At 38.8% G+C, this 57479-nt stretch carries 55 protein-coding genes, 4 tRNA genes and 1 pseudogene (1 of these 60 running past the window's edge); 16 read left to right on the plus strand and 44 right to left on the minus strand.

From position 1 onward, the window contains the following. Positions 1–13: 13 nt before the first annotated feature. Together ACS125_RS16355 and ACS125_RS16360 are read right to left on the minus strand one after the other, a co-directional pair. Positions 14–1843 (minus strand): DUF1302 domain-containing protein, encoded by a 1830-nt coding sequence (locus ACS125_RS16355; protein WP_443274006.1) that lies wholly within the window; start codon positions 1841–1843, stop codon positions 14–16. Positions 1844–1943: 100 nt separating this feature from the next. Continuing rightward, a complete protein-coding gene (locus tag ACS125_RS16360; protein WP_443273357.1) occupies positions 1944–2549 on the minus strand; it encodes an RBBP9/YdeN family alpha/beta hydrolase in 606 nt (201 codons plus the stop codon). A gap of 290 nt (positions 2550–2839) precedes the next feature. On the opposite strand from ACS125_RS16360, the gene ACS125_RS16365 reads away from it, so the two are divergent. Further along, positions 2840–3850, plus strand: coding sequence for an AraC family transcriptional regulator (locus ACS125_RS16365; protein ID WP_443273360.1), 1011 nt, complete (start codon positions 2840–2842; stop codon positions 3848–3850). A 92-nt stretch (positions 3851–3942) separates the two neighbouring features. On the opposite strand, the gene ACS125_RS16370 is transcribed toward ACS125_RS16365, so the two are convergent. The 8 genes from ACS125_RS16370 to ACS125_RS16405 form a co-directional block, all read right to left on the minus strand. Beyond that, complete coding sequence (locus tag ACS125_RS16370; RefSeq protein ID WP_443273362.1) at positions 3943–4953, minus strand: YeiH family protein; 1011 nt, start codon at positions 4951–4953, stop codon at positions 3943–3945. Further along, the gene (locus ACS125_RS16375; RefSeq protein ID WP_081399612.1) at positions 4946–5254 is read right to left on the minus strand and encodes a Rieske (2Fe-2S) protein; all 309 of its coding nucleotides are present in this window, start codon (positions 5252–5254) and stop codon (positions 4946–4948) included. The genes ACS125_RS16370 and ACS125_RS16375 overlap by 8 nt, the downstream gene beginning before the upstream one ends. Positions 5255–5268: 14 nt before the next feature. After that, positions 5269–5925 (minus strand): DsbA family oxidoreductase, encoded by a 657-nt coding sequence (locus ACS125_RS16380; RefSeq protein WP_443273364.1) that lies wholly within the window; start codon positions 5923–5925, stop codon positions 5269–5271. Then, complete coding sequence (locus ACS125_RS16385) at positions 5922–7271, minus strand: MFS transporter (protein ID WP_443273366.1); 1350 nt, start codon at positions 7269–7271, stop codon at positions 5922–5924. Before ACS125_RS16385 ends, ACS125_RS16380 begins: the two co-directional genes overlap by 4 nt. Positions 7272–7389: 118 nt before the next feature. Next, the gene (locus tag ACS125_RS16390; protein WP_004643365.1) at positions 7390–8442 is read right to left on the minus strand and encodes a 3-keto-5-aminohexanoate cleavage protein; all 1053 of its coding nucleotides are present in this window, start codon (positions 8440–8442) and stop codon (positions 7390–7392) included. A 59-nt stretch (positions 8443–8501) separates the two neighbouring features. Continuing rightward, positions 8502–9350, minus strand: a complete 849-nt coding sequence (locus ACS125_RS16395; protein ID WP_443273368.1) for a TauD/TfdA dioxygenase family protein — start codon at positions 9348–9350, stop codon at positions 8502–8504. A gap of 11 nt (positions 9351–9361) precedes the next feature. Then, on the minus strand, positions 9362–10348 hold the full coding sequence (locus ACS125_RS16400; protein ID WP_443273370.1) for a quinone oxidoreductase family protein: 987 nt from the start codon (positions 10346–10348) through the stop codon (positions 9362–9364). A 136-nt stretch (positions 10349–10484) separates the two neighbouring features. After that, entirely contained in the window at positions 10485–11237 is a 753-nt protein-coding gene (locus tag ACS125_RS16405) for an aspartate/glutamate racemase family protein (RefSeq protein ID WP_443273372.1), read from the minus strand. Positions 11238–11517: 280 nt separating this feature from the next. Between ACS125_RS16405 and ACS125_RS16410 the strand changes: the two genes are divergently transcribed. The 3 genes from ACS125_RS16410 to ACS125_RS16420 are packed head-to-tail and all read left to right on the plus strand — an operon-like array spanning position 11518 to position 13264. Beyond that, positions 11518–12090: a nuclear transport factor 2 family protein gene (locus ACS125_RS16410; protein WP_443273374.1), complete on the plus strand. Its 573-nt coding sequence runs from the start codon at positions 11518–11520 to the stop codon at positions 12088–12090. Continuing rightward, positions 12057–12551, plus strand: coding sequence for a chalcone isomerase family protein (locus ACS125_RS16415; RefSeq protein WP_443273376.1), 495 nt, complete (start codon positions 12057–12059; stop codon positions 12549–12551). The genes ACS125_RS16410 and ACS125_RS16415 overlap by 34 nt, the downstream gene beginning before the upstream one ends. Before the next feature lie 17 nt (positions 12552–12568). Continuing rightward, on the plus strand, positions 12569–13264 hold the full coding sequence (locus ACS125_RS16420) for a response regulator transcription factor (protein ID WP_353157457.1): 696 nt from the start codon (positions 12569–12571) through the stop codon (positions 13262–13264). On the opposite strand, the gene ACS125_RS16425 is transcribed toward ACS125_RS16420, so the two are convergent. The 10 genes from ACS125_RS16425 to ACS125_RS16470 all read right to left on the minus strand — a co-directional run bounded on the left by ACS125_RS16425 (position 13261) and on the right by ACS125_RS16470 (position 23576). Beyond that, positions 13261–14589, minus strand: coding sequence for a sensor histidine kinase (locus tag ACS125_RS16425; RefSeq protein ID WP_443273379.1), 1329 nt, complete (start codon positions 14587–14589; stop codon positions 13261–13263). The two genes, ACS125_RS16420 and ACS125_RS16425, sit on opposite strands and share 4 nt — an antisense overlap. 29 nt (positions 14590–14618) lie before the next feature. Beyond that, positions 14619–15668, minus strand: coding sequence for an SAM-dependent methyltransferase (locus tag ACS125_RS16430; protein WP_443273381.1), 1050 nt, complete (start codon positions 15666–15668; stop codon positions 14619–14621). Between the two features lie 8 nt (positions 15669–15676). After that, on the minus strand, positions 15677–16456 hold the full coding sequence (locus ACS125_RS16435; RefSeq protein WP_174738834.1) for a DUF1295 domain-containing protein: 780 nt from the start codon (positions 16454–16456) through the stop codon (positions 15677–15679). Between the two features lie 29 nt (positions 16457–16485). After that, positions 16486–17685 (minus strand): SAM-dependent methyltransferase, encoded by a 1200-nt coding sequence (locus ACS125_RS16440; protein WP_174727682.1) that lies wholly within the window; start codon positions 17683–17685, stop codon positions 16486–16488. Further along, positions 17682–18473 (minus strand): DUF1365 domain-containing protein, encoded by a 792-nt coding sequence (locus tag ACS125_RS16445; protein WP_443273384.1) that lies wholly within the window; start codon positions 18471–18473, stop codon positions 17682–17684. Before ACS125_RS16445 ends, ACS125_RS16440 begins: the two co-directional genes overlap by 4 nt. Before the next feature lie 21 nt (positions 18474–18494). Next, positions 18495–19757, minus strand: a complete 1263-nt coding sequence (locus ACS125_RS16450) for an NAD(P)/FAD-dependent oxidoreductase (protein WP_443273386.1) — start codon at positions 19755–19757, stop codon at positions 18495–18497. Further along, positions 19754–20725 (minus strand): acyl-CoA desaturase, encoded by a 972-nt coding sequence (locus tag ACS125_RS16455; protein WP_443273388.1) that lies wholly within the window; start codon positions 20723–20725, stop codon positions 19754–19756. The genes ACS125_RS16450 and ACS125_RS16455 overlap by 4 nt, the downstream gene beginning before the upstream one ends. Before the next feature lie 119 nt (positions 20726–20844). Continuing rightward, complete coding sequence (locus ACS125_RS16460) at positions 20845–21408, minus strand: lipocalin family protein (protein ID WP_443273390.1); 564 nt, start codon at positions 21406–21408, stop codon at positions 20845–20847. A 96-nt stretch (positions 21409–21504) separates the two neighbouring features. Beyond that, positions 21505–22908: a heavy metal sensor histidine kinase gene (locus ACS125_RS16465; protein ID WP_443273392.1), complete on the minus strand. Its 1404-nt coding sequence runs from the start codon at positions 22906–22908 to the stop codon at positions 21505–21507. Beyond that, on the minus strand, positions 22905–23576 hold the full coding sequence (locus ACS125_RS16470) for a heavy metal response regulator transcription factor (RefSeq protein WP_443273394.1): 672 nt from the start codon (positions 23574–23576) through the stop codon (positions 22905–22907). Before ACS125_RS16470 ends, ACS125_RS16465 begins: the two co-directional genes overlap by 4 nt. A 125-nt stretch (positions 23577–23701) precedes the next feature. Between ACS125_RS16470 and ACS125_RS16475 the strand changes: the two genes are divergently transcribed. Both ACS125_RS16475 and uraH read left to right on the plus strand, forming a co-directional pair. Continuing rightward, positions 23702–24169 (plus strand): GlcG/HbpS family heme-binding protein, encoded by a 468-nt coding sequence (locus ACS125_RS16475; protein ID WP_443274008.1) that lies wholly within the window; start codon positions 23702–23704, stop codon positions 24167–24169. 11 nt (positions 24170–24180) lie between these two features. Continuing rightward, positions 24181–24582: a hydroxyisourate hydrolase gene (gene uraH, locus ACS125_RS16480; protein ID WP_005046214.1), complete on the plus strand. Its 402-nt coding sequence runs from the start codon at positions 24181–24183 to the stop codon at positions 24580–24582. 60 nt (positions 24583–24642) lie between these two features. Here the strand turns inward: uraH and ACS125_RS16485 are convergent. Together ACS125_RS16485 and ACS125_RS16490 are read right to left on the minus strand one after the other, a co-directional pair. Further along, a pseudogene (locus tag ACS125_RS16485) lies at positions 24643–24849 on the minus strand (hypothetical protein); the annotation flags it as partial. Between the two features lie 16 nt (positions 24850–24865). Next, positions 24866–25771: an NAD(P)/FAD-dependent oxidoreductase gene (locus ACS125_RS16490; RefSeq protein ID WP_081399489.1), complete on the minus strand. Its 906-nt coding sequence runs from the start codon at positions 25769–25771 to the stop codon at positions 24866–24868. A 105-nt stretch (positions 25772–25876) separates the two neighbouring features. On the opposite strand from ACS125_RS16490, the gene ACS125_RS16495 reads away from it, so the two are divergent. After that, positions 25877–26332 (plus strand): Rrf2 family transcriptional regulator, encoded by a 456-nt coding sequence (locus tag ACS125_RS16495; RefSeq protein ID WP_034596577.1) that lies wholly within the window; start codon positions 25877–25879, stop codon positions 26330–26332. Between the two features lie 105 nt (positions 26333–26437). Here ACS125_RS16495 and ACS125_RS16500 read toward each other — a convergent pair whose 3' ends face one another. From ACS125_RS16500 to ACS125_RS16525, 6 genes are all read right to left on the minus strand, one after another. Then, the gene (locus tag ACS125_RS16500) at positions 26438–27145 is read right to left on the minus strand and encodes a PqiC family protein (RefSeq protein ID WP_004791343.1); all 708 of its coding nucleotides are present in this window, start codon (positions 27143–27145) and stop codon (positions 26438–26440) included. Next, positions 27135–28802, minus strand: coding sequence for a PqiB family protein (locus ACS125_RS16505; protein ID WP_443273397.1), 1668 nt, complete (start codon positions 28800–28802; stop codon positions 27135–27137). The genes ACS125_RS16500 and ACS125_RS16505 overlap by 11 nt, the downstream gene beginning before the upstream one ends. Before the next feature lie 7 nt (positions 28803–28809). Beyond that, positions 28810–29619 carry a paraquat-inducible protein A gene (locus ACS125_RS16510; protein WP_296522543.1) on the minus strand — a complete coding sequence of 270 codons (810 nt, stop codon included), beginning with the start codon at positions 29617–29619 and terminating at the stop codon, positions 28810–28812. Continuing rightward, positions 29616–30224 (minus strand): paraquat-inducible protein A, encoded by a 609-nt coding sequence (locus ACS125_RS16515; RefSeq protein ID WP_004791338.1) that lies wholly within the window; start codon positions 30222–30224, stop codon positions 29616–29618. The genes ACS125_RS16510 and ACS125_RS16515 overlap by 4 nt, the downstream gene beginning before the upstream one ends. Positions 30225–30434: 210 nt before the next feature. After that, positions 30435–30995: a TetR/AcrR family transcriptional regulator gene (locus tag ACS125_RS16520; protein WP_443274010.1), complete on the minus strand. Its 561-nt coding sequence runs from the start codon at positions 30993–30995 to the stop codon at positions 30435–30437. Positions 30996–31677: 682 nt separating this feature from the next. Continuing rightward, positions 31678–32769: a DUF6670 family protein gene (locus ACS125_RS16525; RefSeq protein WP_443273401.1), complete on the minus strand. Its 1092-nt coding sequence runs from the start codon at positions 32767–32769 to the stop codon at positions 31678–31680. 352 nt (positions 32770–33121) lie between these two features. On the opposite strand from ACS125_RS16525, the gene ACS125_RS16530 reads away from it, so the two are divergent. After that, a complete protein-coding gene (locus tag ACS125_RS16530; RefSeq protein ID WP_443273403.1) occupies positions 33122–33523 on the plus strand; it encodes a DoxX-like family protein in 402 nt (133 codons plus the stop codon). 27 nt (positions 33524–33550) lie between these two features. Then, the gene (locus ACS125_RS16535; protein ID WP_443273405.1) at positions 33551–34384 is read left to right on the plus strand and encodes an SDR family NAD(P)-dependent oxidoreductase; all 834 of its coding nucleotides are present in this window, start codon (positions 33551–33553) and stop codon (positions 34382–34384) included. A gap of 101 nt (positions 34385–34485) precedes the next feature. On the opposite strand, the gene ACS125_RS16540 is transcribed toward ACS125_RS16535, so the two are convergent. Both ACS125_RS16540 and gltS read right to left on the minus strand, forming a co-directional pair. Next, positions 34486–36315, minus strand: coding sequence for a monovalent cation:proton antiporter-2 (CPA2) family protein (locus tag ACS125_RS16540; protein ID WP_443273407.1), 1830 nt, complete (start codon positions 36313–36315; stop codon positions 34486–34488). Positions 36316–36525: 210 nt separating this feature from the next. Next, positions 36526–37761 carry a sodium/glutamate symporter gene (gene gltS / locus ACS125_RS16545; RefSeq protein ID WP_004791327.1) on the minus strand — a complete coding sequence of 412 codons (1236 nt, stop codon included), beginning with the start codon at positions 37759–37761 and terminating at the stop codon, positions 36526–36528. A 359-nt stretch (positions 37762–38120) separates the two neighbouring features. Between gltS and ACS125_RS16550 the strand changes: the two genes are divergently transcribed. Beyond that, the gene (locus ACS125_RS16550) at positions 38121–39272 is read left to right on the plus strand and encodes an alpha/beta fold hydrolase (protein ID WP_238611676.1); all 1152 of its coding nucleotides are present in this window, start codon (positions 38121–38123) and stop codon (positions 39270–39272) included. Positions 39273–39286: 14 nt separating this feature from the next. Here the strand turns inward: ACS125_RS16550 and ACS125_RS16555 are convergent, their stop codons facing one another. After that, positions 39287–40180: an NAD(P)/FAD-dependent oxidoreductase gene (locus tag ACS125_RS16555; protein ID WP_443273410.1), complete on the minus strand. Its 894-nt coding sequence runs from the start codon at positions 40178–40180 to the stop codon at positions 39287–39289. Between the two features lie 232 nt (positions 40181–40412). Between ACS125_RS16555 and ACS125_RS16560 the strand changes: the two genes are divergently transcribed. After that, positions 40413–41039, plus strand: a complete 627-nt coding sequence (locus tag ACS125_RS16560) for a TetR/AcrR family transcriptional regulator (protein WP_004791318.1) — start codon at positions 40413–40415, stop codon at positions 41037–41039. Positions 41040–41113: 74 nt separating this feature from the next. Here the strand turns inward: ACS125_RS16560 and ACS125_RS16565 are convergent, their stop codons facing one another. Then, complete coding sequence (locus ACS125_RS16565; RefSeq protein WP_004791317.1) at positions 41114–41749, minus strand: TetR/AcrR family transcriptional regulator; 636 nt, start codon at positions 41747–41749, stop codon at positions 41114–41116. Positions 41750–41987: 238 nt separating this feature from the next. On the opposite strand from ACS125_RS16565, the gene ACS125_RS16570 reads away from it, so the two are divergent. Both ACS125_RS16570 and ACS125_RS16575 read left to right on the plus strand, forming a co-directional pair. Next, complete coding sequence (locus ACS125_RS16570; protein ID WP_443273413.1) at positions 41988–43073, plus strand: hypothetical protein; 1086 nt, start codon at positions 41988–41990, stop codon at positions 43071–43073. Between the two features lie 118 nt (positions 43074–43191). Continuing rightward, complete coding sequence (locus ACS125_RS16575; RefSeq protein WP_443274012.1) at positions 43192–43668, plus strand: hypothetical protein; 477 nt, start codon at positions 43192–43194, stop codon at positions 43666–43668. A 196-nt stretch (positions 43669–43864) separates the two neighbouring features. On the opposite strand, the gene ACS125_RS16580 is transcribed toward ACS125_RS16575, so the two are convergent. From ACS125_RS16580 to ACS125_RS16595, 4 genes are all read right to left on the minus strand, one after another. Continuing rightward, positions 43865–44671, minus strand: a complete 807-nt coding sequence (locus tag ACS125_RS16580; protein ID WP_443273415.1) for an oxidoreductase — start codon at positions 44669–44671, stop codon at positions 43865–43867. 39 nt (positions 44672–44710) lie between these two features. Next, the gene (locus tag ACS125_RS16585; protein ID WP_443273417.1) at positions 44711–47776 is read right to left on the minus strand and encodes an efflux RND transporter permease subunit; all 3066 of its coding nucleotides are present in this window, start codon (positions 47774–47776) and stop codon (positions 44711–44713) included. Next, positions 47773–48897, minus strand: a complete 1125-nt coding sequence (locus tag ACS125_RS16590; protein WP_443273419.1) for an efflux RND transporter periplasmic adaptor subunit — start codon at positions 48895–48897, stop codon at positions 47773–47775. The genes ACS125_RS16585 and ACS125_RS16590 overlap by 4 nt, the downstream gene beginning before the upstream one ends. A 79-nt stretch (positions 48898–48976) precedes the next feature. Then, complete coding sequence (locus tag ACS125_RS16595) at positions 48977–49597, minus strand: TetR/AcrR family transcriptional regulator (RefSeq protein ID WP_443273421.1); 621 nt, start codon at positions 49595–49597, stop codon at positions 48977–48979. A gap of 127 nt (positions 49598–49724) precedes the next feature. Between ACS125_RS16595 and ACS125_RS16600 the strand changes: the two genes are divergently transcribed. From ACS125_RS16600 to ACS125_RS16610, 3 genes are all read left to right on the plus strand, one after another. Next, positions 49725–51161 carry an efflux transporter outer membrane subunit gene (locus tag ACS125_RS16600; RefSeq protein WP_443273423.1) on the plus strand — a complete coding sequence of 479 codons (1437 nt, stop codon included), beginning with the start codon at positions 49725–49727 and terminating at the stop codon, positions 51159–51161. A gap of 51 nt (positions 51162–51212) precedes the next feature. Next, entirely contained in the window at positions 51213–52574 is a 1362-nt protein-coding gene (locus ACS125_RS16605) for an MATE family efflux transporter (RefSeq protein WP_443273425.1), read from the plus strand. Positions 52575–53121: 547 nt separating this feature from the next. After that, a complete protein-coding gene (locus tag ACS125_RS16610; RefSeq protein WP_443273427.1) occupies positions 53122–53463 on the plus strand; it encodes a hypothetical protein in 342 nt (113 codons plus the stop codon). Here the strand turns inward: ACS125_RS16610 and ACS125_RS16615 are convergent. From ACS125_RS16615 to ACS125_RS16650, 8 genes are all read right to left on the minus strand, one after another. Then, complete coding sequence (locus tag ACS125_RS16615) at positions 53438–53908, minus strand: AnBLUF65 family BLUF photoreceptors (RefSeq protein ID WP_174760069.1); 471 nt, start codon at positions 53906–53908, stop codon at positions 53438–53440. The two genes, ACS125_RS16610 and ACS125_RS16615, sit on opposite strands and share 26 nt — an antisense overlap. Positions 53909–54191: 283 nt before the next feature. Then, positions 54192–54401: a cold-shock protein gene (locus ACS125_RS16620; RefSeq protein ID WP_003650775.1), complete on the minus strand. Its 210-nt coding sequence runs from the start codon at positions 54399–54401 to the stop codon at positions 54192–54194. Positions 54402–54859: 458 nt separating this feature from the next. Beyond that, positions 54860–54933: transfer RNA gene (locus tag ACS125_RS16625), tRNA-Trp, on the minus strand. A gap of 68 nt (positions 54934–55001) precedes the next feature. Then, positions 55002–55086, minus strand: a tRNA-Leu gene (locus tag ACS125_RS16630). 27 nt (positions 55087–55113) lie between these two features. Further along, positions 55114–55187, minus strand: a tRNA-Trp gene (locus tag ACS125_RS16635). 53 nt (positions 55188–55240) lie between these two features. Then, positions 55241–55325, minus strand: a tRNA-Leu gene (locus ACS125_RS16640). A 102-nt stretch (positions 55326–55427) separates the two neighbouring features. Continuing rightward, positions 55428–56234, minus strand: a complete 807-nt coding sequence (locus tag ACS125_RS16645; protein ID WP_443273430.1) for a protein kinase domain-containing protein — start codon at positions 56232–56234, stop codon at positions 55428–55430. Continuing rightward, positions 56221–57479, minus strand: the 3' portion of a protein-coding gene (locus tag ACS125_RS16650; protein WP_443273432.1) for a DUF3336 domain-containing protein. 250 nt of this gene lie beyond the right edge of the window; 1259 of the gene's 1509 nt are visible here — the last part of the coding sequence; its start codon lies beyond the right edge, outside the window; the stop codon is at positions 56221–56223. The genes ACS125_RS16645 and ACS125_RS16650 overlap by 14 nt, the downstream gene beginning before the upstream one ends.

Consider the following 57479-nt stretch of genomic DNA (forward strand, 5'->3'; position numbering starts at 1 on the left):
TAAAATAATTGAACTAAAAATTAGCTTTAAACGTCAATGATACAAAATCTCGATCATCTATCGTGCTAAATTCATTAGAACCAAAAAAGTTATTATAGGCAATCTCTGTTGTATATTTTTGCTGATAAGTCATAGATAACGCCGCACTTACACTCATTTGCCCTTCTTGAAAGTTTTGACTATATCCATAAACATCATGTCTAAAACTAAGACTTGGCGTAATCACTGTAGAGGGTAAAATATCTTGATAATTTAATGCTCCACGTAATCGGTAGCCAAATGACCATTCATTAAAAAATCCGTTTTTATTGCAAAAGCGTTCATTTAAATTGTCTATTTCTGCATTTGTAAGATGGGCTGTACCATACGGCGTACATTTAAACTCGCCTGTTTCAGGATTATAAGCCCCTGTTGAAAGCTCACTACGGCCAAATGCGCCTGTCCGGCCAAACCGATGATTACCAATATCTGCAATATGATTTAAGGCAAACTCTGTAGACCATGTCATCGAATTTGCTCCCAAAATATTGAATATGCTGTCAGTTGCTCCAACCGAAAATTGTGTTACGGGTAAGCGTACATATCCTTGAATATATTGACCTAATTCAACAGTTTTTCCCGGCGGCGCAAATGGTGTTCCTTCCGATAGCACTTGAGCATAGACAATGTCTGTACCGTTTAGTTGCAAAGGTTGATTAGGTTTGTGGGTTAATTCGCTAAAAATGGTTGTTGTTCCAACTTTCCCAGTCAGACTTAATCCAAACATTTTGATATTTTCAGGATAGATAGAAAAATAACTTGCGGTATTAAAATGTTCGGGTCCTGCTGCTGTTACAGCCGTTCCATCAAAGTTTGCATTACGGCTATGGTAGTTCGCATAGTAAATACCTAACTCAGCATTATTTAAACTTGGTAATGTCTGTTTTAAAGCAATGCCATATTGGCCATTGTCCTTTGCTTTTCTACTTTCTGCACGTGGAATATAAGTACGTAAACGAATTGCGGTATCTGATAATTTATCTCCCCCTCCAGCAATCAGAACTGGACCTGCGTTTTCGGGCACAAAGTCTGAAATCTCAAAGAAAGTTCCGTTACCATCAACAACTGAAGGTCTAAATTTAAATTGATAGAACCCTTCTATTTTCAAATTTTTATTAATGCTTGTGTCGAATGAAAACATTTCGGTTGGAATGATTCTTCCTTTTGCATCACCACCCGGTCGGTTAATTGCGGCAAAATCAAATGCACTCACCGAATTTAAACCGTTTTGAAAAAACTGAGATTTGCCCCAAGTTAAAGTCTGTTTGCCTAATTTTAAATTGATGCTTTTTCCATCGTCCAATTCAAAATCTTTCCATATATAGGCATTCCATAAATCGATACCTTTGAACATTGCGAGCCTTGGCCATGCTGAGTCATTAAAGGTTTTAAAGTCTCCTTGTCCTGTCTCATAGGCATGGTCATACCAGTATTTAGTGCTAATAACTGCACCTTGATGTTTTCCATTTAGCTTAACTTCAGTTATACCTCTGATGATCTGTGAAATTGCATCATATTTACTAAAATTCATTCGCCCATCATCACCATTCACATCAATGCTAGCGCCTTGTTTGCCTATTTTGTTTGCGTCAGGCCGATAAAGTAATGAAACGGATGGATCTTGCGTACTCCAACTTGCACCTAGGCTTAATGTCGTTTTTGTCTCGAACTTCCAGTCTTTATCAATATCAAAATTCGCTGCATTTACTTTAGACATGAATAAAATTAGGCTTAATGAAACACCTATTTTTTGAATATATAAAACGTGATTATTTCTTTGATTTAAATAGACGTAATGACCCATCATATTATCTCCCTATAAATATGATTTTTCTTATTTATTGCTTATTACTTAAAGCCATCCATTGGCTTTAAATGGTTTTCATAAGCAGGTATTTTTTGCCCTAGGCTGGTTGTTCAACCTGATCTAATTGTTGAATAAATTGTTCAGCCAAGGGCCAATAGCCAAAGCCAGATGCAGGGTTTAAATGTCCCACTTCACCTAAATTTACGAGTCGACTACCCCACTTTTCTGCCATTTCACCTACAGCTTCATAACGAGCTAAATGGTCATTGGTGCTTGCAACCAAAATGCTGGGAAAAGGTAGTTCTTGATCTGGTAAAGGACTCCATCCTTCTTGATGAAGTACGGTTGGGCTTGGATAATTTTCTGGCCAGCTTTCGTTTAAGTCAGGGGGAGCCACAAGTAAAGCACCCTGAATTGGTCGTTGGTATTTTGCAGCCCAGTGTAGTGCCATCAGCACGCCTGCGCTGTGTGCAACCAAAATGACTGGGCCTTGTATTTGTTCGAGTTGTGCCTGAATAGCAGCAACTCTATTTTCACAATTGAGTTTGTTGGTTTGCACAGGCGGTACAGAGCGAACTTTTGCTAGCTTTGTTTCTAAGATCGTTTGCCAATGCTCGGGAACATGATCGCGTAACCCCGGAATAATTAAAATTGTTGCTTTGGTTTGTATTTTTTCCATTTCAACGCCTGTGAATTTTGCCATCTAGGATGCATAAGAATTTTTATAAAACTCCATTCACAATAAAGGCTCAGTTCAGTTAATGGTGTACATAAGGCGTCACGGACTTTTCATTTGACGACACATCTTTTTAAAATTTCGTAAATTAATTAAAATAGTTTTTGTAATTACAAGTGAGCCAAAAGAATAGTTTTAAAATTAAGTAGACATCACGATTAGGCTCTTAAATAAAAGCTTTTGTAATGTAGATATTTTAGTTATAACTAGATATGAGCTGTAAGGAATATGGCTGATTAAGAACAGGAGATAATAAAATGGTGCCTCTTGCGCATACCGCCTCTTTAAAAAATTATTTGGCAGTTGCTCAGCAATTAGATCTAAATCCCTACCATTTATTATCACGTGTTGGGCTTAGCCAAACTCAATTGAATGATCTTAAACAACGTATTCCTGTAGATAAAGCCATTACCTTGCTTGAAGACTCAGCCCAAATGAGTAATTGTGATGTATTCGGTTTATATATGGCAGAGCAACGTGAAATCGCGGATTTTGGTGAACTGAGCTTATTATTAAGTTACCAATACACTTTGAGAGAAGCGCTACAAACGATTGTTCGTTATAGAAATTTACTCAATAACTCACTTGAAATATATATCGAAGAAATTGACGATACGGTTGTTATTCGAGAGGAAGTAGTGACAACAACTTGCGGGTATAGTCGCCAAGCGACGGAACTTGCTTTAGGAATCACCCATCGTTTTTGTGCAGCACTCATGATGCAAAAATGGCGGCCATTAAGTGTACACTTCACCCATAACCCGCCTAGTGATTTAACTTTGCATCGGCGGATTTTTGGCTGTGCGCTCGAGTTTGGTAGTGACTTTAATGGCATTGTTTGTACGGCGGCCGAACTTGATACAACAAACCCTCAAGCAAATCTGGCTATGGCCAACCATGCACAGCGTTATTTAGATATTTTGCAGAATAGTAATAAATCGACCATGATTTTTGATATTCGTAAAAGTATTTATCTTCTTTTGCCAATGGGTCGCGCTACGATTGATCAAGTCGCTCAAACACACGGTATTCATGTTCGGACCTTGCAGCGTCGTTTAGAAGAAGCTCAAACGAGTTTTAGTGATTTAATGAATGAAGTACGCAAAGACCTCGTATTTCGTTATTTAAAAAATCTAAATTATTCACTTGCTCAAGTGTCTGATATTTTAGGTTACTCAATGCCGAGTTCTTTTACGCGTTGGTTCATTAGCCAATTTGGTATGTCACCAAATATGTGGCGTAGTCACAATAAAGCTCTGCTCAGTTAATTTCTCTTTATTTGACACCAAATCAAGTCATTTAAAATATAAGGAAGCTGGAGAACGACTTCATAGCTTCCTTAAAAATCTAATTTTTAAAATTAAAACCACAAGTGCATAAGCCCAAGAACTAATACCACTAAAAAGATGCTTTCGCCGATCATTAAAAGAATCGGTTTAATTCCAACAGATGCTAATTCTTTTAGCTGAGTTTTCATCCCTAAAGCACTAATTGCGATAACTAAAAACCAGCGTGATAAGTCATTAATTCCATTTTGAACCATTGTTGGCACCCATCCTGTACTGTTAATACAAGCAAGTAGTAGAAAGCCAACAGCAAACCAAGGCAGCAATGGTGGCCGCTCCCCTGTTGAATCTGCACCTTGCATGCGGGTAATCATGGCCGCACAAACAATTACTGGAAGCAGCATTGCCACACGCATAAGTTTAACTACAGTCGCCGTATCACCCGTTTCAGTAGACATGCTATAACCAGCGCCGACCACTTGCGCCACATCGTGAATCGTTGCACCAAGAAACACACCAGCAGCTTGTGGTGATAACTCTAGCCACTTCGCAATCATCGGATAGACAATCATTGCAAATGTTGAAAGTGCCGACACGACAATTACGGTAAACAAAGTCGCTTTTTCTTTTTGCGGATGATTTGGAAAAGCAGCAGATAATGCCAATGCAGCTGAAGCACCACAGATTGCCGTGGATCCACCAGTGAGCATGCCAAATAGTTTTTGGAAGCCTAAGATTTTAGCGGCAATAACAGAAACGGCGATTGTGACAATAACCAGAGTGACGACTAACGCAACAGGCTGCCAACCTAGTGCGGTGATTTGACCCAAAGTGATACGCATACCGAGTAAGGCAATACCCATCCGCAGCACACTCCGTGCGGTAAATTCGATCCCCGCCTTGCATTTACTTTCAGCCGCTAAAAAATTCACACTCATGCCGAGTAATAGTGCAAATAACATGACTGGCGCACCATAGTGCTCTGATAAAAAACAGGCAGCCGCAGCAACGACCGAACTGACCACAAAGCCTGGTGCTAATTCTCTTGTACGCTGGGAAAAATTTTTCAAAACTAAACTACTCATGGTTTTCCCCACAGCCCATCACAATAAATACCTTGTCCTCGATCACTTCTACGGGATAGGTTGCAACTTTGAGATGAGCAGAATTAACTAAACAGCCATTTGTTAAATCAAAACGTAGACCATGGGCACAACACTGAATCACTCGTCCTTCTAGACGTCCACTAAATAACGATGCCCCCTGATGAGGACAACTGTCATCGATTGCATACAACTGAGTCGCAACGTTAAATAGTGCGAGATTTTTATCTCCAATTTTTAAAAAAGCTCGCTCACCTGAATTCGGTATTTTCTCAAAAGGCACTTCAAATCGATTGCTCATATCAACGCTCCTTGTGCCACCATTGCCTCTTGCATCGCTTGATAAAGTACATCTGCTGATTGCGCGCCCACTAAGGCTAAAGCCCGATCAAAAATAAAATAAGGCACGCCATTACCTCCTGTACTTGCAGAGATAAAATCTTGATGATCTTGAATAAGTAAATCTTTGATAAGCTCAGGTGAGAAACCACAACGTTTCGCGATTTTGTATAAAGTAGTGGTATTTCCGATGTCTAACCCATCATAAAAATATGCAGCAAAGAGTTGTTCTAACAATGCATTGCACTGCTCAGGAGTTCCTATCTTTAAAGCTTTATCAAATAAGCGATGAGCTTTGGCCGTATTTGGCATGCGTTTAATTTGCTCAAAATCGATCTTGAGCCCAACTTTATGTGCAGCTTTATTGACCTGTTCTTGTCTCATACGAACTGCTGTTAAGCTACCTAACCGTTTCAAATAAAACGTTTGAAACGGTACACCTTCAACTGCTAAGTCCGGTATGAGCTGAACACCTCGCCAGTGCACGACAACTTTGACTTTGGGGCGAAGCTGATAAAATCTATTTATAGCGATCAGTAACTGACGTTTTCCGATCAAACACCAAGGACAAATAAAGTCAAAAAATACATCAATATGTAATTGCCGAATCATCATTTGTTATTCATCCCGCATTTTTGTATTTGGTTACCTGTATGATTTTTAAGCTCAGTTATTCCTTGCTGCTCAAAACGCGCGATATCTTTGTGATAATGACGTTTGGCATAAAAAAATACGGCTGCGGCTGCAATACTGACCAATGGCATGAGTTGAAATGCACTGTGTAATCCAATCACATCAGATACTTTGCCAACGACTAAAGGACCAAGCGCTAAACCAAGAAAATTGTTAGCTAAGGTGAGTGTTGCAAATGCAGAGCCATGAACTGAGTTATGTGTGAGATTGGCCACCATGGCACTAGATGGCCCATTAGTTCCAAGGGCAATAAACATTCCGAGGCAGATGAGAAGTAACTGGTTACGTCCCGCAGGCACAGCAAAAGCAATGAATAAAAGAACACAACCGACCAAGCAGTACGTAATCGCTAAACTGACCTTACGATCTGGACAGTTACGGCCCAAATAATCACACAACATGCCACATAGAATGGTGCCTACTGCACTACATAGCAAAATGACCGCTGCCATTACGCCTGCCTTGTCGGTACTCATGCCGTAATAGCGATTGAGATAACTCGGCATCCAGACAATCACCGTGCCACCAACAAATAATTGCAGACCACTACCAATGTAAGTGGCAATGACTGAACGACTTGAATATAAAGTTTTTAAAGGGCTTTTAATGTGCTGGGTTTTGCTACGAATTTTATTGTGAGGTGCTGCGTTTATTCTGTTTTCTTTCACTAAAATTGGATATAGAAAAGCCAAAATGAGACCAAATAAAGCAATACCTCCAAAAGCCCAACGCCAACCGAAGTGCTGTGCGAGTACACCACCTAAAGCCACACCCAAAAACGAGCCAAATACACCACCCGCCATAAAAGCACTGGCGAGTGTTGCACGCATTTCCCTTGGAAAAACAGCCACAACCACCGCGATTCCAACGCTGCCATAAGCAGCTTCACCCACACCAACCATAAAACGAGCAATAAACATTTGCTCATAATTTTCAGCCAGTGCACATCCTAGAGTCGCCAAACTCCATAAAGCTGCCATAATCGCCAAGCTTTTCACTCGTCCAAAACGGTCTGCCATTAAAGACAATGGCAGAGTCAATAAACCCACCATTAACGCGACAATGCCACTGAGCAAACCTAACTGGCTATCGCTGAGCAACCACTCATTTTTAAGTAAAGGAAAGACTGCGTTTAAGACTTGTCGGGACATGTAATCTGAAATGAGTAAACCAAATGTCAAAGCAAAAACAAGCCATGCATAACGACGAGGTATACTGATTGACGTATCAACATCGCTCATCTGATCTGAATACTGATGTGCATTCATACGACCTCCTTGTATTTTTTTATAATTTCTATTTAGCTAGTGCAGCAACGCACTTTTAAAAACAAAGCGAATAAGCTGCACTACAATTGAGGTCTAAATTCCGTTAGACCTTGTCACATTAGTTACGCTGCGGTACACCCTTTTGCCCTGCTTTACGATTGGGTGCCATACCATTTGCGATTAGGGTTTCTTCAATACTGTTGTATTGCACCCCAATACGATAAATTTCACGGGCTTCTTTTCCTGAGGCAATTTCACGGCCTAATTCATGGGCAATCCGAACGGTTTGCTTAATTTGCTCTACAGATGAAAAACGGCGTCCGTGATGATCAATGATCGTGTCTTCATTACCTACACGGGCATGTAAACCCATTGCCATCGACATGGTGTTAAAAGGCAATACATTTTTGAGTAGAGATTCTGATGTCAAAGTACATCCATCAGGTACACGATGAATAAAATTAAAGAAATTAAATGGGTTTGGACCATCAAAACCGCCACCGATTCCAATCCAAGTTAAGTTTAACGGCCCCATGTACAACCCTTTACGTACCATACGTTCTAGGGTTTCAAGCCCATGCATACCCGTTAACTGAAAGTGCGGTTGAATATTGTTTTTACATAAGCGCTTAATATGTTCGGCAACCCATGCAGGTCCTGCTGGCACAGTCATCTCTGCATATGCTGCCTGAGTCGCTGGATGTGCCAATGAAGTCCCTTCTAAATATTCAGGATAGAGCAATTCCATAATATTCATTTGTGTGGTGTTAATTGCCACCGTAACCTGATCGGGCTTTGGTGTAAGTTCAGCCAACATATGTCGGGTGTCATCACTTAGCCATAGAGCCGCTTCACCTTCACTCTCTGGTGCAAATGAAATCGAACCGCCTACCTGAATAATCATGTCAGGCACAGCTTCACGAACACCTGCGATAAGCTCGTTAAATTTTGACAAGCGTTTAGAGCCTTTCCCATCAAGCTCACGGACATGTAAATGCAGCACTGTCGCGCCCGCTTCATAGCACTCAACCGCTTTTTGTATTTGCTCATCCATGGTCACTGGAATATCTTCTGGAAAGTCTTCTGGCATCCATTCGGGGCCATACGGCGCAACCGTGATTACCACTTTTTCCATATTTTCCGGGTGCAATGAGTCGTCAAAGAATTGCATGTGCATCTCCTCATATATTTTTAGAATTTTCAAATAGATAAAATTATTAACCTATAGATTTAATAGGTTGCGTCACCAATAATGCCGGCCCGCTCCATTTTTCGGTGGCAAGGTGGGTAATCCATGACTGCATAATGTTGTGTGCTGCGGTTATCCCAGATGGCAATGCTGTTAGGCTTCCAGCGCCAACGCACTTGAAACTCTGGAATATAAGCTTGAGAAATTAAGTAACGCAGTAGTTCAGCTGCGCCTGGATTGGCATCTTGTCCAAATCTGACGCGCTCTTTGGTGTGATAGTTACTGAAGTGGGTTGTGAACGCGTTGACGTATAAAATTTTCTCGCCTGTTTCAGGATGAGTACGTACTACTGGGTGCTCAGCATCGGGAAACTTTGCTTTTAAGTCCAAGCGTTTTTCAAGTGGCATAGCCGCACCAAAACTCGCTTCTATGCTGTGGTAGGCACGTAAGTCTGCAATCGTATCCTTAATATCATTGGGTAACGACTCATAGGCCATCACCATGTTAGTCCACATGGTATCGCCGCCTACAGGTGGGCATTCAACACAGTGCAACACGCATCCCATCGGTGGAACCTTACGCCAGCTTGCATCACTGTGCCAAGCATTTTCATAACGATCGATGGGACTTTCCGGATGTTTATAAATCTGCACCAAACCCGGATGATCAGGATGGCTGCCTACCGCAGGATGATCTTCGAGTTGTCCAAATTTTTCTGCAAATGCGACATGATCCTGACGGGTTAAATGCTGATCTCGTAAAAACAACACACGGTGTTTAAGTAGTTGTGTGCGAATTTCAGCAAATAATCCATCATCATAAATCGCATCAGCAAGTTTGATGCCACTGAGCTCTGCACCAATATTGCAAGTTAACTGTTCAATTTGCATAAGAAATCCCTTCAAATTACAAAGATTGATGAACCTATTGTTTTACGTGCTTCCAAATCACGATGAGCTTGCACGGCATCCTTTAGCTCATAGCGCTGATTAATTTCAATTTTGATTCGTCCATGTCGAACATGATCAAATAATTCATTTGCCAGTTCTTTCTTCTCGGCAGGATCTGCAATGTAATCTGCCAAAGCCGGACGTGTGACAAACAATGATCCTTTCACGGCGAGTAATACCGGATCAAAAGCAGGGATTGGACCAGACGCTGTTCCTACGCAGACTAATAAACCACGGCGTTTGAGAGAGTCTAATGAACTCATAAAAGTCGCTTGACCGACACTATCGAAAACGACATTTACACCAACGCCGCCTGTTAACTCACGTACACGCTCAGCAACATTTTCATGACTGTAGTTAATGACATAATCACAACCATGAGCTCGTGCTACGACAGCTTTTTCTTCTGAAGATGTGGTCCCAATAACAGTCAAGCCAAGTAATTTGGCCCATTGAGAAACAATCAGCCCGACACCGCCTGCGGCTGCATGTAGTAAAATTGAATCGCCCGCTTTAAAGTCATAAATACGGCGCATCAGATAAGCAGCGGTCAGCCCTCGCATGGTCATGGCTGCCGCTGTTTCACAAGAAATTTCTTCGGGTAATTTAATTAAAGCATTTGCTGGAATTAGACGATGGGTGCTATATGCACCTAACGTATTTAAAAAACCTGTATAAGTAACTCGATCACCGACTTTAAGCTGAGTGACTCCTTCGCCTAAAGCTTCAACGACACCTGAAGCTTCGACGCCCATGCCATTAGGCATTGGAATTTGATAGGTTCCATTACGAAAATATGTATCGGCATAATTTAGGCCGACTGCCACATGACGTAGGCGTACTTCTCCAGCTTTTGGATCTCCTACTTCTACATCTTCATAGCGCATTACTTCTGGCGTTCCTGTTCCATAGAAACGTATAGCTTTCGTCAACGTCATGTCCTATTCCATATTTTGGTTTTTTATTGAGTGCCTATAAAAGCAATAACCAAAATTACAACAGTTAGGATATGGGCAACTTTACATTTGACGACACAAGCTTAACGTTTAATGACAAAGGATATTCCAAATATTGCTAAAGAATACTCCCAGCAATTGCAGCAGACTTATGTAGATTGGCGCTATCAGCGTTTTTATTTTCATTTAAGCTAAAACTGACCGCCTCTTTTGCATGAATGGTCGTAGTATCAAATAAAGGGACCGAGAATTTAAGCTCACCAATCAACATACAAATTTCAGTACAACCCAAGATAACGCCTTGGGCGCCTTCAGCTATGAGTCTTTCTACAATAGCGATGTACTTTTGCTGTGAATCTGGGTTGATCACACCTAAACAAAGTTCTTCATAAATGATGCTATGGACTATCTTTCGGTCAGCTTCATTTGGAATAATTACCTCAATTCCATAATCCTGCAATCGAGCTTTATAAAAATCTTGCTCCATTGTAAAAGCTGTCCCTAACAGTGCAACTTTACCAATGTTTTGACTCAAAATTTCTTTTGCCGTTGCATCAGCAATGTGTAAGAAAGGAACGGTAATTGAATCTTCAATCTGTGCAGCAACTTTATGCATGGTGTTAGTACACACCAAAATACAATCTGCTCCTGCCTTTTCTAAATTTTGTGCTTGCTCAGCTAAATATGCGCCAGCTTCTTGCCATAAACCCTTCGCTTGCAAGGCTGCTATTTCTTCAAAATCGACGCTATTAATGATGACTTTAGCAGAATGCAATTTTCCTAATTTATGATGAACCATTTTATTGATTTGCTGATAATAAAGCGCTGTAGATTCCCAACTCATTCCGCCTAGTAAGCCGATTGTTTTCATTATTGAATCCTTCTATTTATGCAAAACTTATCTATATCTCTTATGGGTAAAGCGCAGCTAGAATAAAATTGCTTTCTTAAATTTTTTCTTGCTTATCTTATTTATTAATCTTAAACGCTGTGAAGTCGATAGAAATTTTTAAGTTGATTAGACCTAGTTTATTAAATTTCCAAAACAGAAAACGCTCTCCATTAAACCCAAATCATAAAACATAAGAATTCACGCAAAATTCACGACCAGCTCTTTAATTTAATCTTATAAAGTTGGCTTGGATATCGACATGAAAATTATAACTACAGCCCTAGGGTTGATTACTTTGGTAGGTTTAACGGCGTGTAAAAGTGTGCCTAGTTACTCAGGTGACTATGGCAAAGCTGAACAAAAAATTACTGGTATAGAATTAGATGATCAACAGGCACTAGATATCGGTAATCGTTTTGTTGCCGCATTTAATACGCTTGGCACCCCTTCTTTTGTGAATAACGCGAGTCATCTTTACGCTGATCAACTTTATATCAACGATACACTCTCGCAGTTCTCTCAAAAGCAAGATCTCATTAAGCATTTTGAAGGCATGAATGCCCGAGTGAGTAATGTCACTGTAAAACTCATTAGTGCAACTCATCACCAAGATACAGCCTACATTCATTGGTACATGACCTATGACTTTAAAATGTTAGGTCGCTCAAAAACCATGGCTTCTTATGGAATTAGTCAAATTAAGATTAATGAGCAACAAAAAATTATTTTCCAGCAAGATTATTGGGATCCAGCGAATGGCCTTTACCGTTCTTTACCAATATTTGGAGGAGTATATAAATGGGTATTACCGTTCAAAAAAGTCGAGTCTTGATATTTCTAGGAATCTTAATCGCATCTCAGGCGAATGCGACTGAACTAAAAAAATGCAGTTCAGCACCTTTAATGGTGACGAGTAAGAATGTAGGAAATGTCAGTTACTTTGCTGAAGACTGCCTAAAAAATTGGCAAAGCCAAAGCATCAAACTGGACTTTAGCTATAACCGCGATATTCCCGAGTGGGCATTTAAACGCGCAGCAGCCCATTTTTTGAAGAAAAATGTTAGCGGCTTTGATGCAAAATCTCCGCTTAATCATATTAATGAACTATATAGGCCAATTAAAAGTGGAGATCTCTATAGCCTCTATTACCAACATGAAAATCAAAAACTAGAACTAAAATTAAACCAGAAGCTACTGGGTTCTTTAAACAATCCGAATGCAAATCAATATTTTAAAATCTGGTTTGGTAGCGAACCATTTAATGCTAAATTAAAACAACAACTATTAAATTAATGGCTTAATAAAATCTCATGGGTAATCACTTTATCCTCATGGTTGAGGACCATTTTGAACTCGCAGCAACGGTCTGTGAATTTCTTGAAGTGCATGGTTATGTGATCGATCATGCGCGCAATTTAGATGCTGCACGGACTTTTCTCAAATCGCAGCATTATCATCTTTTGCTGCTCGACATAAATCTGCCCGATGGCTCAGGTTATGATCTATGCAACTGGCTACGCACCGAACAAGGTGTGGATATTCCCGTTCTTATGCTAACAGCAAGAGATACTTTAGATGACAAACTTAAAGGCTTTACTGCTGGCACAGATGATTATTTGGTAAAACCTTTTGATTTTAATGAATTAGTGATGCGGATCCGCGCATTAATAAAAAGAGCAGCTGGTGAAGTTACTCATCATAAAATTCAGATTCACGACTTAGTTCTTGATAGCGCAACTCAAACCGTGGTTCGTGCCGGAAATAATATCGAGTTACCCCCTATTCAATTCAAACTATTAAAAATTTTGATGCGCCAGTCTCCAAAAGTGGTGACCAAACAAGAACTGATGATGGAGCTATGGGGCGATGAAGAACCTGAAAGTGATGCGTTACGCAGTCACATCTACAACTTAAGAAAAATGGTTGATAAACCTTTTGATCCTAAATTATTACACACAGTAGCAGGTGTCGGTTTAAAGATTGCTTTAGACAGTTCAGCAAGTTAACTCAAATAAACCACAACAATTAAGCCCGTGGTCGGTTCCAAATCGAGCTCGGGATGGGTGGTTAAATAATATTGTCGATCAAACAACTCGACTCGCCATCCTAATTGTTTGCAAAGCTTTTGTACCAATTGCAAACCAATTCCATGGCCCTTCGCCTTTAAAGACAGTTGTGAATCGCTGAGCTCTTGCACCTTGACATCGTTAGGTAAAGAAATTCCAATTCCATTATCGGCAATAATTAGGCTGTTTTTTTGTTGAATAATGTCGATTTGTGAACCTTGCGAATAGTTCAGTGCATTACGTAAAATATTGCTTAACACCATTTGTGTCATAGAGGGATATAACCAACGCGGCTGTTCAGAAAGATCAGGTTGAATATGAATATGTATGCCCTTACTCTCACTGACCGCATCTAAACTTTCGACTAATTCATTTACAGTCTTAGATAAAAAATTCTTTTCAGAAGGTAAGCTTTTTACTGTATTACGTGCGATTGCCAGTAAGGTGTCGACTAATAACTGCATGTCCTCAATCGTATTATGAAGTCGAACTAGGGCTTTATCTTCTCCATACTTCGCCTGACAAAGTTGCACATTACCCTTTAAGATTGTGAGCGGAGTGCGTAACTCATGACTCACATCTCCAGTAAATTCTCTTTCGCGTCGAATAAAATCGCTTAAAACCTGATGATATTTTTCCAAGGCTTGTTTGAGATATTCTGCTTCCATATTGCCATTGGTATTAATATCTTTAAAAGGAGAAGCTTGAGTGTCTTGATGTGCCCAATCAATATTTTCTAAAGCATTTGCTAAACGCGTAATTGGGGAAAAATAGCGTCTTGCTCTTCGGTTTGACCACCACAGAAAGCTATATAGAACAGATAAACTGAACATAAGTGGAGCAAGTCCAAATAACCAGATCAGCTTATTGACATTACTTTCGCCAAATACCAATAGAACATGCTGACCGTTATGTTCTCCATATACCGTCATACGTTCTTTACCATCAACAAATATTCGGTGAACCCCACTTTCTAACCGCATATCTTTAAAGGGTTGTGGTGCGACCTGTGTATTCCACCGATATCCATATAAATTTTTGGTATCTGGTAAATCTGCATTTGGATTACGTTCGATGCGTAACCAATAATGTTCCATTTCCTGCTCTAAAGCAGTTTTAAGTAAAGAGCCTTTAATCACCCAAGCACTACAAGCCAACCCGACCACGATCGATAATGCAATCAGACCAATCTGCAACCAATAATATCGATTGAACATTTGGGCTAATGGATGACTAGCTTTGCCATCGTTTCGAGTTCTTATCATATCTTTATCGCCGGGATAGGCTGTAGAAATTACAATGCTCTCTTTTTAAATAAAAAGTGACCAATGACCCATTCTTGTCCTTGCTCAAAACCGAATAGCTCAGCACAAGCCATGAAGAAAATACGCCAGCGTTGCCACCAAATATTGGCATCTTTTCCATAAATTCTTTTAAACAGTGGTTTCAGTTCGACTTCTTGGTTATCCATATTCTCAAGCCAAGCATTTGCCGTTCTCATATAGTGCTCACCCGACCACTGCCACTGTTGAGCCAACTCTAAATGCTCTTGAAAATGCAAAAAAGTTGAAGTCGACGGCATTAAACCGCCAGTAAAGAAATACTTGGACATCCAATCATAATCTGATTTCACTTCAAAAGGATAATGTAAAAAGCGATGACAAAAAATATGGCACCAGAGTAAGCCATCTACTTTTAACCATCCCTGAATTTTTTCAAAAAGACGTTGATAGTTACGAACGTGTTCAAACATTTCAACTGATACAACACGATCAAACTGACCTTTTTCTAGTTCAAGCACATTTACATCACAGGTAAGTACTTCAATATTGTTTAAACCTCTTAACTTTGCTTGCCCAAGAATATGCCTCTTCTGTGTAGCAGAGTTAGAAACTGCCGTAATCTGTGAACGTGGATAGTTTTCTGCCATCCACAAAGTTAAAGAACCCCAGCCACAGCCTAGCTCTAAGATGTGTTGACCATTTTTAAGTTGTGCTCTTTCACAATAAAGCTGAAGTGCGAGTTCCTCTGCCTGATCTAAAGTTGTTGTTTTAGTCGGGAAATAACATGCACTGTATTTGAGTCTTTTTCCAAGCACCGCCTGAAAAAACTCAGTGGGTAATTCATAGTGCTGCTCGTTTGCTTTATCTGTTTCAACGGCGATTTCACTCCGTTTTAACATATTAAGTACATCCATATAGCGCTGTGCCCCTTGTTCAGGGTCATAACGGCCTTCTTGAATTAAGCGTTTTTTGCTTAAAGCACGAATTGCAGCTCGAATGGCATGATCTGGAATCACACCACTTTCAACAATTTTCAAAGACTGATGAACAATAAAATCCATATGCGCACCTATTTTTTGGGTTTTCGCGGAATAAACATTGATGTTTTTTGTTGATAATCAAGATAATTTTGACCGCGACTTTTAATTGCTTGTTTTTCACTAAATGGAATACCCGTGACGTAATATAAAAACAGCCACATCAGTAACGGATAAATCCACAATAAATATTGGCCTGCCGCTAAGCCAATGATTGGATAGGCAAACCAATGTAACCATTCAAAAAAATAATTTGGGTGACGTGAGTAACGCCATAAACCCTGATCCATCGTTTTGCCATGATGTTCTGGATTTAATTTAAATCGATATAACTGCTGATCAGCGAGCTGCTCTCCAATGAAAGCAATCGCCATAATTACAGCTGCAATCACTAAAGTGACTTTATATCCACTACTCCATTCAGTTGCTTCTACATTGAGGAGTGTCCACATTGGTAAAAAGAACAAACACACTAAAAGTGTTTGAAAGATAAAAAATAAAAAGAAGCCAACATGCTGAAACTTTCCCAGGGCTTGACGCATGTTTGCGTAACGACCATCTTCTTTTTGTTCAGATTGATAACGTCTTAACAGATGCCAAAATAATCTTAGAAACCATAAGCCGCTAAAAATACCAATAAACAGACGTACTTCAACAGGAGCAACTGAAATGAGTAAAGAAGACACAATAATGTTTAATGCCAGACAGAAACTCCATGCGGCATCTACAATTCCAGCTCGGCCATTTGCGGTAGCAAGTAACCAACTTATCAACATGATAAATAAGTCTAGAATCAGTAAATTCAAAAACATAAGCAGTCTCCTTACTTGAGCTGTTTGAGTTAGTAACTGCTACTTTCAAACAACAAGTGAACATTGCTTATCACGCCTTCTTTAAAACCACCCTCGCAATAACATAAATAGAAATCCCACATGCGAATGAAGTTTTCATCGAAACCCAGAGCCAATACTTCTTCTCGTGCGGTTAAAAACCGTGCTCGCCAGTGATGAATTGTTTGTGCATAACTTAAACCGATATCATTTAAATGCTTTAGCCTTAAACCACTTTCAGAGGCGGTTTGAGTTAATACACTCACGCTAGGAATAAAGCTACCAGGAAAAATATAGCGCTTAATATAATCAACTGTATTTAATGCTTTTTTATATCGAAAATCTTCAATGGTAATGGCTTGAATAAAGGCTAGACCTTTCGGTTTTAACAGTGTTTTACATTGATCAAAATATGTCGGCAAATATTGCGCTCCAACAGCCTCAACCATTTCAATTGAAACAAGCTTGTCGAACTTTCCTTCAAGTAAGCGGTAGTCTTTGAGTTGCACATCAATTCGATGTGCCAAACCCGCTTCATTTACACGGATAACAGCTTCATCATATTGAGCTTGTGAAATGGTAATGGTGGTCACTCTACAGCCATAATGCTCAGCTGCGTAAATTGCAAAACCTCCCCAACCGCTTCCAATTTCAACCAAATGATCCATTGGTTTTAAATCTAACTTTTTGCAGATGATCTCTTTTTTTAGATCTGATGCTTCTTCGAGTGTCATATTTTCATTTTCAAAAACTGCACTCGAGTACATTAAAGATGGATCTAAAAATAATTTAAAAAAGTCGTTGCTTAAGTCGTAGTGCTCAGCAATATTTTTACGGCTGCCACTTATAGAATTCTTTCGATTTTGATACCAAGCCTTAAGAAAAAACTGGCTCGCTTGAGCAATAACATTTTGATTAAGTTGGTCTAGTACATCTCGATTACGTGCCAAGATCTGAATCAACTCTACAAGTTGCTCGCTGCTCCAGTCACCACGGATATAGCCTTCCGCAGCCCCTAAAACACCATTTTTCAAAATGAGATCCATAAGCAAAGGATTGTGAACTTCAATTACAGCATGCAAGTCTGATACTTCACCAACCGTACCATTCCATGCACCCTGAAAAGTGATCTGTCCATGGCGTAGTTTGAGAAGACTTTTGAGTAGCACTGGTAGTGAGTCATCCTCACCATACAGAAATGTTTTTATCATGTCTTATCTACCTTGATCTTTTTAGGATGACGATAAAATGGAACTTTTTTTCGCCACAACTTAAATGCCTCTAAATATATTGAAAACAGCATTTTAAAAGGCGCTAAGCTGTTCACAAGAGCATATCGATATTGCTGTGAAGGAAATGTGATGGGCACAAGTTCAAAGCGCATAGTGGCATCAAAGAGTTGTTTTTGCTCTTCAAAAAGCTGCATGTGAATGACATTTTGCTGATCTGAAAAACTAAACCGCCAGCGGTAAGTCAACTGCATGGGCATGAACGGCGAAACATGAAATGATTTTTCAAAGTTAAAATCGAAACTCTGATAATCACTCATATTTCTTTGTTGTTTTGAGCAGTCGTGTATATAAACTTTTCGTTCATTCCACGGAGTATTGGTAATTTCACTGACAATAAATACGGGTTTTCCAGTTTTATTTAAAACAAAATAAAATACGACTGAATTAAACCGAAAACCTAAACAACGAGGCAAAGCCAACACTCGGATTTGCCAGTCTGGCCGAAGATGTAAGTGATTATTTTGCAGTATCGCTTTCTCTACTCTGTCTCTTATAGAACCGTGATACATGTTTAAAAAATCATTTTTAGATAGCTTTAATACATTCCAGTGATCGGTCGACCAAAGTGAACAATCTTTTGAAATCTCATCTAATTGATCTGGATCGAACCATAAATAATTTAGGGTCGATGTGAATTGATGCGGTTTCGGGCTATAGCGTCTGTGACGAATAAGTGCAGGAGCGATAGCAAGTTTATTTAATAACATTTGAAAGCTCCTTACTTATTGTTATAACGCTAAAAGTTGTTCTACAGCACGTGCTGCGCTACGGGCGCCATCTTCGTGAAAGCCCCAGCCCCAATACGCTCCACAAAACGAAGTGCGATTTTTACCATTAATTTCTTGCCAGCGAGATTGAGCTTGAATTGCTTTTGCATCAAACACAGGATGACGATATTTACGCTCAACCAAGATGTCTTCAGCTTTAATTTTCATATTTGGATTTAACGTAGAAAAAATCTGAGTAGCACAGGATAAATTCTGTAAATTGTTCATCCAGTAGGTAAAACCATAATGTATGTCGGATACTTCGTTTTGGACTTGAGATGTAGGAGTTACATGGACATGCCAGCTTGCCCACTGCAAACGGCTTTTAGGCATAATTGAAAGATCACGGTGAACCACCATCCGATTATCTTGATAACCAAATTGGCTTAATATTTCCTGTTCAAGTTCTGACGCATCTTTTATTAGGCTTAGGCTATCGTCAGCATGGCTTGCAAAAATCACCCAGTCGTACTGGGCTTGCCCCTCAACGGTTTCAATCAAAACTGTTTCGTGCGAACGGCTTACAGCTTTTACTTCTGCAAATTTCCACTCAATGGATGGACAATCCTTTTGAATAGCACGAATATAACTTGCTGAGCCGTGTTTAACTGTTTGCCACTGCGGGCGCTCTTTTAACTGCAACATGCGGTGATGTTGAAAAAAACTCACCACAAATCGATATGGAATTTGGCCTACCTGCTCAACGGGAGCCGACCATAATGCACCACACATCGGATAAAGGTGCTCATAACGGAACTCATGACTATATTTATGGAGGTCTAAATACTCTTCAATCGATAAATTTGGATCGATATCTGTAACATCTATATCTTTGTTATCATCATAAAAACGTAGCAAATCTGAGAGCATTTGCAGGAATTTACGGTTTAAAAAGTTCTGTGGACGGGCAAAGAGCGACCATTTTTTTGAAGGATTGTATTGAAGTCCACTCACCAGATTATTCACTGAAAAACTCATATCGCTGCTTTGAGTTTCTACACCTAATTTTTTTAGCATGTCGGTAAATAACGGATAGTTGTAGTCATTAAATACGATAAAACCACTATCTACCGCGACTTTAGCGCCTTCTACCTCTAGCTCGTGAGTGTCAGTATGACCGCCAAAATAGTTATTTTTTTCAAATACGGTGACTTGATGTTGTTTTGACAATCTCCAAGCTGCGTAAAGTCCAGATATACCTGAACCAATAATGGCAATTTTCATAACACTTCACCGTTTTCAATTTTTTCTATCGATAGTTTTTTAATCTTTTTATATTGATAAACCTTGTCTGGTACTGGCTTTAGCCCCCACACCAAACCAAATAAAGACATCAGTTTGAGCACATAAAAGGTGATATCAATCTGCCACCAATAAAAACCTTGACGCACACTGCCCGCGTAAAAGTGGTGGTTGTTGTGCCATCCCTCACCTAAGGTAATTAAAGAAAGTAAAAAGTTATTACGGCTGTCATCTGGGGTATTAAACTCTCTTGAACCATAACGATGCGCGAGTGAATTAATACATAACGTTGCATGCGTTAATAGAACTGTTGAAATTACAAAACCCCACACCAAAAGCTGTAAGCCATTAGTACCCAACTCAGGAAAATGTTGTGCAAGCCATGAACCGAAACCATAAATTGCTAAAGCCGTCAAAATCACAATAGGTAAACTAAATCGGTCCAGCCAAATCAGCTCAGGATATTTCAACCAGTCTTTAATGACTTTTTTTCGAGTGGCAAAATTTTGCTCATTTAAAAACCAGCCTACATGGGAATACCAAAAGCCTGCCTTAGCTGAATGCGGGTCCTGATCGGTGTCGGTAAAATGATGGTGATAACGGTGATGTGCTGCCCACCATAATGGTCCGCGCTGTGCACTCATGGTTCCAATGAGTACAAATATGAATTGAACAATACGTGAGGTCTGAAAAGTTTTATGAGAAAGATAGCGATGGAAAAAAGCAGTAATTGCAAACATGCGAAGAAAATAAAAACCCAGCATGAAGACAACTGCAAACCAAGATACGCCCACCCAGAACACAGCTAAACAAGCGATATGCAATAAAATAAAAGGAATTATTCTTAACCATTGAATGTTCTTTTCAATGACATATTCGCTAGAAGTACCCACTTGCGCATTTTCTGAATCTGACCAGCTATCGATCCAGCGCAGAAAAAATTTAGACATTGATTCTTCCTGATCTAAAGCATTTCTTTTGGTTCTAATGTAGAAAATGCGCAATGAATTTTATGTGAAGTTCACTCGATTACGAGATAAATATAAGCATCTACGCAACCAGCACTTCGCTATTTAGACTGGGTTGTTTTAACGAGTTTAGAAACGTCGTAACCATAGCTTTTTGCGGTTTGCAAATAAGACTGATATGTCGCCTCATCAATTTGAGGACTACGAGAAAGAATCCATAAATATTTCTGGCTTGGGCCACCGACTAAAGCGACCTGATAATTCTGATCAACTCTTAAAACCCAGTAATCGCCTTTTGTAAAAGGAAGCCATCTAAGGCCAGATGGTAAAAAGCTTACCTTCAATTTACTGTTGCCTTCATTTTGCGGGTAGGCAACCCCTTCAGATGAGATCATTTCACCTTTTTTAGTCGTACAACTATTTAAAACACCAACGGTTTTGTCCGCGTTAATAGAATAGTTTGCAGTTGTATTGGCTACGCAATTACGCTGAAAAAACATCGGTAAATGCGCAATCTCATACCACTTACCTGCATATTTATTAATATCGATAGATTCAACAGCGACAGGTTTCGTATTTGTGTCGGCGTAAGTGCTCAAAGGAAGCATTAAGCTCACCGCTGCAAGGCTGCTGCTGATGACAAGTGACTTAAATAATAATTTCATGATTGCCCTCTTTTGTTTATTTGATACGTTTAAACATACTTTAGAGGGCTGTGAACAAAGTGTGAATTTTACAAATTAAGGAATATTAATAAAGATTTAATTATATTTCTTTACAGCAGCTGCAACTGGAAAATCAAGCTCAAAACACACACCCTCGACCGTGTTATAAACTCGATAGAGACCATGATGTAGATCCATAATTGAAGCAACAATCGACAAACCTAATCCACCTGTTTGATTGTAATCACTTCGACTTGAGTGACATTGGTAGAATCTTTCAAAAAGATGCTCAAGTTGATGTTCAGCAATTGAAACCCCACCCGTTACCACAGTCAGGCTGACCCATTGCGTATGCTCAATCATCTTATGTTTAGTTACGATATAAATAGTTCGCTTGTCACCACCGTGAACCAACGCATTTAAAATCAGGTTATAAACGGCTCTTTGAAAAAGCTCAGGATCTGCAAATAAATTTTTAGCCTCTAAGTTAAAACTAAAATGACACTCTTGTTCTTCAGCTTGATATTCAAAAATCTGGCATAGGCCATCTATAACGTCTTGAACGTTTATTTCCTGTTTGTTTATAAGAACCATTTTCTGATCGGCTCTTGCCAAGAAAAGCATACTATCAATCATGCGTTTTAATCTGTGGTAATCATCTAAATGAGACACCAGCAAATCTTCATATTGCTCAACCGAGCGTTCGCCAGTTAAAGCAATCTCGGTTTGCCCAATCAGATTATTTAAAGGCGTACGGAACTCATGAGCGATATCTTCAGAAAAACGGTTGAGCTGTGTATAGCCTTTTTCGATACGCTCAAGCATGTGGTTTATATCTTTTGAAAGCAGATCAACTTCTAAAGGAGAATTTGATAGGTTTAATCTTTTCTGGAGCTGATTTGCATTAATAGAATGAGTTTGCTTGCGAAGCTGTTGTAGCGACCGTAAACCTAAATGACAAGCTAAAATACAAAGCACAAAGATCGCAAACACGCCCCCGACCACATACATCAAGAGACTTTCTTGAAAAGGTAAAAGAATATTGATGCGTTCCGACCACTGTTTACCTGCAATGAGCAGATAAGGCTCGTTATTAATTTTTATGGTTTTCCAAGCAATTCGTGTTGGATATGAGTTGTTGGCTAAATCTTGAAATTGAAGACTGTTGCGCTGTGCAAGTTCAGGTAACTGAATATGGAGCGGATTGATATTAATTAAAGCTTTGTCTTTATGGATCAGTAGAAACAAATTATCTTGGTTGCCAAGCATGTTTTGATACAGCTTAGGACGCGCAATGATTTGCTCTACATTTTCGCTATCTTGCAGCAAAATTTCCAAACGGTTAATTCTGTCTGCTAAAGCTTTATCTTGTTGCTTTAATAAAATCTGGTTAATACCTAAATAGGTCATAAAGCCGACTGAACATAAAATCAAGGCAGAACAAAGCGTGACCAGTAATGTAATACGGACTTCAAGAGAACGCAGAAATTTAAAGTTCATAAGCTAACCGAAATTTTATAGCCCAAGCCACGTATGGTATGAATGAGTTTTAACTCATATCCCTCATCAATTTTGCTCCGTAAACGGCGTACTGCGACGTCAATAAAGTTAGTATCGGTGTCAAAGTTAATATTCCAAACTTCGGAGCCAATTTGTCTGCGCGTCACAATTTGCTGTTTGTTAAGCAACATGTAACGCAACAAATTAAATTCGGTTTTGCTTAGCTCAATTAAGTTGCCACTACGCCATACTTTATGGCTGACCACATCCATTTTTAAATCACTAATAGACAGCTCATTTTCTTGTAGATATTGCTGTCTTCTTAACAGACTTTTAATACGTGCCAACAGTTCAATATACGAAAATGGTTTAGCCAAGTAATCGTCTGCACCCAACTCTAACCCTTTCACTCTATCCATCACCTGATCTTTTGCCGTTAAGAAAATCACCGGAATTTTTGAAAACTGGCGTAGGACTTGTAATACACTCCAGCCGTCTATGTCTGGCAGCATGACATCAAGAATAAGCAATTCATATTGATCTCTCTTTAGCAATTCCAACCCTTGCAGCCCTAAGTGAACACACTCTGCTTGATATCCAGACTCTTTTAATCCTTTGACCAAATAAGTGGCGATCTTGATCTCGTCTTCAATAATAAGGATACGCATTTTGTAGAGACTCATTAGAAAGATGACAACTTTGTAATGTGATTGTCATGCTTGAAATTAAGCAATTTGTTTAAGATTTTCAAAGCGACATAGAGGCAATCATTATGAAAAAATTGAACTGGCTGATGTTAGCAGCCGTGCTATTCGGTAATAGTACTTTTGCACAGCCCCCTGCTTTGAATCAAGTTTATTCGTTAGATCTAAAAACTGCGCATCTGCTAGCCGACAGTGCTAAAGAGGCCTGCAAAAAACTAAATCAAAATATTGCGGTCGTTGTTGTAGATCGCGGCGGTAATCCTTTAACTGCCGAACGGCATGAGCTGGTGGGTCCGCATAATTTAATGGCTGCCGAGAAAAAAGCCTATACCGCTTTATCTACCAAAACATCGACCTTGGTTTTAAGCCAAAACAGTAACCAAAACCCTAATGCAAAAAATTTAACCACCTTAGCAAGTTTACTTTTGTTAGGTGGCGGCATACCTGTTCGTTTTGAGAATCAAGTGATCGGAGCAATTGGGGTTGCAGGTGCTGGCGGTGCACAAAATGACAATCAATGCGCAAGCAAAGCCATTGAAACTATTTTTCATTCATAAGGAGCTTTACCATGCCTAAATCATTTATTGCTTTATCTTCATTATTTATTGCTTCAGCTACGTTTGCTCAAACTAATCCGCTAAGTGTGCATGTGTTAAACCTAGAAACGGGTTTGCCCTCTTCTCAGGTTGAAGTGGTTTTAGAAAAAAACACCAATAACCAGTGGGTTAAGCTCAACCAGCAAGTAACCGATTCAAATGGTCGTATCACTGCGCTCTATCCAGAAAACAAAAAACTAGAGCAAGGGGTTTATAAAGTTACCTTTAAAACTGAAGACTGGTTTAAAAAGAACAAACAACAAACTTTTTTTGCTGAAGTACCTGTAATTTTTAAAGTCGATGGAAGCGTAAATCACTACCATATTCCGTTACTACTTAGCCCTTACGGTTATTCAACCTATCGAGGCAACTAAAATAGAAAACCCCTTTATCTGTTGTACACAAATAAAGGGGTTGGTTAAAAGCGATGCGTTTTACGAACAAACGCCATTGCTAATAACTGATTTTTTATTTGAATCCAAAGCTACAATTGAAGAAGAAACCGTATTAATAATTTAAGTCATGGCCTCACTTGAAGCACTCACAATTGCATCCATCTTTTTAGCTTTTTGATCAATCGGCTGCTTAAAAGCAATTCGACAATTGAGCTGGGATCCTGTATTCGTGATGATCTTAGTAGAATGCAGTTTTCCTAATTTACGATGAACCATTAAGAATAAGCGAACGGTGAGCGCTTACCCCTGCCATCATTCCATCTGCAACTGCGAATGGAACCGAACCACCTAAACGTGCAATATCACCGCAAGCAAAAACCCCTTTTACCGTGGTGTCTTTTGTCGCATTTGTTTTGATTATTTGTCCAAACGGCGTGTCTTCGACTTCACATCCAAGCTCGGCCAGCCAAGGTTGAGTAATATATGTACGTGTTGGAATAAACAGTCCATCCAAAGCAATAACCTTTCCATCCGTAAACACAATCTCTGCCTCACTTCTGATTTCATGAATAACACATGGCTCTACAATCACTCCACGTTTTTGTAAGGAAGTATGCCATTCTGTATGAATGAGTTGATCATTTCCATTAAGTAAAAGCGTGGTTGGGCCCCAATCAGGCAGTATCATCGCCAATTGTAAGCTGTGTTCTGACGTGGCCAAAATACCGATTTTTCCTTTTTCTAACTCGTATCCATGGCAATATGGACAATGAAAAACCGTTTTTCCCCATCTTTCAGCCAAACCCGCTATTTCTGGCAACTGATCACTAACTCCTGCCGCAATAATAATTTTTTTAGTTTGAATGGAATACACTCCATCAATACAAATACAAAAACCTTCATCTATTTTTGCAATTTTTTTAACTCTCCCATTTTGCCATTCAACAGTGCTATAAACTTCTAATTGTTTTTTTGCAATTTCAACAATTTCATTAGCTTGAGTTCCATCTTGGGTAAGGAATCCATGAGAATATTCAGCAAAACGATTTCTTCTTTGCCCTGCATCAATTATCGCAATGTTTCTACGTGCACGGGCCAACGGCATTGCTGCTGATAAACCCGCATAACTGCCACCAATAATCGCAACGTCATACAGCATTTTATTCACCCTTAATAAGTAACTTATGAAGTTACATTAATGCCTTTTATTTTAATTTGCAACTTTTCATGTTACATTTTATACATTCTATTGATCGCGCTGTTTTTTGTGCTTATGCGTACAGACAATAAACTTTCCCGAATACTTCATGTGCTTTTACACATGGCGAGGCAAAATCGCAGTTTTACTTCTGAAGAAATTGCCAAAATGTTATCAACTAATCCTGTAGTTATTCGTCGTACCATGATTGGGTTAAAACAGGCTAACTTTGTACAATCAGAGAAAGGGCCGGGCGGTGGTTGGCACTTAATAGGAGATATAGAAAAAATTACGCTTCTTGATATTTATAAGGCTATTGGTGAACCTACAATTTTTGCAATCGGCAATGAAAGAAAAAATCCGGAATGTGCTGTAGAACAAGTCGTCAATGCAGCTCTAGATACAAGTATTCAAGCTGCACAGGCGATTTTGATTCAACATTTAAAAGAAACTACTCTAGCCGATCTTGCAAGATCATTTGATCAAATTTGTATTGAAAAAGGATGGGATTTAAAACACTCACATGAGTAAATTTTTCCTCACAGCTTTTAACTAACAATTAAAGAACCTAAAACCGGATGGAATTATCAAATTTTATCCGGCATTTAACCGGATAAAACGTGTATAGATTTAATATTAAGAACAAACACCATTGCTAATAACCGATTTTTTATTTGAATCTAACGCCACAATTGAAGAAGAAACCGTATTAATAATTTGAGTCATGGCCTCACTTGAAGCACTCACAATTGCATCCATCTTTTTAGCTTTTTGATCAATCGGCTGTTTAAAAGCAATTCGACAATTGAGCTGGGATCCTACATTAGTGATGACTTTTGCATTATTTGACTCTAATTGAGTGGGTGGTATTTGACGCTTCACCACCCAAGATACCGCAATATTAATATAGCTTTTATCTACAATATCAAAATGAGAAAAGTCCGTAGAAACTCGATATAACGGTTGATTGTTTCCAGCCAGCCCACTGCTATAACTGTCAATTGCCCCTAATTTTTGCTGTAAACCCGCCGACAAGGTATCGCGTAATTGCGTACCCATAGTCGATGTCCAGCGTTCATTATTTAATACCGTAGATTTACCACTACTGTCTTGTAGCACCAAAGGCGCACGGTCCAATCGGTCTGGAATCCCGACCGGTAATACTTCAATCACCTGCACAGTTGATTTTGTAGCCGCAGTGATTTTAGGAGACATCGTATAATAGTTTGGTGTCGGTGAACTCGAGCAGGCCGTCATGGCAACTGCTGTTAAAAACAGGCCACTCCCAAGCAGCCATTTGGCTGCTTTAGGATGCTGAAAAGATAGAGTGTTTTTATTTTTCATCATCGGTCTCTGGTGTTTTACCACGAATAATTGATTCAGGGTGTTGTTCAATATAGTCTGCCATTAACTGTAATGAAGCTGCCGCACGTGTCATTTGCTGCAATGCTTTACGTACGTCTTGTTGTAACGGCGCATCACTCGACAAAATAGACTCAGATGATCTTACCGTTTTACGGACATCGTCCAAGGTTGCTTGTAAACCAGGTGCAACTTTTCCATCCAACTGCTTAACCAGTTTGTCGGTAGAGGCAATGGCCGTGTTCATATTGTTGAGCGTTTTACGTACATCCTGCCCAATCTCAACTAACGGGAATTTCGTTAACTTGTCAGCAATCTGAGAAACTTGTGCTTGTAAGCCACTGAGTTCGGTCTGCGTAGTTGGAATCACCACACGGTCATCACTCAAGATTTGTAATTTGGCTGGTTTAGCTTTAGGGAACTTATCTAGGGCAATATAGTTTTGACCCGTGAGTAAGTTGCCTGTTCTCATTTGAGCACGCCATCCATGTTCAACAAAGTCTTTGAAGATTTCACTATTCGGATTAAGTGCCAAACCTTTTTCAACACGTGAAGGATAAAAAACGGCATCAACACGCATACGCATCTGCTTATAGTCGTTAGTAAATTCAGCATTAATCGCTTTAACATTACCAACTTCAATACCCATGAAGTCAATTGGTGCACCGACTGCCAATCCACGCAATGAATGATCAAAATACATAATCACACCACGAGGTTGTCCATCTGGATCTTTCAATGCATCAGATTTTGAATCCCAAAGGTTAAAGCGGCTATGATTTGCTGCTGTGGTCGCATGTGAGTTTTCAGGGTATCCAAAAGCAATACCACCCGCAACAATACTTGCAAGCGACTGGGTATCTAAATTAAAGCCGGAAGCATTTAAAGTTACATCGATTCCGCTCGCCTGCCAAAAACGTGCATCGGTAGTGACAAACTTGTCATACGGTGCACGAATAAAGGTTTGCAGTTCAACATTTTTACCATCATCAGATAATTTATAAGCTGTAATTTGCCCCACATTAATTCGACGATAATAAATCGGAGAACCGATATCTAAAGATCCCAAATCATCTGCATTTAAGAAAAATATTTTTCCGGGCACATCTGAAGATATAACTGGCGGTATCTCTAACCCAGTAAATTCAAGTTTTTTCTCCTCCGATTTACCCCCATCCACTTCAATATATGAACCTGACAATAAAGTATCGATGCCTGAAACCCCACTCGTCCCAATACGTGGTCGCACTACCCAAAATCGTGAATCTTTTGCTGCAAAGTTACTCGCGTCTTTACGCAAATCAATTCTGGCAATCACGTGGGAACGATCTTCCGAAAGATCAATTTGTCGTACTACACCAATATCCACCTGCTTATAACGAACAGTTGTTTTACCTGCAACCAGCCCCTCAGCCGTCCTAAAAGATACGTCAATTGTAGGGCCGTGAGACAAGAGCGCTTTTATCGCTAATGAAAGCGCAATTAAAAGAGCAATCAATGGAATGAGCCAAATTAAAAGAGGTCTCCACCGACTTTTCTTTTCTTGGGGTTCTGGTAAATCATTCATGCTATCCAGTTCAACATCTGTATCACGACGATCTGAGTTACCAGTGGTTAGTTCATTTTCAGACATACTCATTGTTCTTTTATTGACTGGGATTAATGGAATCATTATTCAACGGCGGGTGTTCTGCCTGAATAATCGTTGATTTTTCTGAAGCGAAAGAAGAAGGTTTGTTTGTATTTTGAGATGCGTAGAAGTTATCCCAAATCAGTCGCGGGTCAAAACTTAAAGATGCAAACATGGTCAACACCACAACCGCACCAAAAGCAATCGAACCTGGCCCTGCTAAAATGGTAGCAAGCGATTGAATCTGAATAAGCGCTGTTAAGAGGGCTACCACAAAAACATCAATCATTGACCAGCGCCCGATAAACTCGACAACTCGATATAATTTAACGCACTGCTCAGGTAAAAATTTCCAAGCTGACGATTGTTGAAGATATACCGCTACCAATAAAAAATACAAAATCAGCAGCTTTAACATTGGAATAAAAATACTGGCCATGAAAATAACCACTGAAACCAGATAGTCTCCACTTTGCCAAAAGTAAATGACACCACTCATGATGGTATCTTGCTGACTACCTAAAAGTGAGTCAGTTACCGTCATTGGAAGTACATTGGCTGGAATATACAGAATAGTTGCAGCCACCACTAAAGCAAAAGTTCGATTTAAACTCGCTGGCTTACGTGAATGCAGTACGCTATTACAGCGAATACAACGTAAAACTTGAGCGTTTTGGTTGAGTCGTTTTTTTTCATTTTTAACAGAATTTACGATACCACAGCAGTGACACACAATTAATGAGAGATCTTTGGCTCTTGGATATTGTTGAATCATCGATGCTTGCTGCGAGCTTTTTGTCTGGGTCACGCTTTTTATCGTTTTCATGGCAGTGACCTATCAATTTCGTTCCAAATATCACTCACCTTTATAGAAGTAATATAAACCAACAATACACTCAAGATCGCAAATGCCCATAAAGCAATCTCTGGAATGACTAAGACCATTCCGATTAACTTCACAAGTGTGACCAAAATCCCGATTAAGAACACCTCAACCATTCCCCACACTCTCATAAAATAAAGTGTGCGTAAGGCAAACACCAAAAATGTGGGTCTTCTCTTCAATATACTCACTGTACCTAACACATAGGAAAGTAATAAAAGATAGGAAAGCGGAACAATAAAAGTAGTAATTAAGATCAGTACGCCAACAAAAGCCCGATCATAATGAAACATCACCCAAACCGCACCAAGTAAAGTGGTTTCAGAGATATTTCCCTGCAATTCAATTTTTACAATAGGAAAGCTATTGGCAAGAATAAATACGATTAATGCAGTTAAGATTAAAGCCAGCAATGTCGAAAAAGGCTTGGTGTGCCGATAGAGTTCAGCGCCGCAACATACGCAATAAGCTCTTTTTCCATAAGCAAGCGGGGTTCTACGATAGACTGTATCGCACTCCTCACAACCTGCTAATTCTTTAAGCCGCATAGTTATACTCTGAAATTTATAATTTTTACTTTGTCAGAACTGCTTGCTACAACGCTTGCATAAAATTCTACTTCTAAGCAATGTGCCAAACTAATCTCATTTCTTCAAGAGAAAATTGAATAACGACTCTACCGTTTACTTTATTAAATTATAGAAATAACAGAAAAGGATATAAAAAAGCCCCTTTATAAAAAGGAGCTTCCACTTAGTCTAAACCGAAGAAATCATCAGTAAAAAGTAATCTAAAAGCTTATCTCGTTCATCTATCTGATTCTGCCCTACAAGTTGAACCATTGCTCCATCAATCACAAATAAAAACAGGTGAGCATCTTCCATTGAAGCGGTAGCCTTTAGGGTTAAAAGTAATTTATAAATTTCATTAATGAACCAGTTTCGATAATCAATGACGACTTTATATGCAGCAGGATAAAGCTTCTCAATTTCAAAAATGGCTTTAAATGGCAAGCGGTAAAAGCCTTCTAAATTGGTATGTAAAAAGTAAATTTGCTTGAGTTTATCAAGCACCATGAGTTCTTGGTACGAATAGAGAATTGAAAATACCTTGTCTTTTAACGCGTCTTTTTGAAAAGTCAGACACATCTCGATGAGCCTTTCTTTCGAATGAAAGTCATTATAAAAAGTAGCTTTGGCAACTTTAGCTTCCGCAATAATTCGGTCAACACCGACTTTATGAAAACCATATTGATTAAATAAAACTCTTGCTATGTGGAGCACTCGCAGTGCTCTAAATGAAGCCTCTAAATTTGGCATAAATATTCTGCTCAAAGATAATTTTTTGTTGTATATAAAAGAGATAGAAATGCCGTCACTCTTAAAATGAGTGCTAAAAACAGGCATGGGAAAGCCGCACAATAAGGGTGTGCTCGCCTATCTCTGGTTTATTGTTGCTATGTTTTAGTCGTAACGATTGTTAAGGTGTAGAAACCTTGATTCAATTCAGCTTTTTTGGAGACCAATTAAGTGATGTGGGCAAAGAGGGCTTGGTAAAGACCAATAAAAGAGATGAAATAAAATACATAGAGGACTCCTCATGTCTAAAGAAGTTCTACCGAATTACTGTCAAATAATTATGGTGGCAGAACGAGAGAAGGTTGACAGACTGGTTAGACGCCAGCACACCCAAGGGTGTCCCTCTCCCGTCCTACCGCAACGGGAGGGAACGAGAGGTACACACGCAAAACTATTCCTCAGAAGAAATAATTCTGATGCGGTCTAAAACAGCCTGTCAAAGCCGGCTGGCGATGTAGGCCAGCAAGCAAAGGATAGTGCTCAACCCTATTACAGTCAAGCACACAAAATGACATCTGTTTTAAAATAGATCATTAAAAAGTAAGGATAAATAATTAAAATCTATTGTTAAATTGGGTTTATAAACCAGATATTTTCCCAATTCGCTTAAAGCTATAGATAAAGATTAAGCTTTATAATGATTTTATCTTCGGTCTATATATTCAAGATAACCTCTACCCTCCAATGCCTGATCATGAAATTCACCTTGCCATGCATATGAAGAAACGAAACCGGCAGCCAATCCAAAACAATATGGGGTATCTACATGTGCTGAAATATCTAAAACTTTTTGGTTATTGTGATAAGCAACCCAGCGAAAAGTATTTGGAACATTCATTGAAAAATTATCAGGAGTAATTTGTGGTTCTGGTTGAAGACTAGTTACTTCAAAAAGGATATCGCCGTTATATTGAATTGACGTTCCATCTATATGACGGTAGTAAACAGAAGTCATAATCGGTTGATCTTCATAGCAGATAAAAGCCAACAACAACTGCTGTTCATGATCAATATTGATCACTTGATAGCTAAAGACTTTTACGGGAAGTTGTATATTCTCAACCAACCATTTGTTCTTTAGCATTGAGGTAGCTATGGCTTTCCACGACTCAAGTGTACATAGCCCCTGAACGGTCTCACTATTTCCCTTTTGTTTGATATGACCTTCATATTGCATGAGCACACTAAAGTGCTTATATAGGCCACTATAGGCAAACCATGAAACAGCTTTAGTGGGCTTTAAATAAAGTTCTAGCTCTAAGTCTTCTCTTTTGGTAATGAGTACAAATCCATCGCCTTGCTCATGCATGATAGTTTGATTGTCAAAATTAATCCCAAAAGGATTTTGGCTAAATTTAATATCATTTTTAATTGAATATGTTCTATAAGCTTCAGACGTTGTCGATAATGCGGTTCCATGCACTAACGAAGCGGTATCACCTTTTCCATCCTTAGACATTTGATAGTTGGTATCTGTAATCGTAAATCCTACATAACCTAAAACTGAAGCCCAAGATAAGTATCGAAATGGTTCAGGTAAGTCAGGTACCATAATCCCGTAATGTGTGCTCCTAAAGCGTTTATAAAGCGTGTGTGGACTGAGTTCAAACTCTTTTGGCAATGCCGATTGCCGCTCTGGTGTAACAGCGCCTAACAATAAGCCAGAAATCTTTGCGACTTTTTGATTGACTTTGTCCTTAAGACCCTTTGGTAATCTATGGCTTGAGATTAGCATTGTTTTAAAATCCTTTATTTTAATTTGCTCAACAATAGAGTTCCATATTAGAACTTGATAATTTTCAAATGAATGTTAATAAGGGACATTTTGATTTAGGAAGAAGCCAATCTCTATTGAAAAAAGATTTCACGCTAAAGTACTCATAGACATATTTAGCAAGATATTGATAGTGATGTAATTTATTTCTTATAAAAGAATGATTTCTATATTTAAAAACTGATGTAAATCAATTTTAATTTAAAACAATAAGAGAATTTAAAATCTATAATAATACATATTATATAATCATTTACTTATTACTCCCCCCTCAGAACGAGTAACAACCTTTAAAAAGCTCAGAGTAGTTTTAATGACAAATATTAAAGTTTTCAAATTTATAAACCTTATTCTCGCTCTTTTATGGATTTATCAAGGACTTGTTCCCAAATTTCTATTTCTTAATTCTGATGAAATCTTTGTGTGGCAATCGATAGGATTGTCTTTAGCAAATGCAAAACTTGCAGGCCATGCGAGCGGTATTGCCGAAATTATTTTTGGTTTATGTTTTCTCTTTTCTGCGCATAAATATATTCATTATTTAAGTATTTTGGGTTTACTCGGCCTGCTTGTTTTAATTGGTGTTTTAATTCCATCTACGCTTATTTTGCCTTACAACCCTATCGTAATGAATATTTCGATGATAAGTTTATCAGTTGTCTATCTACTTTTATTAAAAGAGCAAACTACTCAATTGCATAGAGTCGCTCAATAACATTCTAATTTTTATATAGAGATTTCAATGAGTTTATCTAAAAGCGAAGTTTGTTGTGTAGTCATTACAGGTAGTACCAAAGGTATTGGCTTGGCACTCGCCGAAGCTTTTTTAAAGCTGGAATGTTCAGTTGTGATTGCTGGACGAAACTTAGAACACTTAAATCATGCCCTCACCCACTTAGAAACTCAGTTCAATAAAGAAAAATTTATGGGTCTATGCTGTGATGTGACTCAAATTTCCGGTGTACAAACCCTATGGAATGGTGCAATTGAGCATTTTGGACATGTAAATGTTTGGATTAATAATGCTGGAAGCTGCCATCCAACAAAAAACTTTGTTGACCTTCAACCTAACGAATTAAACGCGGCGGTTTCAACCAATATTTTAGGTACGATGCTAGGTTCTCAAGTGGCTTTAAAAGGCATGCTCAAACAAGGTTATGGACAAATCTTTAACATGGAAGGTTGGGGAAGCAACGGCGAATGGAGTGCCGGCATGACTCCCTATGCAACCACCAAACGAGCTGTAAGTTATTTTAGTAAAGCACTTTATAAAGAAACAAAATCGACGCCGATTTTAACAGGCACGCTTAGTCCAGGTATGGTTGCAACTGATCTTTTAGTTTCTTCTTGGACCAATGGAAACATCCAAAACTGGAAAAAGATGAAGCGATTATTTTTCTTTGTGATTGATTCACCAGAAGTGGTTTGTGCCTATTTAGCAAAACAAATGATTCAAAATAAAAAAGCCAACCGACGAATTGCGTGGATCACACCGTGGAAGCTTTTTCTTAGATTTTTGCAGCCCTATTACTGGCGCAGAAACCCAGTTAAAGGAACAGCATTAGAGCATTTATAGTCGGGCTTATAAGAGGTAGGCTGATTTGATTGATAGGTGCATCGGATTTATTGTTTAGCAAAAGTTCTGCTAAAGAGAACTCTTACTAAACTTCACACGCATCAAGACTCGTTGTCTGAGGTGTCTTCTTTATTTAAAATCTGCCCTTCCCGTTTTGGTCGAATTAATGGCGCTGTTGGTCTTGGATGATGAGCATGTGTATATTGCAAACCAACGCCAGCGTATACATCATCTGCTGCAATTTCAGTTTCAAAACGCTCATTATCCAGATCTCGAATTTCCTCGCTAATTCTTATTACTTCGTCTTCATCTACGCCAAGTTCTTGTAAAATAATTTCGCCAAACTTAATCGCAGATTCAAAGGTTTCGCGAATCATAAAGTCCACTTTTTGTTTGACTAAATGCAGGGAGTGCTCACGGTCATACGAACGGACTAATAATTTTGCTAAAGGAAATTCATGGGTAACCAATTCTACAATTCTATTGGTGGTGTCTTTACTGTCGACACACACCACAATTGCCTGTGCAGTTGCAGCACCAGAAGCATGTAAAATATCTAGGCGACAACCATCGCCATAATAAATTTTAAAACCAAATTTTTCGGCGTTTTGAATCATGTCGGTATTATTATCAATAATGGTGACATCGACACCTCGTGCTAACAACAATTGACTGGTGACCTGACCAAAGCGTCCGAATCCAATCATTAAAACACTACCGCTTAAACCCTCGGCAATATTGACGTTTTCTAATGAAACATCTACTTTAGTTTGAGTGAAACGTTTAAAAAGAATACCAACAATTGGGGTTAACACCATTGAAAGTACCACAATAGCAGTAAGATTAGATTTAACGGTACTATCAATAACTTGTGCACTTAGCGCGGCAGAGAAAAGTACAAAAGCAAACTCTCCGCCTTGAGCCATGAGTAAGGCACGATCCAACGCTTCAGTATGAGGACTTTTTGTTAATCGAGCGACAATATAAATCATGAGGGCTTTAGCAAACATGAGGGCCATTACCCCACTCACAATAAGCTGCCAGTTCTGAGCAACCACTGATAAATCCAGTGACATGCCAACACCAAGGAAAAAGAGGCCCAGCAAGATTCCTCGGAATGGTTCAATATCCGCTTCAATTTGATGTCTAAAGGTCGACTCAGATAAAAGCACACCCGCCAAGAAAGCACCCATCGCCATAGACAATCCGCTCACTTGCATAAGTAACGCTGCACCCAACACCACCAGTAGTGCGGCGGCAGTCATGACTTCTCGTGCTTTAGCGGCAGCCAAGAGTCTAAATAATGGATTAAGTAACCAATACCCTGCCGCAATCAGGCCTGCAATTGCGATTAAACCAATTCCTATATTTTCCAAACGTACCGATGTGCTTTCAACTACATGATTCGGTGCCATAAAAGCGACAATAGCCAGTAAAGGTACAATCAATAAATCTTCAAAAAGTAAGATGGCTACAATTTTTTGCCCACGAGGTTGGGTCAAATCACCGCGATCGCCCAATAACTGCATCACAATCGCAGTCGAGGTTAATACAAACCCTGCCGCACCAATAAAAGCCACTTGCCACGTGAAGCCAAATAACAGCCCAACGCCAGTCAAAGCCAACGCACAAATGATGATCTGTAGTGTGCCTAAGCCAAAAATTTCGCGTCGAAGACTCCATAAATGTGAGGGTTGCATTTCCAAACCAATCACAAATAGATACATCACAATTCCCAACTCGGCAATGTGCAAAATCGCGGCAGAATCTTGAAAAAAAGCAAACCCGAATGGGCCAATAATCAGACCCGCAATTAAATAACCTAATACTGAACCCAAGCCAATACGTTTAAAAATAGGGACTGCAATAACAGCTGCTGCCAATAAAACTACGGGGGCAACCAAGCTAATTGAATGTGCTTCTGAGCTCATACATTTCTCATTTTATTTATCAGCAATTTATTCTATGTGAAACTAGATTTGAGGGCGATTATTAGTTTTGAGAAAAAGCATCCTAAAAATACAATGACTTTAATCGTCCGAAAATTAAAATTTAGAGTATCCGTATGAACAAAATATATCTCTATTTTTAAGGTTCATAATTAAGCACTCATAAAAAAAGCCCTTACGGGCTTTTTTTGATTAAACAACGAATTTCAACATGAGCTGAATAACCGTTGCATTAATTAAATCGACAAAGAATGCACCACAAAGCGGAACAATTAAAAATGCCTTATGCGATGGACCATACATGTTGGTAATCGCCTGCATATTTGCAACTGCTGTTGGCGTTGCTCCCATACCAAAACCACAATGGCCTGCTGCTAGTACTGCTGCATCATAGTTTTTGCCCATCACGCGGAAAGTTACAAACGCTGCATATAAAGCCATGGTAAGTGTTTGAGCACCTAAAATAACCACAAGCGGCCCAGCTAAGTCAGCCAGTTGCCAAAGTTTTAAAGAAAGCAATGCCATTGCTAAATAAAGAGACAAAGATGCATTACCAAACACATCAATCGCACGGTCAAAAATATCAATTTTCAACACGCTTTCTAAAATATTTCTTAAGATTACGCCGCCGCCGAGTGCCCAAACAAAAGTTGGTAACTCAAACCAAGTCCCCTTACTAAAACCCGTCATAAATTCAGCAAACGCCAAACATGCTGCAAACATACCTAGTGTAGTAATTGCATTATCGGCAGTAATTAAACGAACTTGATGAGGGTTTTCAAACGGTGCAAGGTCATCCGAATTTTGCTCAACATGCGTGTCTCTATAATGAATTTCATTATTGGTTTTTGGTTGAGCCAGACTGTAACGGTTGATAAGCAGTTTCGCTAACGGTCCACCTATCACACCGCCAATAATTAAACCAAAAGTTGCACTCGCCATTCCTAAAGCTAGAGCACCTTGAATACCATGCTGAGTTTCTAAAATTTCTCCCCAAGCTCCTGCTGTACCATGACCACCTGTTAAGGTAATTGAACCAGCAATTAAGCCAATTAATGGGTCAAGACCAAGCAAAGTCGCAAGACTCATGCCTACCGCGTCTTGTACTACAATAAAAGAAGCTACACAAACTAAGAAAATAACCAAAGCCATACCACCTTCTTTAAGCTTCATAAAATTGGCGCTTAAACCAATTGAAGCAAAGAAGACAAGCATAAAGCTGGTTTGCAACTCACTACTGAAGACAACGCTATATCCCCATAATGTATGGACAAGTAGCGAAATGACCGCAGCCACCAAACCACCTGCTACAGGTTCGGGAATATTATAGCGCTGTAAAAAATTAATCCGATTAACAAGAAAGCGGCCTAACAACAAGACGATAACCGCCGAAATTAGTGTATAAAAACCATTAAAAACAAATTCCATATATGCTACTTTCTAATTAAATTCCTAATCGATTGTAAAATAATTATATTTTATTTTTTCATATGTAAAAAAAACACAAACAAACTTTACAAAATTACTCTACCAATAAACTTTTATTATTCTTAAAAAAAGCTTAATTTCTTAAATATTTTATATAAAAATTTAGATAAAAATAATTTTACTATTAATTTCAAAACCTTAAATAAAGCCATTCTTAAATATAAATAATTAACCTTTGATACCTTAAGCAGAAAATACTGTCTTTTGGGTCACTGAACTTAGAACTCATTCCCTTTAATATCCCTGAAAAGACCAGCTCCTTATCGCTCTGGGCAACATTTTTATAGGTTTTATATTCAATGAGTTTATTGCTTAAAATTCGTCAGAACGTTCCTCAGCTACAGTCTATTAAAAAATCTCTTCAGACACGTGCGGGCCAAAAACTGCCTCACATGCTGATCAATGCATCGGATCTATTTTTTAGAGGTCCTGAAATAGCCTTGTCAGGAAAAACACCTTTTGACGTGATCTATAAGCATGAAATTATTAGCTTACGCCATTATAAAAATGAGATCGATACATCTACACCTAAACATCGCGTACCGTTGGTGATCGTTCCACCGCTAGCAGTAAATATGCTCATTTATGATTTGTTCCCTACACGCAGTTTTATACGTTTCTTCTTAGCACAAGGTTTTGATGTTTATTTAATTGACTGGGGCGTGCCAACTCGCCACCAAGCTAAATACAATTTCGGCACCTACATTAAAGTTTTTATGCCTGAAATGTTAAAGCAGGTTCGAGAACACAGTGGCCAGCAACAGCTTTCTTTACATGGCTGGAGCTTAGGCGGTGCACTTTCGCTCTGCTATACCGCATTATTTAAAGATAAAGATATTAAAAATCTAATTATTCTTGCTTCCCCTATCGATACCCATAAAGCGGGTTATATGGGGAAACTCTATGGCAGTCTGACTAAACCTGCCGAATGGGTTCGTAAACATACGCCATTTCGCATTCGTCACCATGTGCCAAGTGAAGCATTTCATATTCATGGCTGGCAAAACACGCTAGGTTTTAAATTAACGGATCCGATTGGAAATTTGAAAACATATTGGGAACTTTTTAAGAATCTTGATAACCGAGAATTTATTGTCGACCATGCAACCTCAAGTTCATTCATCGATAATATGCTGGCCTATCCGGGTGGTGTCATGCGTGACATTATTCTCCGTTTCTGGATTGATAATGAACTATCCAATGGCGTAGTTAAATTCGGCGAACTTACAGCCTATCTAAAAGATATTGAATGTTCAGTACTCGCAGTGGGTGGTAGCACAGATATTATTGTGACGGCTGATGCTGTTAGGCCACTTATGGATTTAATTAGCAGCCAAGACAAAACCTTTAAAGTTGTTCCAGGTGGTCATATGGGTGTGGTTTCTGGAAGCCAAGCCCCTACTGCGGTTTGGCCAGAAATGAGTAATTGGTTAGCTACACGTTCAGATTAAAAAGAATCTGTGCCTTATACCAACATAGATTGTTGAGCGGAGATACCTGCTATTGCACCTTGTGATGATGCCATGGTGACTGATGCCATGGCAGGGTTAGCGAGATCACCAGCAGCATAGATACCAGGCATAGAGGTTTCGCGACGCTCGTCAACCTTAAGAGCAATACCAAAAGGTGTATCGACTGTAGCAAGGCCTAGTGATTCATGTAACCGTGCGGACGGTTTGGTACTCGGATGAGCGAACAAGATATCAACCGTAACCTTATGATCGTTATCAAGGTATACAGTTACAGTGCGCCCTTCATTACGGGCAATTTGAACGATCCGACCGTCGATGATATTTACATTGCGACGTGCGAGATCGGCACGAATATCAGGTGAGATATCATGACCATCTGGAAAGACTGATAATACACTCGTCCAGTCATGGTACAAACGTACATAATTGTGGGACTTTGGACCAGACCAAATCAGTCCCCAATGCTGTTCAGCGACTTCAAAGCCATCACAATATGGGCAAGGTACGATGGAAGCACCCCAATTTTCTGCAAAACCAGAAACATCAGGCATTTGGTCAACAACACCATAACTTAAGATTAGACGGCGTGCGCCCAAGCTTTTGCCATCGCTAGTATGGACAGAGAAATTATCGATAGAGCCAGAAATGCTGTCGGCCTGAGCCTTGACTAACTTAATAGTTGGATAACGCTCTAACTGCTGACGTGCCTCAGCTAAGATTTCTAGTGGTGGCTTATGATCATGGCCAAGAAGACCATGTGAATGGCCAGCGAAGCGGTTACGCGGCAGACCCGTGTCAAGAACGGTGACCTTGCGACGAGCACGACCAAGTTGCAAAGCGGCGGCAAGACCAGCAAAGCTACCGCCTATAATAATGACGTCATCCATAGTGATAGGCTCCAATGTAAATCAAATAATTAGCTAATGAAAACTCTTGGGAATTGCAGAAAAAATCACCCATCACTGTGTTGTCCACTGGACGATACTGCATTGGCTATTGCAAGACGAACCATACTCGCAGGATATAATGAGTTAATACCTAGCCTATGGTTTGCACATTTTGGATACTTAGTGGTATCCTAATTCATTATTTAAGATACTGTCAAGGACTGTAATTATTGTGAGCGAAGAAAAAAGAAGTCAGCGCGGTCGGCCAGTAAATCAAGCATTAGCCCAAACGATAGTCGATGCTGCGTATGAACTTTTTGTCGAATTGGGTTTTCAAGCAGCAACATTGGACAAAGTCGCCCAAAAAGCAAAGATATCGAAACTCAGTATCTATCGGCACTTTGAGAACAAGGAAGCCCTTTTCAGCTCAGCAATATTAGCCCGATGCCAACAATTTGCACCACAAACTCTTTTTGAAGGAATCCAAGGTTCGGCCGAAGAACAGCTTATGGCTGTGGGATCATCTCTACTGCGTACATTGTTAAGCTCAGATGTTCGCAGTGTCGAGGCTATGATTGTAGCCGACAAAACAAATCAAAAATCATTAAGCAAACTCCATTATGAAGCTGGCCCTACCCATGTCATTGCCCAAATCGAGGCCATGCTGTGTCAATTACATACAAAAGCGCTTCTGAACGTGCCTAATCCTCATCAATCTGCGCGAATGTTTGCCGCGCTTTTTAAAGGATGTGATCTCTTGATGATTGCACGCTTCGATGAAACCAAAGCAAACGACGATAACGAAATCGAATCCTATTGCAAATCAGCCGTCGCCATGTTCATGGCCGCGCATAGGTAATCACTACGTGGTCGTGATTTATGAAGCCTAGTAAAATCTAGGCTGTTTTTTTTAGACTTCAGATATAGAATAAATTAAGACTTTATCTCTGCCGAAGAAGCTAGTAAACCTGTAGCATAATTCATAATTAATAAAACTAAATTATTAGCCTTTTCTTCAGATTCAGCTAAACGCCCTTCCAGTAAAAGATGAGATAGTCCATGTACTAGACTACAACATAACATCGCTAATACTTCAACTTGAGTATCATTTTCGCTTACACCCAAAATTGAAGCCGTTAAGCTTTGCAACCGAGCATATGTACTGTCTGCGGCCTCTTTTAACTCGGGTATTTCATTTTTTTGTAAGTCAGGATTAAACATCAAAGCAAAGAGATTCCGATGATTTTTTGCAAAATCTATATATGTTAAACCAAATATTTTTAATGCTTGAATTTGAGAATCAGCCATTTGTATAGCCTGATTTTGTTCTTCTTGTAAAAGTTGGAATCCTTTTGCTGCTAATGCAGCCAGAAAGCTATCTTTGCTTTCGAAATGTCGATATACCGCGTTAGCACTTACGCCAATTTGCCTTGCCATTTCCCTAAAACTTAGACTTTCTGCATCATTATTTTCTAAATGAACCAGCCCTGCATTTAATAATTCTTCACGTACATTTCCATGATGATAATTTGATTTTTGACTTAAGTTTTCTGATTGCTTTAAAGACATGTTGACACCGCACACATACTGTAAGCATAATGTGGGCACTGAACACATTATGCTTTTGCTTGTAGTTTTATCCTCCAAAGAGAATAAATCCTATTTTGTTCAGTAAAAATGCTTAAACAAAACAATTACCTAAAATTCGCACTTAAACAATAAGGCTGTAAGGCAAAAGAGCTTGGACTCATAAAGTAAATTTTTAGCTTGCTTTTGAGTCTAATCATCTTTAAGCAAAGGAACTGATATGAATAATCTCAGAAGTATAAAACAGGCTTTCTTATTTACAATACCATTAATGTTGGTCAGCTCTCTTGTAAACGCCGAACTCAATGCCTTAAATGATAAAAGTTTAGCTAATGTAACTGGTCAAGCCTTATTTAATCTAACCAATATTGCAGCTAATCAAAATGGTAATCCAAATACAGATGTAGGTTTTTATCGTCTCGGAATGGAAGCACAAGTAGAGTTAAATGCAAATATTAAACGTTTACAGTTAGGTTGCGGTGGAGTTAAAGGAGTGGGTTGTGACATTGATATTGAAGATATTAGCTTAGCAGGTATCCTTCCCGTAAATGGTAGCTATGCAGGATCAGATGCCGTTATTACTAATCCTTTTATCGAGTTTGCTATTAAATCGCCGGACAAGGCTTCTACTCGAGAAATTGTTGGCTTTCGCCTTGGGGCATTAGGCATATTAGGCAAACTTGGATTGGGATCAAATACAGATTTAACAACATTAGCTGATGACACAGGAGGAATTAACTCTTTATCTGGGGATTTGAATTTAACGCTTACGAATACCGTTCTGAAGAATGTAGTGATTGAAAATGGATTGATCTCTACAGAAGCACATATTAATGATTATAACAAACCGCTTATTCTTAACCGTGCTACATCAGCAACGCTAGATAATGTAGTCGCTAAAACTGGTCCACTAAGACTATTAGGTATCTTAGATCTACCTTTAGGTTTAACTCTAAGTAATGCCACATTAAAAGATTATCCTCTTTCTGGTTTTCATGAAATTTTACTCGCCCAGGATACAGCAGGAACAATTCCTACTAGTGACACATCACTGTCTTTACAAAAGCAAGCTATCCAGTGGCAAAAAATAAGTTCTGGTAGCTTCGAAAATACTGTAGCTGCTCAACCTGGATGGTGGCTTTCCTTACCGAAAGTTTTACTCACTGATATCGAAACACAACAGCGAATTGATGTAGGACTTGGGGAAGCACTAGGAGGATTAGTTGGTCGAGAGTTAATTATTAATCCTCTCGACTCTGGACAGGTAGGCATTAAAAACTGCTACGGAAACTTAAAGTTTTGCTAGGTAAAAATGGCATAGAAACATTTATATGATGCTTAAATTAAAAAAACTCATCATTTTTATATCATTATTAGCAGGGCTGAATACAACCCAAGCTACCACAGTCTATAGGTCAATAAATATGTGCTCAGCTACTGTTAAAAATATACCTGACAATATTCACAACCCTGTCTCCAAGCTTAAAGTGGGCTCGATAAAGTCAGATACGACATCAAATATCGCTTTTATTATTGCTTCAGCAATTGCTACAAAACACAATCAACAAATAGATGTAGATCATATTGCCATTTACTTACAAACAATTAAAAGCTCAAAAGATTTTTATTACTCATTACTTGATATCAAAAAAACTTTTGAATATTTTAATGTACCTATTGAGGCGAAAAAAAATGCATCGCCCTTTGATTTTTTAAATTTAAGTAATGAAATACTGATTGGTATTGATCATCAAAACCAGCTTTTTGCACTAGTTGGCTCGTCGCAAGAATATGTATATTTAATTTATGGAATCATGAACCGAAAAGCGCTGATCTGCCCGCTTAAAAAATCTTTATTTATTCAAAATTTCACTACAAATAAGTTTTTAATTCTTAGATAACCTACAATGTGACTTTCATAAAAAATAAATAAAACAATTCTTTGAAATTTAAAAAAATTATAAAGATAGATTCATTTAATATTTTTAAAAGCATTTTTAATTAATAAAAGCTATTCATTAGAATTGAATAAGAGCATATAAAAAAAACCCAAGTGCAAAATTTGCACTTGGGGTTTATGCAAAAATCACTCGTGATTTACTTCAAACCAAAAGTCTTTCTAATACTCTTATCAACTGGTCCACTCGGCATAAATCGGCGCAACTTGCTTAACAAAGATGCTTGTCCAGATGGGGTACGGCGCATTTGCCAATCACTGAGTGCCGCGGTAACAATTGTATCAGCCACACTATCGGGCTGAGGTGCTTGATCAATCTGCTTCAATACTGCACGAGTAGCGAGATCACGCTCATTGTCATATTCAGGAATTTTAGAACTTACTAAAGGGGTATTCTTATCTAAATTGGTTTTAGTAAATGAGGGCTGAACAATGGATACACGAATGCCAAATTGGCGAAGCTCATGATCTAAAGACTCAGACAATCCTTCAACCGCATGTTTACTAGCCGAATATAACCCCATATACGGTGAAGGTAAGAAACCCAATACTGAACTAACATTTATAATTCTTCCATAATGCTGTATTCGCATATAAGGCAATACCGCTTGTGTGGTACGAAGAATGCTAAATACATTGGTGTTAAATAAAAATTCTGCTTCTTTTATCGAGGTCTCCTCTACTGCACCAATTAAGCTTACTCCAGCATTATTAACCAAAATATCAATATGCCCAGCTTTATCAATAATAGAATGAATCCCGAGTTGGACAGAGTCTTCATCTGACACATCCATCTCAACAAGCTCAACGCCTTCTATAGGTTGAGCTTTGACTTTATTTCTGACTGTACCGAAAACTTTATGGCCGAGTTTAGCAAATTTTTCTGCCGTCACTTGCCCAATACCAGATGAAACACCTGTAATTACAACCACTTTTGAGTTTGACATATGAACTCCAATAACTTTTTAATTTTGAAAATTTGATCATTAAACTGCTGGTTTAGTCCCGATCTTGAACCAGATCGAATACATTGCTGGCAGGAAAACCAAAGTCAAAATGGTTCCTGCAAGCGTTCCGCCAATGAGTGTGTAAGCAAGCGTTCCCCAAAACACAGAGTGAGTCAGAGGAATGAAAGCTAAAATAGCTGCTAAAGCTGTCAAAATTACAGGTCTGGCGCGTTGTACTGTGGCCTCAACCACTGCATTCAACGGATCAAGCCCAGCTTCTTTGTTTTGCTGAATCTGACCAATTAAGATGAGCGTGTTACGCATCAAAATTCCAGATAATGCAATCAACCCGACTAATGCATTAATGCCAAAGGGCTGCTGAAATAACAGAAGCGTTGGTACCACACCTATTAATCCCAACGGGCTGGTTAAAAACACCATAATCATTGCAGCAATAGACCTCACTTGAAGAATGATAATGAGTAGAGTCATGGCTAACATGATCGGAAAAATAGGAAGCATGGCTTTAGTGGCTTTACCAGACTCTTCAATGGAACCCGCCTCTACAATCTGATAACCCTTTGGTAAATCTTTGATGACTGGTTGAAGCTGTTTGGTAATTGCAGTTGATACATCTGGTGGTTGTAATCCTTCAGCAATATCTCCACGAACGGTCATTGTTGGCACCCGATCTCGACGGCGGATGACAGGTTCTTCCATCCGTACTTCAATTTTGCCAATTTGTGCTAAAGGAATACGCTGTCCATTTGCTCCCGTGAGTGTGAAATCACCAATTTTTGCAGGGTCTAGTCTTATATCGCCTGCTGAACGAGCAATCACTTGCACTGTACGAATATCTTCGCGTACAGATGTAATTGGAATACCCGTTAACAAAAACTGTAATTGCTGTGCAACTGAACTTGATGTAAGACCAACTGCTTGTAGACGATCTTGTTCCAATGTGAAATGCAAAGCTGGTACACGAGTTCCCCAATCTGTATTTACAGTTCGCATCATTGGGCTAGCATTCATAACTTGCTGAACCTGAGCTGCAATCGCACGTAATTTTTCTGGATCTGGGCCTGAAACTCGGTAAGCCACTGGATATGGCGAATAGGGTCCAAACACAAGTTGTGTTACACGTAGCTGCGCCTCAGTCGCAAGCCCATTTGAAATAGCTTGTCTTAAACGGTGTTTTAACGCTTCACGTTCTTCTTGATTGTCAGTTCGTACCACAATCTTGGCAAAGGCTGGATCTGGTAACTCTGGCCCCATCGAAAAATAAAAACGTGGCGCACCTTGACCAATATACGATGTCACAATTTTTGCTTCATGTTGCTTAGATAACCAAGTTTCAACTTTTGCTGTCGCGGCACTTGTTTGTGTAATCGATGTACCATAAGGCATCTGTACTTCAACAAGCACTTCAGGTCGGTCCGAGATTGGGAAAAATTGTTTTTTCACCAATGCCATTCCGCCTACGGCTAAAACAAATAACCCGATAACACTGCCTGCAACAAGCCATTTACGTGCAATCACACGTTCAAGAATTTGACGGAAATGGTTATATCGTGGTGTGTCATAAATTGCAGTATGGCCGCCTTCAATCTTTTTAAAATCAGGCAACATTTTCACACCCAAGTAAGGAGTGAAAACTACTGCAACAATCCATGAAGCAATCAGTGCAATACCAACAATCCAAAACATATTGCTGGTATATTCACCCGCACTAGATCGAGCAAAACCATTTGGCATAAACCCAACAGCGGTGACTAATGTTCCAGAAAGCATTGGTGCTGCTGTATGACTCCATGCGTAGGCGGAGGCTGCAACACGACTAAAGCCCTCTTCCATTTTTACGACCATCATTTCAATCGCAATAATGGCATCGTCAACTAAAAGCCCTAAAGCAAGAATAAGAGAGCCAAGTGTAATTCGGTCAAAGTTTTTACCCGTTGCTAACATCACTACAAAAACAATAGCTAATGTGAGTGGTACAGCCATAGCAACCACGACACCAACGCGCCATCCCATGCTAATAAAGCTTACAAACATAACCACAAGTAATGCTGCAAAGAACTTAATCATGAACTCATCTACCGATGAGCTAATATTGACCGCTTGATCAGTTACTTTGTTTAAACTGATGCCAAGAGGTAAATCTTCGTTGATGGAACCAACTTCTTTCTCTAATGATTTACCAAGATCTAATCCATTCCATCCTTCGCGCATCACCACGCCCAACAGTAAGGTTGGCTCTCCACCATTACGAATCATGAATGTTGCAGGATCTTCAGTGCCGCGTTTAACCGTCGCAATATCTGACAATTTCAAGGTGCGACCTTGAGCCGTTATCGGGGTGTCACGAATTTTTTGTAACTTGTCAAAAGCACCATCTAATCTGACAAAAACTTGAGGACCTTTGGTTTCAATTGAACCCGCGGGTGTAAGCACATTCTGATTATTCAGCGCAGCAAAGACATCTTGTGGATTTACACCAAGTGTCGCCAAGCGCTCATGCGAAAATTCAATATAGATACGCTCAGATTGTTCACCAATAATGTTGACTTTTTTTACGCCCGGTACATGAAGTAACTGCTGTCGAATTGTTTCTGCATCACGTACTAATAATCTTTGCGCTTCATTTTTTGCCTTTAATGAATATAAAGCAAAAGTTACATCTGCATATTCATCATTAACGAGTGGTCCAATTACACCAGCAGGTAAGTTACCCATCTCGTCATTTACTTTCTTCCTTGCTTGATAAAATTCCTCCTGAACCTGTGATGGTGGCGTACTATCAAGTAAAGTCAGTGTCGTAAAAGCTAAGCCTGGTCTGGTATAGGTTTCTGTTCGATCGTACCAACGTAGCTCTTGCATACGTTTTTCGATTTTTTCAGCAACTTGATCCTGCATCTCTTGAGCAGTTGCCCCTGGCCAAGCCGTCACAATGGTCATCACCTTCACTGTAAAAGCTGGATCTTCGGCTCGACCTAACTTGAAAAAAGCAACGATGCCTGCAATTGAAATCAAAAAAATCAGAAATAACGTGATACCGCGTTCACGTACAGCAAGGGCTGATAAGTTAAAACCTTTCTCACTCATGAGTGGTCTCCTTCATTTCCAACTGAAGGATGACTCGCTTGTGATGCAATACGTACCAATTCACCTTCTCGAAGCAAATGCGCACCTAAAGCAACAATTCGATCTCCACTTTGAATATTGCCAGTGACATAGGCATATTCATCATCAAGCTGTTTAACAACAACGGGACGCCACGTTACTTTCTGAGTTTTTCCATTAATTACCCAGACTCCAGCGCCCTTACCCTTATCAAGTAAGGAACTGACTGGCACTTGTAAAAAATGTTGTGAACTCTGATTTTGATTGGCAATACGTACAGTAACCGTTGAACCTAAAGGAGCATTTGCTAAATCGCCTTCTAAGACGAAGCGTGCCTCAAAAGTACGAGTGAGTTGATCTGCAGTATTCGATAACTGTCTAAGTTTAGCTGGGACACTTATATTTTCTTTACCAAAGAGTGTAGCTTGACCAATAGCCCCTATTGCAGGACGTAATGTCTCTGGAAGCTGAATGATTGCTTCCCTTTGACCAGAATGAGCTAAGCGAATGACTGTTTGACCCGCACTGACAACCTGACCTGGTTCGACCTGTGTTGCCATAATCGTACCATCACCATCCGCAATTAAATCGGCATAGTGACTCGCGTTTAATGCAACCCTAGCTTGAGCTTGAGTCGAACTGAGCTGCGCTCTCGCCGTATCCGCTGCTGCTTTAATCTGATCATAGGCAGAAGCAGAAATAGCCCCGCTTCCACGTAAATCACGATATCGGGCTTCATCTTTCTCTGCTTGTTCAGCTCGGGCTCTGGCTGCACCCACAGCTTCTTGTTGGGCTTTGGCAGCAAGTTCTAAATCGGCCGGATCAATACGCATCAGTAACTGACCGCGCTTTACTGTTTGGCCTGCTTCAACAAATCGTTTGATGACTTTACCAGAAACACGAAAACCCAGATCACTTTCTACCCGTGCCCCTATCGTGCCTGTGAATGCTCTTGAATCGGAAGTGATTTTATCTTGTACAGTTGCGATTCGTACTAACGGCGCCGAAGTACGGGGGTCAGATTGCGTATTTTCAGCACAACCGAGCAAGAAAAAAGGAAATATACATATTGCTGTAAACGGAATAAGGCGACGATAAAGCATATTTGAGCCCCCCTTAAGAAATTAATCAGGAGACTCATTTTTAATCAAGTGACCAATTTAGTCAATAGTCACAAATCTATTATGGCGATAAACTTCTCAGTACAAGACTAGAAAGCAAGACTGGAGCATCGGTGTTATATGAAATACTATGTTGTAAAAGTAGTGGGTGTAGATAAGGTCTCATGACTAAATAAATAGCCTTAACTGCTTCATCAATTGGAGTTTTTCTTTCAAAATCACCTGATTGGCGACCTTCTTGAAGAATGTTCTGTACTACTTTAAGAATTCGATTTTCATAAGCGATTGTAGCATCCCATTTCTCAGAAGCAGCAGAAACGGCAATTTCATAGAGCTTGCGGTCTTGAGAAAATAAACGAAGGCTTGCTTCAACAATTACTTTAAATAACACTCTTAATTTTTCAGCTGGATATTCAGCTTCATTAATAGCTGTATTAACTTCATCTTCAATTTCACGCAAACAATTGGCACATATCATTTCGCCAATTGCCTGTTTAGATTCAAAAAATTTATAAATATAAGCTTTAGAGAAACCTATAGATTTTGCAAGATCAGAAACTGTAGTTTTCTCATACCCATATCGGCTGAAATGCTCTGTAGCGGCACTCAGGATTTGATCTCTTACATCATGATCTTCTGGTCCTCGCCTTGAAACAGGATAACTACTCTTTTCTTTACTCATATTTTCAATTTAAACCTTTATCTGAAAGTGGCAGTTTAACTCTTGCGAAATGATATTGACAACTAGTGACCAATTTGTATTATAGTCACAATTAAACTATTGTTCAAAATCTCGTCACGGGGGAAATATGTTATCTAGATCTATCGTTCTCCTACCCATCATCGTAAGTACTCTTACTTCGTGTACCGTAGGTCCTAATTATAAACGCCCTCATATATTTCTACCCGAGCAATACCTTGGCACACCCTTAAACTCATCAAATGACACTAGCAAAGCAGATATTGCCATATGGTGGCAAAGTTTTAACGATCCTCAACTTACTCGCTATGTCACATTAGCGTTAAAACAAAATCTTGATTTGACCCAAGCATATACTCGAGTGACTCAAGCTCAGGCAGGATTATCGGCAGCTAATGCCTCTTTACAACCAATAGGTACTGTTGGCGCACAAGCAGCTAAAGTTTACCAATCTGTTGAGACACCATTGGGGCAAGTTTTAAATTCAATGCCAGATTTTGACCGACATGGTAGTTCTTATGACGCAAATTTAAGTGCAACTTGGGAGTTAGATATTTTTGGAGGCCTTCGCAGAGATCGTGAAGCTGCTCTTGCAAATTATCAGTCTTCAAAAGCAGGAGCCTCAGCCATCCGTTTAATGGTTGCAGCTCAAACTGCCAATATCTATATTAATATTCGCGGCTTACAATCTCGACTAGATATTGCCCATCAACAATTACAAACCCAACAACAACTTCTTTCAACGATTAATCTTTTATACAGCAAAGGATTAGCTTCCGAATTTCAGGTCAAACAAGCCAAAGCAAATGTCGCTCAAGTTCAAGCTGTTGTTCCTGTTCTTGGAATGAATCTAGACATTGCTATGAATGCCCTCGACGTCATGCTTGGAACCGTACCGGGAACTCACCGAGCAGAACTAGCAGAAGTAAAACCAATTCCCGTTATTCCTCAGATTACAGAAACTGGAACACCTCGTGATCTTTTACGTAGACGACCAGATCTCATCATGGCTGAAAGACAACTGGCAGCTTCAAATGCACGCATTGGCAGTGCGATTGCAGAATATTACCCAAAGGTCTCTCTAGGCGGTTTGATAGGTAGTGCAACCACAGCAAGTGGAAACTTATTTTCAAGTGGTGCAAATCAAGCTGCTGGTTTATTAGGTTTGCGTTGGCGCTTATTTGATTTTGGTCGAATTAATGCAGAAATTCGCTTAGCTAAGGGACAAGAAGCCGAAAAGCTTGCAGCCTACCAATTAGCAGTCTTACATGCAGCGGAAGATGTAGAAAACTCATTATCAACTTTGTCCAAACAACAAGAACAGTTAATGGCTCTTCAAGATGGAGAAAATGCATTAAAGCATGCACAGAAAATCGCTTTAATCGCCTATCAAAAAGGGATTAACAGTCGAATAGAAGTATTACAAGCACATTCAAATGCTTTGCAATTTTCAGATAGAAAACTTCAAGCACAAACTGATTCAGCACTTGCAGCTGTCGCAGTTTACAAATCATTAGGTGGCGGCTGGCAACCTCAAAAGTTTTAAGACAACCCTATTGCAGTGGTAGGCACGTAATTCATAAAACGAGAATCTGTTATGCGAGAACAATCCGTACGCCAGTCTTTAGGTACACCCGATTTAAATCATGCCATCTTAAGCGGCCCAATTATCCAAGTAATGCTGAAACTGGCGTTACCAACCATAGCTGTTCTGCTCGTACAAACATTAATTGGATTACTAGAGACATATTTTGTCAGTTCTCTGGGAACTAATGTAATGGCGGGTGTAGCCGTTGTGTTCCCCATTCTTATGCTCATGCAAATGCTAGCAAATGGCGGATTTGGTGGAGGTTTAGCCTCAGCAATTGCTCGAGCTTCTGGAGCAGGTCAATCAGAAGATGTCCACTCCCTTGTCTGGCATGGTGTCATTCTTGCTGGCCTTTTGGGAGGAATTTTTAGTATTGTTATGCTCAGCGCTGCCCCCATGATCTACCACTTAATGGGGGTTACGGGCTTAGCTTTGAACGCCGCTCTAAAATATTCCAATATTATTTTTATTGGTTCACCTCTCATATGGGCTGTGGCCTTACTCTCAGCAGCTTTACGCGGTGCAGGTGATACAAAAACCCCAGCTCGCATAACACTTCTAGGTGGAGTGCTACTTTTACCTCTATCACCTATTTTCATTTTTGGCTGGGGATTCATTCCTTCATTTGGCGTAGCCGGAGCTGGACTCGCTGTATTAAGTTATTATATTTTTGCCATCATATGCTTAATTAAGCACATGCGAACAACGCATAGTATTATCAAATTATCGATCAAACCCATCAATTTTAAGTTGTTCAAAGATATTCTTGGTATTGGTTCACTATCCGCTATTGGAATAATTCAACTCAATTTAACTGTTGTCCTCATAACTACCTTAGTTGGTCAATTTGGATCTGATGCAATTGCTGGGTACGGTATTGCGTCTCGATTAGACTACATACAAGTTCCACTTATGTTCGGTATCGGTTCAGCAATTATGACCATGGTTGGTATTAATTATGGAGCTGGACAATTTCAAAGAGCACGCCGCATAACATGGATCGGGGTTTTCATTACGTTTCTTATTACTGGTTCAATAGGACTTTTCTTTAGTATTTTTCCCTCCATTTGGCTTGGTTTTTTTAGTCATGATCCATCTGTTCTTCAGACTGGAACAAATTACTTGCAGCATGTTGCACCTTTTTATGGTGCGATAGGTATTGGTATGGCACTTTATTTTGCCGGCCAAGGTTCAAAACGATTATTAGGTCCTCTTTTAGCAGGTACGATCAGAATGATCATTGCTGCTGTTATTGGAAGTATCTCTGTCTTATATTTTAATGCAAGTTTATCAATCTTCTTTCAAATTATTGGAGTCAGTGCTTTGATATTTGGTTTAGTAGCCTGCTTGGCAAATTTTATACATAGATGAAATCGTATTCAGTTTAAAAGAGGATTATTGGATCTTCTTAATTATTAGTTTTTCATATTAATAATTACTTGTTTTTATAATTTCTTAAAATAACTTTTACTGAATATTCATTTAATAACTTAATGACTTTTATTTTTAGAAACATACCTCCCTCACAACACATGTTGCTTTTTGTTATTTATGTAAAGCTTATCTTAACAATAAAATACAATAACTATATGTTAAATATAATTTTTTCAACAATATTGCTTTGTAAATTTCGTCTATTTTTTATACAAATGTAGGCAATTTCTCACAATTATGTAAGTTGAAACGTACAACATAAACAATTGTTTTTCCTATAATTAATTTCAGTACATATAAGCACTCTTTACTATTAAATAGAAAGCTGAGTATTAATGAAGAGATCTGGAGAAACGGCAACGTTATCTTTATTAATATAAATACTCTTAATAATAGAAAAAGAATCTCAAAAAATTAATATGTACTATCTTTCCTCTGGAAACAGAGGAAAGATCTTTTTTAATCATCAGATAGGGTATAGAGAATGTTTATTGCAAAAAATATATTTGTATATTTACTATCAATGTTAGCTTTATGCTTAATGATTATTTTCTTTAACTACCTTGGAATGAACGAGACGATTAATCTTCTGCTCTCTTCAGCACTTTTTGGAATATTTATTACTTGGTATTTCAAAGGTAGCGGACTATGTCTCGCCTTATTTAGCTTTTTTTACTGGGCAATGTTTGTAATTAGTCAAAGTCTAGAGGTAATATGGATGCTCGCAAGTTCAGTCATTGTCTATCTAGTGATGACCAAAATGATTCCTAAATTCAAGACCATCCATTTCGGCGTTATAGCTAAAAAGGGTTCACCCCACGCTTAACCATACCTACTTTTTTAACCACATTAACTTTGCTTTGTTCAGCACTTAATAATTCATTTAAGAAAATTTTTAAATTTTTCTCATCAAGACAAATGGGATTAAAACTAGTTTCTCCCATATTTAAAAAGAAAGATTCAATATTTGTATTACGCTGTACATATTTCATTGACCAACGCTGAAAAAAGTTCTTCTCGATGGAATATGTACACAACCATTTAACATTGTAGTGTCTTTGATCATCTTTAATTTTTTCAAATAATCGCTCCACTAACTCCTGTTCGCCTTCTAAACATTGAAAAAAAGCATTATCAGCATAATAGAGCACACCACAAATTTGATTCAAATCATTAAAATTTCTAGCTTCTGTTAAAATATCACGTAAATCTTGCAATAAATCTTCATTTTTTTCGTTTCGTTGACTGGCATAACACAGGCGAACGTTCATTAACAATTCCGTGAAATATAAAATTTCTTTATCTAAAGATTTTTCAATCTAACATATATTTCTTCCTGATAATTGATATTTCATCCCTACACTTAATATCTATTCCAAACAAACCACCGGTAAGAGAATAACGAAAGTTATCAGACTTACAAATGATTAGATATAAAACAAAAAAAGCCCTCTAGTGAGAGGGCTTTTATAGCCTGTAAAAGAACAATAAAATTTCTTTTATAAGACTAAAATAAAAAAAGCACTAAATAGTGCTTTTTTTCTTACTGAAATATTATTGTGGAATAATATTTACAGCATTTGGGCCTTTTTGACCTTGAGTAACAGTAAACGTTACACGTTGACCTTCGTGCAAAGTTTTAAAACCTGAACCAGAGATCTCTTTGAAGTGTGCAAACACGTCTGGACCATTGTCTTGTTGAATGAAACCGAAACCTTTAGTTTCGTTAAACCATTTTACTGTACCGCTTACTGTATTAGACATGATATATCCTACTGATTTCTAATATTTTAGTATCATTTAATAATGACACTAACATAACTTTGAAAAAAGAATAACAAATTGAGTTAAGATCTTAAAAAACGAAGGATTATGACTAAAACTACGATACTTTAAAGAAGATTTACTAACAAGACTTTTTTCTAGTTAAGAACATGATACATGAAATAAATTTCTATTCAAGCTTTTTATGAGAAAAATTTTATAAATTATAATAAAAAACCCAAAAACAATAACTTAATAGTGCCACTAAAAACTTAGCATATTCCCTACCGAACCAATACCTTACATCCAATTAGATAAAATGTTGAAGAATAGAAAGATCAGCGCTTAGGACGCATGAGATGACTGAATAGAAATATAAAAAAGACTTTAAATAATTTGAATTTTAGAAATTCAGGCAATAAAAAAACTCCTAAACAGGAGCTTCATTTTTAAATCATTGGCAGAGGATCAAGGACTCGAACCTTGACGAACGGTTTTGGAGACCGTCATGCTACCATTACACCAATCCTCTATATTTATGATTAAACAACTAATGATTTAATCATAAAAAAAGCAAGAACATCGTCTTGCTTCTTTTAATGGTGGGGGCGAAGAGACTCGAACTCTTACACCTTGCGGCGCTGGAACCTAAATCCAGTGCGTCTACCAATTTCGCCACGCCCCCATCTGGGACATTTATTTAAAATAAATGTGGCAGAGGATCAAGGACTCGAACCTTGACGAACGGTTTTGGAGACCGTCATGCTACCATTACACCAATCCTCTTCCAAAACATAGATGACTTAACATCTACATTAACTTTAAGTTTTAACTTAAAGTGGTGGGGGCGAAGAGACTCGAACTCTTACACCTTGCGGCGCTGGAACCTAAATCCAGTGCGTCTACCAATTTCGCCACGCCCCCGATGGCTGTGTATATTAGCGATAAGATCTAACAGTGACAAGTGTTTTTTTTCTAAAAAAAACTGACCGTGTAAATTGTATACAGATACTAGATCAATGATTTTTATAAGTTTGAATGGGCTTTTAAACAATTCATCGCTTCAAACACGTTTGCAAACCTATTTTTTTGTTGTTTTTGCAATAAACCCGAAAGTAATGGATAAAAACTCATAAGTTGTGTCGGTAATTGAATGGTTAAATTTTGGCAATGCAATACTGCCCAATCATAGTAACTTCCTGCTTCTAAGCGAGTTTGAGTTAACCATTCATATAGAACGATACCAAATGCGTATAAATCGCTTTGTATATCCTTAAAATCGCCTCTAAACAGCTCTGGAGCCATATATCGTGGTGTAGCATCCATTCTTAAATCTGAGCTCGATATAAGTCGGGCTTTCTCAAAATCAATCAAATAAGCATTTTGCTCAAACTTTCGAAAATGTTCTTTCTTAATATCTCCATGAATCCAACCAAGTTCGTGGAGTTCAGCGAGCTTATCTAGTGCGGACCAAATCGCATGATATACATCAGTTAAATCCGTTTCATGAGACAATGAACCAAACCACAAATCAGTATTGGGTAAAATTAAAACCCTACCTAAAGAATGGTTTAATTGAGAAATAGCACTAACTTCAATTAAGTTATGAGGTAAAAGCCACGCAGGTTTCTTATGAGTAATTTCTTCGTAAAACAATTGCTCATGAATGAAATCTTGCTCACTTTGAACATCTGTTTCAGGTAAATGATATTTTAACCAATAGTCTTTATTATCTATGCTGCATGTCCATAGATACCGCCCTAAAGCGGCACTCACAGGTTTTGTCACACTTTTTAAGCCTTGTATATGCGAAGCAAAATCATGCTTCAGCATAGTAAGAGTCTGGCTGTTGTTGCTTTTCTTCAAAACGTAAAACTTCTAAACAATGTTGAATCGTCTTGCCAATACGAGCATGGGTCTCAATCGAAGAAATTTTTGGCCAAGTCGCACGTTCCCCTTCTCGCTGTAAGCGTTTAAACAAATGTGGACGTGGGTTTTGCAAAGTATAGGTATAGTGACTCAAGCCATATTTAGCAATGATATTCACATCGCCATAATAACGCTGCCCCATTACACCATAGCCATGATCAAGTAATCGTCTAATCGGAGAAATAGAACCAAGTCTTTGACGTGTAAAGTCCATAAGTCCCATGGATAATACTTTACCTTGACGTCTTAAAATCCGTTCAGGCCAACTTAAAACGTCTTTACGAAAGCGGTCTGCATCATTTTGCATAAATGGAACAATATGTGGGTTCACCTGACTGGCGATGGTGTAATTTAAATTATAAAGCCGTGCCATTCTTTCTTGTGGAAAATCATTTCTTACACTGCCATCTACCCATTTTGTGTTTGCCATGTAAGGCGTGTGTTCACCGTCATATCGTTTGCTAGTTAGACGTACGGGTGGAAATAATACAGGTACAGCACAAGAAGCCAACACTGCGCTCCACACTAAAACATTAGGCGTCATAATGGCATTCATGATGCGCGGGTTTTCTGTTGCATCATACGGTGCAACTGCCACATTAATGTTTAAACCAGATTTTTTGAAAGCCTCTTCAAATGTGAGATCCCCCAGATTTTCAACAAGGAATTTTTTCAAATAGTGCACATCGGCAATTCCACCATTTCCTTTAATGAGTTCACGAAGTTTTCTAAAATGAAAAGCATCACTAAAGAATTGTTCTCCATTTAATAAATTTTGAACATCTTCACTGGCTGAAGTTCCGAGCATGCCCGTCATAATTGCCCCAGCACTTGAGCCAGACAACACTTTAGGCATTAAATCTTGTTCAATTAAAGCCTTACATACCCCAGTATGAAAAAGACCTAAAGTTGCTCCACCTGAGAACATAAGGGCTGGTTGGCCATATGCTTTTTCACAATTTTCAAAAAACTCAATTTTTTCTTTTCTTTGGAAAGTAATACATTCACTTGAAGCAATATAGGCCAAGCTTTGGCTCACCTCTTCAATATAATCTTCAATTAACTTTTTCGTTCCCACATGAGTTGCAGCAAACAACATAGGATGGCCAATATTTGCAATATCGTAGGTTAGACCTTCTTTGAGTAAAT

Origin of the sequence: Acinetobacter sp. PFS20 (assembly GCF_052261015.1) — a bacterium.
GTDB lineage: Bacteria > Pseudomonadota > Gammaproteobacteria > Pseudomonadales > Moraxellaceae > Acinetobacter.

What these genes read in the sequence shown, in the direction of transcription:
- ACS125_RS16355 (WP_443274006.1), bottom strand. Translation starts at nt 1,843, where the DNA reads ATGGGTCATTACGTCTATTTAAATCAAAGAAATAATCACGTTTTATAT.
- ACS125_RS16360 (WP_443273357.1), bottom strand. Translation starts at nt 2,549, where the DNA reads ATGGCAAAATTCACAGGCGTTGAAATGGAAAAAATACAAACCAAAGCA.
- ACS125_RS16365 (WP_443273360.1), top strand. Translation starts at nt 2,840, where the DNA reads ATGGTGCCTCTTGCGCATACCGCCTCTTTAAAAAATTATTTGGCAGTT.
- ACS125_RS16370 (WP_443273362.1), bottom strand. Translation starts at nt 4,953, where the DNA reads ATGAGTAGTTTAGTTTTGAAAAATTTTTCCCAGCGTACAAGAGAATTA.
- ACS125_RS16380 (WP_443273364.1), bottom strand. Translation starts at nt 5,925, where the DNA reads ATGATGATTCGGCAATTACATATTGATGTATTTTTTGACTTTATTTGT.
- ACS125_RS16385 (WP_443273366.1), bottom strand. Translation starts at nt 7,271, where the DNA reads ATGAATGCACATCAGTATTCAGATCAGATGAGCGATGTTGATACGTCA.
- ACS125_RS16390 (WP_004643365.1), bottom strand. Translation starts at nt 8,442, where the DNA reads ATGCAATTCTTTGACGACTCATTGCACCCGGAAAATATGGAAAAAGTG.
- ACS125_RS16395 (WP_443273368.1), bottom strand. Translation starts at nt 9,350, where the DNA reads ATGCAAATTGAACAGTTAACTTGCAATATTGGTGCAGAGCTCAGTGGC.
- ACS125_RS16400 (WP_443273370.1), bottom strand. Translation starts at nt 10,348, where the DNA reads ATGACGTTGACGAAAGCTATACGTTTCTATGGAACAGGAACGCCAGAA.
- ACS125_RS16405 (WP_443273372.1), bottom strand. Translation starts at nt 11,237, where the DNA reads ATGAAAACAATCGGCTTACTAGGCGGAATGAGTTGGGAATCTACAGCG.
- ACS125_RS16410 (WP_443273374.1), top strand. Translation starts at nt 11,518, where the DNA reads ATGAAAATTATAACTACAGCCCTAGGGTTGATTACTTTGGTAGGTTTA.
- ACS125_RS16415 (WP_443273376.1), top strand. Translation starts at nt 12,057, where the DNA reads ATGGGTATTACCGTTCAAAAAAGTCGAGTCTTGATATTTCTAGGAATC.
- ACS125_RS16420 (WP_353157457.1), top strand. Translation starts at nt 12,569, where the DNA reads ATGGGTAATCACTTTATCCTCATGGTTGAGGACCATTTTGAACTCGCA.
- ACS125_RS16425 (WP_443273379.1), bottom strand. Translation starts at nt 14,589, where the DNA reads ATGATAAGAACTCGAAACGATGGCAAAGCTAGTCATCCATTAGCCCAA.
- ACS125_RS16430 (WP_443273381.1), bottom strand. Translation starts at nt 15,668, where the DNA reads ATGGATTTTATTGTTCATCAGTCTTTGAAAATTGTTGAAAGTGGTGTG.
- ACS125_RS16435 (WP_174738834.1), bottom strand. Translation starts at nt 16,456, where the DNA reads ATGTTTTTGAATTTACTGATTCTAGACTTATTTATCATGTTGATAAGT.
- ACS125_RS16440 (WP_174727682.1), bottom strand. Translation starts at nt 17,685, where the DNA reads ATGATAAAAACATTTCTGTATGGTGAGGATGACTCACTACCAGTGCTA.
- ACS125_RS16445 (WP_443273384.1), bottom strand. Translation starts at nt 18,473, where the DNA reads ATGTTATTAAATAAACTTGCTATCGCTCCTGCACTTATTCGTCACAGA.
- ACS125_RS16450 (WP_443273386.1), bottom strand. Translation starts at nt 19,757, where the DNA reads ATGAAAATTGCCATTATTGGTTCAGGTATATCTGGACTTTACGCAGCT.
- ACS125_RS16455 (WP_443273388.1), bottom strand. Translation starts at nt 20,725, where the DNA reads ATGTCTAAATTTTTTCTGCGCTGGATCGATAGCTGGTCAGATTCAGAA.
- ACS125_RS16460 (WP_443273390.1), bottom strand. Translation starts at nt 21,408, where the DNA reads ATGAAATTATTATTTAAGTCACTTGTCATCAGCAGCAGCCTTGCAGCG.
- ACS125_RS16465 (WP_443273392.1), bottom strand. Translation starts at nt 22,908, where the DNA reads ATGAACTTTAAATTTCTGCGTTCTCTTGAAGTCCGTATTACATTACTG.
- ACS125_RS16470 (WP_443273394.1), bottom strand. Translation starts at nt 23,576, where the DNA reads ATGCGTATCCTTATTATTGAAGACGAGATCAAGATCGCCACTTATTTG.
- ACS125_RS16475 (WP_443274008.1), top strand. Translation starts at nt 23,702, where the DNA reads ATGTTAGCAGCCGTGCTATTCGGTAATAGTACTTTTGCACAGCCCCCT.
- uraH (WP_005046214.1), top strand. Translation starts at nt 24,181, where the DNA reads ATGCCTAAATCATTTATTGCTTTATCTTCATTATTTATTGCTTCAGCT.
- ACS125_RS16495 (WP_034596577.1), top strand. Translation starts at nt 25,877, where the DNA reads ATGCGTACAGACAATAAACTTTCCCGAATACTTCATGTGCTTTTACAC.
- ACS125_RS16500 (WP_004791343.1), bottom strand. Translation starts at nt 27,145, where the DNA reads ATGAAAAATAAAAACACTCTATCTTTTCAGCATCCTAAAGCAGCCAAA.
- ACS125_RS16505 (WP_443273397.1), bottom strand. Translation starts at nt 28,802, where the DNA reads ATGAGTATGTCTGAAAATGAACTAACCACTGGTAACTCAGATCGTCGT.
- ACS125_RS16510 (WP_296522543.1), bottom strand. Translation starts at nt 29,619, where the DNA reads ATGAAAACGATAAAAAGCGTGACCCAGACAAAAAGCTCGCAGCAAGCA.
- ACS125_RS16515 (WP_004791338.1), bottom strand. Translation starts at nt 30,224, where the DNA reads ATGCGGCTTAAAGAATTAGCAGGTTGTGAGGAGTGCGATACAGTCTAT.
- ACS125_RS16520 (WP_443274010.1), bottom strand. Translation starts at nt 30,995, where the DNA reads ATGCCAAATTTAGAGGCTTCATTTAGAGCACTGCGAGTGCTCCACATA.
- ACS125_RS16525 (WP_443273401.1), bottom strand. Translation starts at nt 32,769, where the DNA reads ATGCTAATCTCAAGCCATAGATTACCAAAGGGTCTTAAGGACAAAGTC.
- ACS125_RS16530 (WP_443273403.1), top strand. Translation starts at nt 33,122, where the DNA reads ATGACAAATATTAAAGTTTTCAAATTTATAAACCTTATTCTCGCTCTT.
- ACS125_RS16535 (WP_443273405.1), top strand. Translation starts at nt 33,551, where the DNA reads ATGAGTTTATCTAAAAGCGAAGTTTGTTGTGTAGTCATTACAGGTAGT.
- ACS125_RS16540 (WP_443273407.1), bottom strand. Translation starts at nt 36,315, where the DNA reads ATGAGCTCAGAAGCACATTCAATTAGCTTGGTTGCCCCCGTAGTTTTA.
- gltS (WP_004791327.1), bottom strand. Translation starts at nt 37,761, where the DNA reads ATGGAATTTGTTTTTAATGGTTTTTATACACTAATTTCGGCGGTTATC.
- ACS125_RS16550 (WP_238611676.1), top strand. Translation starts at nt 38,121, where the DNA reads ATGAGTTTATTGCTTAAAATTCGTCAGAACGTTCCTCAGCTACAGTCT.
- ACS125_RS16555 (WP_443273410.1), bottom strand. Translation starts at nt 40,180, where the DNA reads ATGGATGACGTCATTATTATAGGCGGTAGCTTTGCTGGTCTTGCCGCC.
- ACS125_RS16565 (WP_004791317.1), bottom strand. Translation starts at nt 41,749, where the DNA reads ATGTCTTTAAAGCAATCAGAAAACTTAAGTCAAAAATCAAATTATCAT.
- ACS125_RS16570 (WP_443273413.1), top strand. Translation starts at nt 41,988, where the DNA reads ATGAATAATCTCAGAAGTATAAAACAGGCTTTCTTATTTACAATACCA.
- ACS125_RS16575 (WP_443274012.1), top strand. Translation starts at nt 43,192, where the DNA reads ATGTGCTCAGCTACTGTTAAAAATATACCTGACAATATTCACAACCCT.
- ACS125_RS16580 (WP_443273415.1), bottom strand. Translation starts at nt 44,671, where the DNA reads ATGTCAAACTCAAAAGTGGTTGTAATTACAGGTGTTTCATCTGGTATT.
- ACS125_RS16585 (WP_443273417.1), bottom strand. Translation starts at nt 47,776, where the DNA reads ATGAGTGAGAAAGGTTTTAACTTATCAGCCCTTGCTGTACGTGAACGC.
- ACS125_RS16590 (WP_443273419.1), bottom strand. Translation starts at nt 48,897, where the DNA reads ATGCTTTATCGTCGCCTTATTCCGTTTACAGCAATATGTATATTTCCT.
- ACS125_RS16595 (WP_443273421.1), bottom strand. Translation starts at nt 49,597, where the DNA reads ATGAGTAAAGAAAAGAGTAGTTATCCTGTTTCAAGGCGAGGACCAGAA.
- ACS125_RS16600 (WP_443273423.1), top strand. Translation starts at nt 49,725, where the DNA reads ATGTTATCTAGATCTATCGTTCTCCTACCCATCATCGTAAGTACTCTT.
- ACS125_RS16605 (WP_443273425.1), top strand. Translation starts at nt 51,213, where the DNA reads ATGCGAGAACAATCCGTACGCCAGTCTTTAGGTACACCCGATTTAAAT.
- ACS125_RS16610 (WP_443273427.1), top strand. Translation starts at nt 53,122, where the DNA reads ATGTTTATTGCAAAAAATATATTTGTATATTTACTATCAATGTTAGCT.
- ACS125_RS16615 (WP_174760069.1), bottom strand. Translation starts at nt 53,908, where the DNA reads ATGAACGTTCGCCTGTGTTATGCCAGTCAACGAAACGAAAAAAATGAA.
- ACS125_RS16620 (WP_003650775.1), bottom strand. Translation starts at nt 54,401, where the DNA reads ATGTCTAATACAGTAAGCGGTACAGTAAAATGGTTTAACGAAACTAAA.
- ACS125_RS16645 (WP_443273430.1), bottom strand. Translation starts at nt 56,234, where the DNA reads ATGCTGAAGCATGATTTTGCTTCGCATATACAAGGCTTAAAAAGTGTG.